The organism is Methylobacterium sp. AC832, from assembly GCF_979256025.1.
In genome coordinates this window covers 55,173-111,483 of record NZ_CEEDMV010000002.1, presented here as the reverse complement: position 1 = coordinate 111,483, position 56,311 = coordinate 55,173, and the positions used below count along the sequence as shown (strand labels likewise).

Sequence of the window (56,311 nt, the reverse complement as noted above, 5' to 3'; positions counted from 1 at the left end):
GAGACCGGTCTTCATCGTGGATCGCCGTCAGGAAGGCGTCGAAACTCACGACCTCCGTCTCCGGAACGAAGCCGAGAATCTCCGCGAGCAAACCGGAGACGGCGATGCGGCCAGCCCAGACGTCGTGGGACCAGATGCCAACGATTCCCGATGCGTCGAGCGCATCCCGAAGGCTATCCGAGTCGTCGGGGAAAAAGCTGGTGCGCGCAGGCATGGATCTCCTGGGCCGCAGGGGCCGGGGCACTGACAGCGAAACAGTGACCGCGGAGCATCCCGAAGCTAGATCGGACCTCCATTGGGTCATTACCTGAGGTTGAGAAATGCTTCGCTATCCGGCGACAGAGGCCGCATCCTACCCCTTAAACTGCATCACCGAAAGCGCTTAACACGTCAAACGTGCATTAAAGGCAACCTGAGATTGCCATCAAGTGCATGTTCGCCGGGGGACGGGGAGATCGATCGTGGCCCACGATCCTCAGCCAACGGAACCCTCCGAGCCCCGGCATGGATCTTAACCACTGATTAACCATGACCCGCCAAAAACCGGGATCAGGGCATCCTGGTGTCACGGGACGACGGCTTCGAGCGCGTCCGGTGTCGATCCGAGGCCGGGAATTCGATCGGCCTCCGGGCCGATATTCGCCCCGGCACGGCAGGAATGCGACATCTCAAGCCGCGAGAAGGGCTCCCGTATGAAAGCCATCACCTTCGTCACCCAGAAGGGAGGCAGTGGAAAGAGCACCCTGTGCATCTCACTGGCGGTGGCGGCGCAGGAGCGCGGCCTGTCGGTCTGCATCCTGGAAATGGACCGCCAGGCGACGATCAGCGACTGGCTCGACCACCGCACGGCGGATGGCCCGGAAGTGGCGCAGATCGACGCGACGCAGATCGAAGCCGTCATGACCCAGCTGCGTGAATCCTCCTACGATTACGTTTTCATCGATACGCCGGGCGTCGATTCCACCGGCACGCTCTCGGCGATCCGCGCGGCCGATCTCTGCATCATCCCCTGTCGCCCCACCCCGGCGGACCTGCGCGCGTTCAAGCCGACCCTGGCCGCCATCTACCGCCTGGAGAAGAAGTTCGCCTTCGTGCTGAACCAGACCCCGCCGCGCTCCTACCGGATTCGCGACGCGGCCGACGGCCTCGCCGTGCTGGGCATCCTGCCGGACGTGAACATCGTCGCGCGGACCGATCACCAGGACGCGATCGGCGTCGGTCAGGGCGTCACCGAATTCAACCCCAAGGGCCAGGCCGCCGGCGAAGTCCGCAAGCTCTGGACGTGGATCGAGAAGCGGATGCAGGTCGTCAAACATGCCAAAGCCGCCTAGGCCGAGCCTCGCCTCCATCGTCGCGGGAGCCGCCTCCCCAGGGAGGAGCGCCGACATCGTCCAGCTCGATACGGGCCACACGCCCGCCCGCAAGGCGCCGGGCACCCTGAAGGAGCGTGCCAGGCAGATGTCGGTCTATCTGGAGCCGCCGGTCTACGACCAGCTGCGCGACCTCGCCCATACCGAGCGCACGAAGATGCATGCGCTCATGCTGGAAGCCCTCGATCTGCTGTTCAAACAGCGCGGGACCATGCCGATCGAGCGGCTGAACGAGACGAGCCACCGCTGATATCCCGTCTCCTGTCGATGCCAGGCATCGACAGGAGAAAATCATTTTTTGCCAAATACTTATTTACACACCCTCAATTGACACATCCGCATTTGGCGGCACCGACCTCCTGACCTTCCGGGCGGAATTTCGCGACGATGTCCACAACCGCGAGAACGTGATTCTCTTCACTCTGACAGGGTTTTGCAGCGCGCTCTTCACTTGATGAATGATCGGATAAGACCGGCCCCGCCCTCGACCCGCAGCGTTCAGCTTTCCTTTACGTCAACCCGACAATTGTCTGTGCAATCGAAGCCCGTTCTTTCCGGGCGGCCTTCGACGGCCGGACCGGATCGCTCTTCCGTTCCCCGAGCCCTGTATGGTGTTTCGAGAGCGTAGAGTGCTGGGCGGTTCGGTATGGCGCGTTCGACGAAGGCCGGATCGGCTCCAACGGCGGGCGTACCGCTGCTGCGCCTCCTCGCCGTGTCCGTGGTGGCATTGACCACCGCCAATTGCGCGCAGAACACCCAGAAGCTCGCTGGCCCGGCCGGGTCCTCTGGATCGTCCTACGATCCGAAATACGGTGTGAAGGCCAGTCCTCGCCTCTATAATGAGGGCGACACGATCCCCAAGGGCGGCGGCCGCCGCTTCTCGGGAAAGCCCTACGTGGTGGCGGGCCGCACCTACGTGCCCCGCGACGATGCCAAGGGCTATGTCCGCGAGGGCCTGGCCTCCTGGTACGGCAGCGCGTTCCACGGCCGGATGACCGCCAACGGCGAGGTATTCGACCGTCACTCCATCGCAGCCGCCCACCCGACGCTGCCCCTGCCGAGCTACGTCCGGGTCACCAACCTCGCCAACCGCCATTCGATGATCGTGCGCGTCAACGATCGCGGCCCTTATCATGCCAACCGGCTCATGGACGTGTCGGAGGAGGTGGCCCAGGCCCTGGAATTCCACCGCAGCGGCACCGCCAAGGTCCGGGTGGAGTATGTGGGCAAGGCCTCCACTGCCGGCAGCGACGACCGCAAGCTGATGGCGACCTTGCGCACCGATGGCGCGCCTGCCCGCGTCGGCGGCGCTTCACCGGTGATGATGGCCGATCTCGGCCCCGATGCCGAAACGGAGCGTCTGTCGCGCGCGCAGCGTCCCGCCATGGCCTTCAAGCCGGCCCCTGACGAGGACGATGCAGCTCCCGCGCCGCGTCCTGCCCGGCCCGCGCCGGTCCTGGTGGCAGGCGGCTCCAGCGTCGCCGTACCGGCGGCCCTGCAGCCCACCGCGTCCCGGTCGCATGCGTTCCGGCCGACCATGCCGGATCGCCCGGCACCGGCCCTGCAGATGGCTCATGCCGCGCCGAAGGCGAAGGGATCGCCGCCCCACGCCGTGGCAGCGATGCGCCTCGCCTCGAACGCCGGCCCAGCCCAGAACCTTGCCCAAGCCCCTGCCCAGGCATCGAAGCACGGCGCCACGACGACCAAGGACGCGAAGACGCTCCAGGCCAAGCTGGAATCCTCCGCTCCGAAGACGAAACTCGCCCACGTGCCGGTCCCGGCGGCACCGCAGAGGATGGCGGCCGCCCCTGCTCCCTCGCGCGGCCCGGTGGTGAAGACGGCGAGCACCACGACCCCGGCACGCTCCGCGACAGGCCATGCCGCGGTGGCGAACCTGCGTCCGGCTGCGCCGCCCTCGAGCCCGCTGGGAACGGCCAAGGCCAGCGTCGCCAAGCTGTCCGTGCCTCCGGCCGGTTCGCAGCCCGTCGGCGCACAGGCCGGACGCGGCAAGTCGTCCGCCCCGGCAGTCGCCACCGCCGTAGCGAAACCGGCCCAGCCACGCCGCTCGCGCATCGCCGAGGTCAACTGACCGTCGAACGACCGAGACCGGCGGTATCGTCTCGTCCACCGTGTCGCGACATCATCGGCAAAGTTGCGTTCGATTTCGCGGGCGATCCGCTATACCATCTCGCAAGGGCGAGAACGGACCGGGCTTATCAGCCAAGCCTCGGGGCCGACGGGCATGAGGCGAACGATGCGTGCGACGACGAACCGGACGAATCTGGCCGCCGGCTTTCGGGCCGGACTGGCCGGCTTGAGCCTGTCGGCGATCGGCTGGTTCGCCGCCCTCCCGGCCCTCGCCCAGAGCTTTCAGACAGCCGCTCCCCACGCCATCCTGATCGATGCGGATTCGGGCTCCGTGTTGTTCGAAAAAGCGGCCGACGAGCTGTTCTCGCCGGCCAGCATGGCCAAGCTGATGACCACGGAGATCGTGTTCAACGAGATCCGGCAGGGCCGGCTCAGCATGGACAGCGAATTCCAGATCACCGAGGACGCCTGGCGCCGGGGCGGTGCCGGGGGAGGCGGCTCCTCGATGTTCGCCCAGCTCAACAGCCGCATCAAGCTGTCCGATCTGCTGCGCGGCCTGATCGTGCAATCGGGCAACGACGCGGCCATCGCCATCGGCGAGGGCATCGCCGGCTCGGAGGAGAATTTCGGTCGGATGATGACCGTGCGAGCCAAGGAAATCGGCCTGACGCGCTCCACGTTCCGCAATGCCACCGGCTATTCCGCGCCGGACCAGAAGGTCACCGCACGCGATCTCGCCAAGCTGGCGATCCACCTGATCGACACCTATCCCGATCTCTACAAGATCTTCGCCGAGCGCGAGTTCACCTGGAACAAGATCAAGCAGCAGAACCGCAATCCGCTGCTGACCCTCGATATCGGGGCCGACGGGCTCAAGACCGGATATCTCGAGGAATCGGGCTACGGCCTCACGGGCTCGGCGGTCCAGAACGGCCAGCGCCTCATCATGGTGGTCAGCGGCCTCAAGACGGCGCGCGACCGCGCCGCCGAGTCGCGCAAGCTGGTGGAATGGGGATTCCGCGCCTTCGAGCCGCGCCAGATCTTCGCCAGCGGTGAGACCGTGGCCGATGCCTCCGTCTTCGGCGGGGCGCAGGGTAGCGTCCCGCTGGTGGCCAAGAAGCCGGTCCGGGTGCTCCTGCCCCGTGGCAACGGCGACCGCATCAGCGCCCGCGTCGTCTATCAGGGTCCCCTGACCGCGCCGGTGGAACAGGGCAAGGAGGTGGGCCGCCTGCGCATCACCCGCGGCGACACCCAGGCCCTCGACCTGCCGGTCTATGCCGGAGAAGACGTGCCAGCCGGCACGATCCCGCAGCGCGCCCTCGACGGGGCCTGGGAGTTCGGGACCGGCCTGTTCCGGCGCGCCTTCGACAAGGCCGGTGCCAGTGATAAGGCCAGCGCGACCGATAAGGCCGGCGCCAAGTCGTGACCGGCCGAAACCGCGGGCGGGGAGGGGTCTTCATCACCTTCGAGGGCGGGGAGGGGGCCGGGAAATCGACCCAGATCGCCCGTCTCGCGGCGCGCCTGCGCGGTGCGTCCTCCATGCCGGTGGTAACGACGCGCGAGCCCGGCGGCTCGGTCAAGGCCGAAGAAATCCGTGAGGCGTTGCTGGCCGGTACGGTGAAGCGGCACGGCCCCTTCGCCGAGGCGCTGCTCTTCTCAGCCGCCCGGATCGACCATCTCGACACGCTGATCCGCCCGGCCCTCGACCGCGGCGAGACTGTGCTGTGCGACCGCTTCTCGGATTCGACCCGTGCCTATCAGGGAGCGGCGGGAGGCCTCGAACCGACCCTTCTCTCGACCCTGGAGCGGGTCGTCGTCGGCGACACGAAGCCCGACCTCACCCTGATCCTCGACCTCGACCCCGTCATCGGCCTCGCCAGGGCGAAGGCCCGCGCCGGGGAGGGGGAGGCGGCCGACCGGTTCGAGGCGGAGGCCCTCGCCTTCCACACCCGCCTGCGGCAGGCGTTCCTCGCCATCGCCGCAATGGAGCCGGAGCGCTGCGTCGTCATCGATGCCGGCCTCCCCCCGGATGCGGTGGAAGAGGCGATCGCAGCCGTCCTCGCGGCCCGCCTGCCCAGCCTTCTCTCCGGCCCGGAGGCCACCGACGATGCGGCCTGACCGTGCTCCGGAGGATGTCGAACCCGGCGACCTCGCCGACATCCCCCGCCCACGCGAGCAGGCAGGCCTCGTCGGCCATGCGGAGGCGGAGGCCGCCTTCATCGAAGGGATCGGCTCGGGACGCCTGCACCATGCCTGGCTCATCGGCGGCCCGCGCGGTATCGGCAAGGCGACCCTGGCGTATCGGGTGGCGCGCTGGCTCATCGCCAACCCGCGCCCCGGCCGCATCCCGGATACCCTCGCGGTCGATCCCTCGCATCCGGCGGCGCGGCAGGTGGCGGCCCTGTCGCATCCCAACCTCGTGGCCCTGCGCCGGACGCGGCCGCACAATGCCAAGACGCTCGCGACCAAGATCTCGGTCGATGCCGCGCGCCATGCCCTCGACCTGTTCGGCTCGACGGCGGGCAATGACGGCTACCGCATCTGCATCGTCGACAGCGCCGAGGATCTCAACGCCAACAGCGCCAATGCCCTGCTCAAGATGGTGGAGGAGCCGCCGCCGCGCTGCCTGTTCCTCATCGTCAGCCACGCGCCGGGCCGGCTCCTACCGACGATCCGCTCACGCTGTCGCGCCCTCAACCTGCGCCCCCTGGGGGAGGGGGAGGTGGCCGAGGTCCTGGGAAGCTTCCCTCCCCCTTTCGTCCGGCCCGACCCGGAGGTCCTGGCCCGTGCCGCCGCCCTCTCCGAGGGCTCGGTGGCGCAGGGCTTCGCCATGCTCGACCCGGCGACGTCCGGCCTCGTCGGCGAGATGGAGACCCTGCTCTCGCGCCTCGACCATCCCGACTGGCGCCGCATCCTGGCGCTGGCCGACAAGCTTTCGGGGCGGGACGCGGACGAGCATTTCGCCGCGAGCCTCGAGGCGGTGTTCCGCTTCGTCTCCGCCGAACTCGACAGACGGCGCCACGAGCCCCCCGCTCGCCTTGCGGCCCTGGTGGAGGTGTGTGACAAGATCGCCCGCGCCGCCCGGGAGGCCGCGACCTACAATCTCGACCGCCGGCCGCTGATCCTCTCGCTGTTCGGCGACCTCGCGGGCGCCGTACGCTGAAGGGACGTGAGCCGGTTCGGCCCGTGCTCCCGGAGCCGTCCCGTGAACCCATGAACCCTGTATCCGGGGATACCGCTACGCGATGGCCAACGATCCAGGCCCCACCCTTTCCGATGCCGAGACCTTCTCCGGTGCGAAAACCTTCGGCATCAGCACGGCTATCTCCTATCCCAACGGCGCGCCGCATATCGGCCACGCCTACGAGGTGATCGCCACGGACGCGATCGCGCGCTTCAAGCGCCTCGACGGCTACGACGTGCTGTTCTCCACCGGCACCGACGAGCACGGACTCAAGATCCAGCAGACCGCCTCCAAGGCCGGGATCAGTCCGAAGGCCCTGGTCGACGACATGGCCGCGCGCTTCAAGGCCATGGCCGAGGCGCTGAACTGCAGCCACGACCGCTTCATCCGCACCACGGAGCCGGACCATTATGCCGCCGCCCAGGAACTCTGGCGGCGCATGGAGGCCAATGGCGACATCTACCTGTCGAAATACGCCGGCTGGTACTCGGTGCGCGACGAGGCCTATTACAACGAGGACGAGACCGAGACCGCCCCCGACGGGACACGCCGCGCGCGGGAGACCGGCACGGCCGTGACCTGGATGGAGGAGGAGAACTTCCTCTTCCGTCTCTCCGCCTACCAGGATCGGCTGCTGGCTCTGTACGAGGCCCAGCCCGACTTCATCGGCCCCGAGACACGGCGCAACGAAGTGGCGAGCTTCGTCCGCTCCGGCCTCAAGGACCTCTCCGTCAGCCGCACCACTTTCGACTGGGGCGTGCCGGTGCCAGGGCACCCGGACCACGTCATGTATGTCTGGGTCGATGCGCTGACGAACTACCTCACGGTCACCGGCTTCCCCGACGATGCGGATCCACGAAAAAGCTTCTGGCCGATGGACCTGCACGTCATCGGCAAGGACATCGTGCGCTTCCACGCGGTCTACTGGCCGGCCTTCCTGATGTCGGCGGGCCTGCCGCTCCCCAAGCGCGTCTTCGGCCACGGCTTCCTCCTCTCCAAGGGCGAGAAGATGTCGAAGTCGCTCGGCAACGTGGTCGATCCGATGGACCTCATCGCGACCTACGGGGTCGATGCGTTGCGCCAGTTCGTCCTGCGCGAAGTCCCCTTCGGCGGCGATGGCAATTACAGCCACGAGGCCATCATCACCCGCTACACGGCGGACCTCTCGAACGGTCTCGGCAACCTCGCCCAGCGCTCTCTCTCCATGATCGCGAAGAATTGCGGTGGCCTCGTCCCCGAGCACGGCGACTTCACGGAGGACGACCGGGCCCTCCTGGCGCTGGCGGACGCCCTGCCGGGCTCCGTGCGGGTGGCGATGGACAAGCTCGCCCTCCACACGGCGCTCGCCGACATCTGGGCCGTGGTGACGGCCTCGGACCGCTATTTCGACGCGCAGAAGCCCTGGGTCCTGCGCAAGACCGACCCTTCCCGCATGGCCGCCTCGCTCTACGTGGTGGCCGAGACCTTGCGGGCCATCGGCATCCTAGTGCAGCCCTTCATGCCGGATTCGGGCGCCAAGCTCCTCGACCTCCTGGCCGTGCCCGCCGACAGGCGGCAGCTCGCGGATATCGGGGAGGGGGGTCGGCTGGTGCCGGGCACGGCGCTCCCCGCGCCGAGCGGGCTGTTCCCGCGCTTCGTCGAGCCGGAGGCTCCCGCCGTCTGAGGCGGGGTCCGCAGCGTCACCGAGAATCCCGAGTTTTGTCCATGCTGGTCGACAGCCACTGCCATCTCGACTTCCCGAACTTCGTCGAGGATCTTCCCGGCGTGATCGCCCGCGCCGAGGCGGCGGGCGTGACGGGGATGCTCACCATCTCGACGCGAATCGCCAAGGCGCGGGTCTACGAGGCCCTGTCCGAGGCTCATCCGCAGATCTGGCACACCGTAGGGACCCATCCGAACGGGGCAGGGGACGAGCCCGACGTGCCCACGGAAGAGATCGTCGCCCTCACCCATCATCCGCGCTGCGTCGGGATCGGCGAGGCGGGGCTCGACTACCATTACGAGGACGCCGCCCCGGAAGCGGTGCAGGAGCGGGTGTTCCGCCGGCATATCGCGGCCTCCCGCGAGACCGGCCTCCCCCTCGTCATCCATGCCCGCGATGCCGACGAGCACATGGAATCGGTGCTCGTCGACGAGATGAAGCGCGGGGCCTTCAAGGCGGTGCTGCACTGCTTCTCCTCGGGCCGGCGCCTGGCCGAGGTCGGGGTCGAACTCGGCTTGTTCGTCTCCTTCTCGGGCATCGTCACGTTCCGGCGCTCGCACGAGCTCCGCGACATCGCCCTCGCCGTGCCCCGCGACCGCATCCTGGTGGAGACGGACGCGCCGTTCCTGGCGCCCGAGCCGCATCGTGGGCGCAGCAACGAGCCGGCCTATACCGCCGACACCGCCCGCTCCCTGGCCAAGACCCTCGACATGGAGTTCGAGGCCTTCGCGAGCCTGACGACGGCCAATTTCCACCGCCTGTTCGACAAGGCGACCCCATCCGGCGGCCGGGCGGCATGACAGAGGCCCGCGCGCTCCGCTACCAACGGACCGGGAGGTGCGGATGGGTTCTCTGACGTTGACGATCCTCGGCTGCGGCTCGTCCGGCGGCGTTCCCCGTGTGGGTTACGGCTGGGGCGCTTGCGATCCGTCCGATTCGAGGAACCGGCGGCGGCGCTGCTCGATCCTGGTGGAGCGGCGAGGGCAGGCGGGGTCCACGACCCTTCTGGTCGATACCTCGCCGGATTTGCGGGAGCAGCTTCTGGCGGCGCGGGTCCAGAGCCTCGACGCGGTGCTGTTCACCCATGCCCATGCGGACCATACCCACGGGATCGACGACGTCCGGCCGCTGGTGATCCACATGCACCGGCGCATCCCGGTCTATGCCGATGCCGAGACTCGCGCCCTGCTGACGATGCGCTTCGGTTATTGCTTCGAGACGCCGCCCGGCAGCGCCTATCCGCCGATCCTCGACATGAACGATCTCGTGGCGGGCGAGCCGGTGACGATTCCGGGTGAGGGCGGTGCGATCGAGGCCGTGGCCTTCGGTATGGAGCACGGCACCGAGAGCGCCCATGGCTTTCGCTTCGGCCCGGCGGCTTACGCGCCAGATGTCAGCCTGATGCCGGAAGCGGCCAAGGCGCAACTCCGCGGCCTCGATCTCCTCATCATCGATGCCCTGCGCGACACCCCTCACCCGACCCATTACTCTGTCTCGGATGCGCTCGCGCTGATCGAGGAGGTGCGCCCGCGCCGCGCGATTCTCACCAATCTCCACACCGATCTCGACTACGCCACGCTCGCGGCCAAGCTGCCGCCGGGCGTGGTTCCGGCCTATGACGGATTGTCGGTGAGCGTGGACCTCTAGACGCGCAGGCAGGGTGCCGGGGAGGGCGCGCGTCAGTTGCGCATGGGGTCGGCCGGGATCAGGCCGGCATTGACCAGGATCTGCGCCGTGGCCGCCTTGGCAAGGCGGTCATAGCCCGCATCGGTCATGTGCAGCCCGTCGGGGCCGATCATCTGCGCCGGGCTCAGGAGGCCGCTGGCGGCCCAGGTCCGCATCAGGGCGTGACGGCGGATCACCGGCACGTCGAGCTCGGCCGCGAGGCTGTGCAACGCGTCGCCGTAGCGCTCGGCACCGTTGGTCGTCGTCAGGCGGCGGCACCATTGCTGGTCCATGAGGATGACGTCGGAGCCGGCGGCGCGCATCGCCGTGATGCCCTGGCGCGTCAGTTCGGTGAAGCGCTCCACCGTGACGCCGGTCATCGGGTCGTTGCTGCCGGTCTGCCAGATCACGAGGTCGGGCCGCTCGGCCAGAACGTCCCGGTCGAGGCGGCGGGCCATGGCCTCGGCGTCGTCACCACCCTTGCCGCGGTTGAGGACCGTGACGATGGGGTGCTTGGCGCCAGCGACGTCGAGACGTCCCTGCAGGTCTTCTTGCAATTGGGCGGGGTAGGCGGTGGCGGGGGAGGAGGCCCCCGACCCTTCCGTGGACGAGGAGCCGAAGGCGACGATGCGGATGTCGGATCCCGCCTTCACCAGGGCGGCCACGTGGGAGAGCTTGGCCAGCGCCCGGGCGGGAATGGCCGGCTTCGATACCACGGGCTCCGCCCATGCCGGAGCGCCGAGGCCCAAAGCCACGAGGGCCAGGCCGAGGAACGGGGCGGCGCAGGGTTTGAGAAGGGTCAGCATCGGATCCGCTTCGAGAACGATCGGGGCGGGCGGTCGCGAAGACCGGTCCCACTCCGCCACGGGTTAGACACGCGTTTTGAGATAGGATTGTGACGATTGCCCCTGAAACTGGCGGATCGCTTAAGGAAGCTGGTGAGCAAGGCGTAAAGCCGCCATCTCTCGGCGACACTTCATGGAATGGTGAATCCCAGCTTCGTGTCAAGTTGGTCCTGTAAGCCCCCCCTCACCCCGTTCTCCAGGGCTTCATGTTCCATAATATATCTTATGCGAATGGCAGATATGGGTTCTGAAAGGGCCTGATTCGCCATCCAGGTTCGCCGTGCCGGACGGTACCGACCGACGGCTCGCACTGGATCTCCCTAGGATGCCCGCGCCGTGTCCGGCGCCCTGCCCTCGCCGGTGGTGAACAGGCCGTAGCGCAGGGCCAGGGTCGGCAGGATCAGGAGGTTCAGGACCGTCGAGGTCACGAGGCCGCCGAGGATGACGATGGCCATCGGCCCCTCGATCTCGCGGCCGGGCTCGCCGGCTCCCAGCGCCAGGGGCAGCAGGCCGAGGCCGGTGACGAGGGAGGTCATCAGGATCGGCACCAGCCGGTCGGCGGCCCCTTCCACCGCCGTGTCGCGGTCCCACGCCCGGCCGTCGATGGCGACGAGATGCTCGTAATGCGAGATCATCATGATGGTGTTGCGCAGCGAGATGCCGAACAGCGTCACGAAGCCGACGATGGAGCCGAGCGACAGCACGGCCCCGGTGGCGAAGACCGCCAGTACCCCGCCAACGAAGGCGAAGGGCAGGTTGACCAGGACCAGCATGAGGTTGCGCGCGCTGCCCGTGACCATGGCCAGCAGCAGCACGATGCCGAGGCCCGCGAGCCCGGAGAACAGCAGCAGATCGCGCTTGGCCCGCGCCTGGGCCTCGGCCGAGCCTGAGAAACTCACATAGACGCCGCTCGGCAGGGCCACTTCCTTGGCGATCTTGCGCCGGGCGGCCTCGACGAAGGAGGCGACGTCGCGCCCCGTGACGTTGGCGGTGATGGCCTGGACGCGCTGGGCGCCCTGATGCTGGACCTGGTAGCGTCCCGAGGTCTCGTAAATGTCCGCCACCTGGGCGAGGCGGATGAAGCGGCCGTTCGAGGAGCGCAAGGGGAGGTCGCCCAAAGCGGTGAGACGTCCCCTCGCCCCGGAATCGAGGATGACGAGGACGTTGAAGACCGCGTTGCCCTCATAGGTCTGGCCGACCACGTCGCCCTGATAGGCGGTGCGCACCACCTCCATCACCTCGACGGCCGAGAGCCCCCAATGGCGCAGGTCGTTGGGCCGGAGCCCGACGTTGATCTGCGGCAGCCCGGCCGGGGAAGCCTGCTGGATGTCGGTGGCGCCGCGCACCTCTGCGAGTTCGCGGGCGATGTCGCGGGCGGCGGCCTCGATCCGGGCGAGGTCGTTGCCGAAGACGTTGATGACGACCGGCGCGGTGTAGCCTGAAACCGTCTCCTCGATGCGCTCGGTGAGGAAGGTCTTGAGCGAGAAGGCGGCGCCGGGAAACCCCGCCATCAGGGTGCGGATATCGGCCTCGGCCCTGCCCTGCCCCGCGCCGTCGAGCCCCGGTTCGAGGTCGATATGGATCTCGCTGTAATGGGTGCCGGCGGTGTCCTGCCCCGCCTCGGCGCGGCCGATCTGAGAAGCCACGGCGCGGATGCCGGGGATCTTCCGAAGTTCGGTGGTGATGCGGCCGCCGAGGCGCATGGATTCCCCCAGCGATGTGCCGGGCGCCGCCGCCATGTGCAGGATCAGGTGGCCCTCCTTCAGGTCGGGCAGGAAGGTGCTGCCGAAGAACGGCGTCGCGGCGGCGCCCGCCAGGGTCACGAGGATGCCGAAGGCGATGACGATGCGCGGTGCGCGGTTGATCCCCTGGAGGAGGCGGGTGTAGCCGCCGCGCGACCAGCGCATCACCGGCGGGTCGCGCATGTCCGTCTCGCGCCGCCCGGTGAGGAGCATCATCGACAGGGCGGGGGTGACGGTGAGCGCCACAGCGAGCGAAGCCACCACCGCGAGGATGTAGGCGAGGGCGAGGGGGGCGAACAGCTTGCCGGCGATGCCGGACAGGACCAGCACCGGCAGGAACACCAGCAGTACCGCGAAGGTGGCGTAGGCGACCGCGGTGCGGACTTCCAGGATGGCGTCGATGACCACCCTCCCCTCCGGGACGGGCGAAGCGAGGCGCCGGTTCTCGCGCAGGCGTCGCACCACGTTCTCGACGCCGATCACCGCGTCGTCCACCACCTCGCCGATGGCGATGGCGAGGCCGCCCAGGGTCATGGTGTTGAGGCTCTCGCCCATGGCCTGGAGCGCCACCACGGCGGCGATGAGCGAGAGCGGGATCGCCACCGACGAGATCACGCAGGTGCGCCAATCGTACAGGAAGGCGAACAGCACGACGACGACGAGGATGCCGCCGAGCCCGAGCGCCTGGAGCACGTTGGCATTGGCGATGGTGATGAAGTTCGCCGGCCGGAACAGATCCGGCCGCAACGCCACGCCTTCCCGGTCGAGGGCCGGGCGCAGGTCTTCGAGAGCGGCCTCCACGCGGGCGGTGACCTCGCGGGTATTGGCGCCGTATTGCGCACCGACCATGAGGAGCACGCCGCGCTTGCCGTCCACCAGGGCGGCGCTGATCGGCGGCTCGCCGGCGGCGACCACGGTTGCGACGTCGCCGAGGGTCACGCTGGCGCCGCCCTCGTTGATGAGGACCGTGCGGGCCAGTTCCTCCGGGGTGAGCGACTGCCCCTCGGTCTGGAGGGTGACGCGCTGGTTGATCGTGTCGACGAAGCCCGCCCCGCGCACGCCGGTGGCCTTGCGGGCGGCGGCGAGCACGTCGTTCATGCCGATATTGTAGCGGATGAGGTCCGCCGGCCGGATCTGGACCTGGAGCGAGCGCACGGCGCCGCCATAGACCGAGACCTGACTGACGCCCGGCACGGCCAGGAGCCGGAGGCGCACGGTCCAGTCGGCGATGGTGCGCAGGTCGAGGTCGGAGCGTCGCTCCGAGGTCAGGCCGACGAGGAGCACGGTGCTGGTGGCCGAGGTGAGAGCGGTCATCGCCGGGGGCAGCACGCCCTGCGGCAGACGGCCGGCGAGCGCCGTCAGCCGTTCGGTGACGAGCTGGCGGACGCGATAGACGTCGCTGCCGGTGCCGAAGGTGACGGTGATGACCGACAGGCCCTGGATCGAGCTCGACCGCAGGGATTCGATCCCCGGCAAGCCGTTCACCGCCACCTCGATCGGTTGGGTGACCAGCACCTCCACCTGTTCGGGATTGAGGCCGGGCGCCTCGGTCTGGACGACCACGGAGGGCGGGGCGAATTCCGGGAACACGTCGTATTTCGCGTCCCCCAGCACGTAGATGCCGTAGCCGGCGAGCGCGAGGCTGAGCGCCAGGACGATGCCGCGAAAGCGCACCGCGAAGGCGACGAGAGCCGCCTGGGGGCCGCTCGGGGAAGCGTTCGGAACGTCGCTCACGTCAATCGTCGTCCACGCCGCCGGAGACGGAGAGCAGGCTCTTCATCTCCTCGGACAAGAGCGCCTGCGCGCCCGTCAGCACGATCTCGGTCTCACCGGGCAGGTCCTCCACCACATAGGCATCGGCCGACATGGGCGGGTCGGCCTTGAGGGCGTGGCGGGCGAAGGCGTCGGGCGCCACCGCGCGGTAGATCCAGGTTCCGCCCTGCCAATGCACCACCGCATCCTCGGGCACGCTGATGCCGGTGACGCTCCGGTCGGAGGCGAGGAAGGCGAGCATGCTCATGCCGGGCAGGAAGCCGCTATCGCCCGGCACGGTGTAGAAGTAGCTGAGGCCCTGGATGCGCTGGTCGGTGCGGGTGGCCGGCGAGACGTAGCGCAGCGCGATCCGCGCGCTCTGCGGCGGCACCTCGGCGAAGGCGGCGGCGGGTTGGCCCTTGATGATCTCGCCCGGCGGCAGGGTCACCTGGACCAGGAAGTCGACGCGCTCGATCAGCCGGGTGATGGCCGGCGAGCGCTCGACGATGGCCCGTCCGATCACCGGCCCCCATTCCTGCTGCGCCGTGGCGGTGAGGGTGCGGACCTGCGATTCCGCCGCCGCCAGAGCGGCCTGATCGGTCTGGAACGTGCCCTCGGTGGTCTCGACCTGGACTGTCGTGGCGTAGGGGCCGAGATTCTTGGCGCGCTGGAAGGCGTTGCGCGAGACCTCGACCCGGGCCTGGGCGGTCTGGAGCTGCGCCCTGGCGCTGGCGTAGGAATTCGTAAGGTCGGTGACCCTGGCGACGTCGAGGACGCTGCCATAGGCCTGGAGTTCCTCGCGGTGCGGCGCGTAAGGGCGGACCTGCGTGGCGATGCCGAGGCGCTCGCGCTCCTCCGGCTTGAGCCGGACCACGGTGCGCCCGTCCTCGATGGCGGTGCGCTGAGCCGGAAGATGACGCGGGGTAGGGGGACCGGGGGCGACCCGCTCCCGCAGTTCGGCGATGAGGGCCGTGCCGGCTTCGCTCACCGCGAAGGCGGCGATTCCGGCCACGATTCCCGCGAAGAGGAGACCACGCACCCACGACACCAGAACCGCCCTCCCCGGCCTCGCGATCGATACGCCGCGTTGTCCCTCGTGAACGGATACAGCGTCGCCCCGCAACCCGATACGGGCGATGCCGGATTTTCCCGTCCTGCCTCACCTCCTGCCTCGCACCGTTGCGCCGGCCTGCGCGCGGTTTCGCGATTCCCGCGGCCGTGAGATGGTGGAGGCGGCCGGAGAGCGTCGTGACCCACATCATCCCGCTGCCCTACAGGCCGCCCTACGACTGGCCCGCGATCCGGGCCTATCTCGGTGGCCGGGCCATTCCGGGTGTCGAGGTGGTGACGTCGGACGCCTATGCCCGGACCGTCTTCATCGGCGGGCTCCCCGGCACGATCTCCGTCATGCGGGGCGGGGACGATGCCCTCGTCGCGACGGTGGATCATCCCGATCCGGCGATTCTGCCGGACGTTCTGGCACGGCTGAGGCCGATGTTCGATCTCGATGCCGACCCGGCCCTGATCGCGGCCGCGCTCTCGCGCCACCCCGACCTCGCCCCCCTCGTGGCCGAACGGCCGGGCCTGCGGGTTCCGGGCGCCTGGGACGGGTTCGAGATCGCGGTACGCGCCATTCTCGGACAGCAGGTCTCGGTCAATGCGGCGACCCGGCTCGCCGGCCGACTAGTTGCCGCCTTCGGTGAAGCGATGGCGCCGGAATACGCCGGAACGGGGCTGACCCACCTGTTCCCGACGCCGGATCGCCTGCTCGATGCAGACGTGGCCGCGACCCTCGGCATGCCGGGGGCACGCGGCAGAGCGATCAGCGCCCTTGCGGCGGAGGCCCATGCAAATCCCGCTCTGTTCGCACGGGGACGCGGGCTCGATCCGGCGGTGGCCGCCCTGAGGGCGTTGAGCGGGATCGGCGAGTGGACGGCGCAGTACATCGCCCTCAGGGCCTTGCGCGAACCGGATGCGCTGCCGGCGAGCGACCTCGCCCTGCTCCGGTCCCTCGATACCGGGGCGGGGCGTCCGACACCGGCGCAATTGCTTGTCCGCGCCGAAGCTTGGCGGCCCTGGCGGGCCTACGCCGCAGTGCATCTCTGGACGAGCGACGCCGCGCGGATCGCCGCCGCCCTGCCTGTCCCCAAACCCGCCGCCAAGCGCCGCCCTCCCCGGCTCGTCTCCGGGCAGGATCCGTAATGTCAGCCCTGCTTCCGGCGGCCTTGCTCAGCCCGTCATGGGCGGGACAGAAGGGGATGGCGGTACCGCCAGCGAAGAAACATCTCCGAGCAAAGCCCCCGAAGGGATCATGACCTCTCCGTCCGCCTCCCCCGGCCCGGCCGTCGAGACCCGTGGCGCCGGGGCCGCTTACCCGCTCCTCCTGTTCACGACCCTGCTGTGGGGCGGCAACGTGGTCGCGGGCAAATGGGCCGTCGGGGAAGTCTCGCCTCAGGTGCTCACCTGCCTGCGCTGGGCCTTCGCCTGCCTCGCGCTGGCCTTGCCGGCCTGGCGCGGGATCGTGGCCGAGCGCCACCTGATCGCGCGCCACTGGCGCTACGTCCTGCTGATGGGGGCCTGCGGCTACACCGCCTATGCGAGCCTGTTCTACGCCGCCGGCATCTACACCACCGGGGTCAACGTCGCGCTGTTCCAGGGGGCGATCCCGGTCCTCGTCATCCTGCTGAACTATGTCGTGCACCGCGTCGCCGTCACCGGGGCGCAGATCCTCGGCGTCGTCATCACCCTCGGCGGCGCGGGCGTCGCGGCGACCCACGGCGACTGGCACATCCTGTCGACGCTTTCCTTCAACATCGGCGACATGCTGATGCTCGGCGCCTGCCTGCTCTATGCCGGCTACACCGTCGCCCTCGCCGACCGCCCCAAGATGTCCGGCCTGACCTTCTTCTCGGCGATGGCGCTAGCGGCCCTCGTGACCTCCCTGCCCGCCCTCGTCCTCGAACAGGCTGCCGGAACCCTGATCTGGCCGACACCGAAGGGGTGGGCCATCGTCGCTTTCGTGGCCCTCGGCCCGTCCCTGATCGCCCAGCTCTCGTTCATGCGGGGCGTCGAACTGATCGGCCCGAACCGCGCGGGGGTGTTCGTGAACCTCGTGCCGATCTTCGGCTCGGGCCTCGCCATCCTCGTCGTCGGCGAAGCGTTCCAATGGTACCAGGCCGCGGCCTTGGCCCTCGTGCTCGGCGGCATCGTCATCGCCGAGCGCTTCGGCCGCCGCGAACGCCCAGGCGGTGGGTGAGGCGAGACGTCCGGTTCAGCCGGCGGCCGCGCGCTCGAGGGCGGCGATGTCGAGCTTGATCATGTGCTGCATGGCGGAGAAGACGCGGCTCGCCACGGCCGGATCGGGGTCGGCCAGCAACCGGGGGAGGATCGTGGGTACGATCTGCCAGGGCACTCCCCACCTATCCCGGAGCCAGCCGCACATGATCTCGGCCCCGCCATCCGCTATGAGCGCCGTCCATAACCGATCGACCTCGTCCTGGTCGGCGCAGGCCACCGAGATCGAAGCGGCGGTGCCGTAATCGGCCGTGGCGCCTCCGTTCAGGGCCTGAAAGCTCTGTCCGCCGAGGGTGAAGGCCACCAGCAGCGCATCGCCCGCCTCCCCGCCCGGCCAGGGTCCAGGCGAGCGCTGGACATGGTCGATCCGCGAATCGGGGACGAGGGAGACGTAGAGGCCGACCGCCGCCTCGATATCCCTCCCGAACCACAGGCAGGTGCTGACCTTGGGCATCGTCGACTCCTCTCGCGAGACCGGGCACGGATGAGGATATCAACGATCCGGTCCCGATCCCATCAGATGATGAGTCCCCGCCGCAGGGCGATGGCGACGGCCTGGGTGCGGTTGGCGGTGCCGAGCTTGGCGCGGGCGGAGCGCAGGTGGAAATCGACGCCATGGGCGGAGATCCCCATGACCTCGCCGATCTCCCAATCGGTCTTGCCTTCGGCCGCCCATTGCAGGGCCTCGCGCTCGCGCGGGGCGAGGCGCGCGGAGGCCGCCGGGCTCTGCCCGTTCAGCAGCAGCAGGTGGCCGAACGCGTAGGTGGCGATCAGTTGGAGCATGCCGCGATCCGCCGGATCGATGGCGAGGCGCTCGCCCGAGACGCTGAACCCGGCGGTCTCGCCGTCGAGGGTCATCAGCGGGATCGTCAGGCCGTCGCGCAGATGGAAATCCGCAGCCTCGTCCATCACCCTGCGCGCCAGGGGATCGTCGGCATGCTCATCGGTGGCGTCGCTCCAGGCGAAAGGCGCGGTCGAGTAGCCGAGGCGCTGCACCGTGGGGTCGTGGAAGGCATAGCCGCGCGTCAGGTAGCGCCGGCCCCATTCCATCGGGAAGGTGTTGAGCAGGACGTGGCCGCGCTGCTGGCGGACGGACGTGCCCCGTACCGGCACCGTGGCCGCCATGATATGCGCGACGCCGAGATCCGCCAGTTCCGCCGCCAGAACCCGGGCGACGTCCTCGCCGCTCGCCGTCCGGTCGAGGGAACGGAGGAAGCCGAGGGTCTGATCGAGGGATTTGCGCGTCACCCGCATTCTCGCCGGAGAATCCGACCACCATTCATGGTCGAGAAACATGTGGGCAACAGAACTCTAGATTGTCAACGACTCCGCTCGGCCGGAACCGGCCTCACGCGGGCAAGTCATGGGACGGTGTTATCCGAACAGGTCGACCGTCCTGAAACCGTTCGCTTCCAGTCGTTCGGCCAGGACGCGGCGGTGGCATCGCTCCGGGTCGCGCTCGAAGCAGAGGAGGCAGGTCGGCGCCCGCGAGGCGACCTCGCACAGGGCGGCGAGGGCGAGCCCGCCATCGGCGGTGTCGAGCACCTCTTCGCAGTAGATCCGGCGCATCAGCGCGGCATCATGGGCCCTCGCAGCCTCTCTCCCGGCCTTCGGCGTGCCGAGTTCCCGCGCATGCGCATAGGTGAGGCCCGCCTCTTCCAGGCTCGTCTTCAGCGCGTTCTTCGAGAAGCCCCGCTTGCGCGAATTGGCCACCGCGCGAACGTCGGCCAGCGTCGCGATGCCGGCATCCTTCAAAGTCGCCACGAAACGCTCGGAATCCAACCCTTCGTAACCGATGGTGAACAAAACCTTGTCCAGAGTCCCCTCCCCTCGAAATGCCTGATCGGCTCGGGACTTAGCATCCGCGACCTTCCTGCGGCGAAAGCGCCTGAATCCACCCTATGTGGCTCGTCCGCAACGAGTTCCGGAATTCCGCCGCATTGCCGTCAAAGCTCTGTTAACCGCACGGGGCCATCCCTTACCCATGAGTGTAGCGCGTGAGAACGGTGGACCGGGCATCAATGTCGCTTGAGAACGGGATCGCCCCGACAGACTTGGCCGTGATGCCACGCAACGCCGCGATGCGCTGGGCCAAACGCTCGCTGACCGCCGCCCTGCTCGCGACGCTCGCGGCCTGCGCCGGCAACCAGAGCGACTTCTATCCCACAAAGGGTGACGTGAAGCCCCATCCGGGGGTCGCGCGTGCCAAGCAGCACCCGATCCAGGGCATCGACATCTCGAAATGGCAGGGGCCGATCGACTGGGCCTCGGTGCGCGGAGCCGGCACGCAGTTCGCCTTCATCAAGGCGACGGAGGGCGGCGACCACGTGGACGAACGCTTCCGCGCCAATTGGGAGGGAGCCGCCAAGGCCGGCGTGCCGCGCGGAGCCTACCATTTCGTGTTCTGGTGCCGCTCGGCCCAGGATCAGGTGGAGTGGTTCAAGAAGAACGTCCCCAACGATCCCACCGCCCTGCCCCCCGTCCTCGACGTGGAATGGAACGGCCATTCGCAGCTCTGCCCGAAGAAGCTGCCGAAGGCCCAGGCGCTGGCGATGATGCGCTACATGCTCGACGAGATGGAGCGCTACACCGGCAAGCGGCCGATCATCTATACCGACATCACCTTCCATAAGGACGTGCTCGAGGACGAGTTGCTCGACTATCCGCACTGGGTTCGCTCCACGGCGGCCGAGCCCGAGCAGCGCTTCGCCAAGCGGAAGTGGATGCTGTGGCAGTTCACCTCCACGGGCCGGGTTCCCGGCGTGCGCGGTGACGTGGACCGGAACGCGTTCTACGGCACCACCGCGGAATGGGCCTCCTTCCTGGCTACGGATTGCGATCCGCGCGAACACAACCGACTCTCCGGGCAGGGTCTCTGCAACGGGAAGTAGGCGAAGAACCGGGAAGTCGGGGGACGTGCCACTGAGCGCCGCCTAGGGAGCGGCGCTCATCACGCTGGTGAGGACGGTGCCGTAATGGCAGGCCGTGGCGGCGAGGACGAAGGCGTGCCAGATCGCGTTCTGGTACGGCAGGCTGCGCCAGACGTGGAAGATGACGCCGGCCGAGTAGAGCACGCCGCCGATCGCCAGAAGCCAGAGCGCCTCGGGGTTTAGCGCGCCGATCACCGATTCGTAGGTGGCGACGCCGCTCCATCCGAGGAGGAGATAGAGGCCGATGGCGGCCCGGTCGAAACGGCCGGGCATGAGAAGCTTCAGGGCGATGCCGATTCCCGCCAGGACCCAGATGAAGGCGAGCAGCATCCAGGCCGTCGATCCGCGCCCGACCAGGGCGACGAGAGGCGTGTAGGTGCCCGCGATCATCAGGTAGATGAGGGCGTGGTCGGCTCGGCGCAGGATCCACTTGCGGCGCCCTACGGGCCACATGTTGTAGGTGGCCGAGACACCGAGCATCGACACCAGGGCGGCGGCATAGACCGCGACGGCCGCCCGCTCGGTCCAATCCAGCGGAGCCATCGCCGCCAGGATGACGATGGCGATCGAGCCCGCCACACCGAACGCGATGCCGGCGATATGCACGGCGGCATCCGCCATCAGCTCCCGGCGGGTGTAGTTCCAGGTCAGTCCGATGGGTCTACCGTCCTCAGCCAGGAACATCGCTGACTCCGAACTTTCCTAACCTAAGCTTAAGCACCGAAGGGGCGGACTCGTTCCCTATTCGAACTGCGTAGGCGGCGAGCATCGTGAACCGCCGCCTACCTGATTCCTGCATATTTTCCCGGTGGGAGGATTCCTAGAAGGAGAAGGTCGTGAAGCGGCTCGCGAGGACGACGGCCCAGGCCGCTCCGAGAAGTCCCGTGAGGCCGACGACGACCTTCCGGGTCCGCGCGTGGCTCGTCCCCTCCACGTCGGCACCTTCGCGTACCATCTGGTCGCGCTCAACGAGTACCTGCTCTTCCGACACGAGGCGTTGGTCGTGCATGCTGGACGGCCTTTCGGTTGTGGCGTGACGCTGCCGGGCCCCGCTCTCACGGCGCCATCGACACATCGGCTAACGGCACAACCCCAAGCTTAGTTTCGCTGCAACGCAACAAAAATGGCCGAGGGGGACGCTCGCCGATGGTGGCTGGCAGGGTGCAAGCATCCGGCCAATCCGCCTTTTCCTATCCTGCATCGCGGTGAAACGGTCTGTGCGATGCAGCAGCCTTCGCTCTGCAAACGTCCGGAAACAGGGTCGGGTCAGGTCCCCATCGTTCGCGAGTGAGAGGCCGGCGCGCCGAGCCGTCCGGCCTCCGCTACGACGCGTTCCGCGAGGGCCTAAGCGCCTCGGCCCGTCATGCCCTCGAAGCCGAAGGCGGTGGTCGCGCCGGCGGGAGATGCCAGGGTGCGCCGGGTTGCGCCGCGGCTCAGCCGTGCATGCACCGTCGCCATCATCAGGACCGCCATGGCGAAGACCTGATGGGCGAGGCCCGCCCAGAGCGGCACCGCCAGCAGGAGAGTGACGATGCCCAGTCCCGCCTGTGCCGCGGTCAGGCCCGCGATGCCGATGGCGCGGCGGGCCGTGCCACTCCCGGGAAGCCGCCTGCTTGCATCGACGGCATGGAACAGCGCTGCCGCCAGAAGGAGATAAGCCATCAGGCGGTGGTTGAACTGAACCAGGGTGACGTTGTCGACGAAGTTCTCGATCCACGGGCTGACGGCGAACAGTTCGGAGGCATTCGGCACCAGAACGCCGTCCATGTCGGGCCAGGTATTGTGCACGAGCCCGGCCTTCGACCCGGCGACGAGACCGCCGAGGCCGATCTGGACCAGGACGAGGACCGGCAGCAGGGCTGCAATGATCCTCAGGCGACCCGGTGCCGGCTCCGACGGGCCGGACCGCAACCCGGCCGCCAGCCAGACGAGGCCGGCCAGGATAAGGCTCGCCGTGGTCAGGTGCAGGGCGAGCTTCAGGGGCGCCACCGCCGTCATCCCCGGCTGGAGACCGGAGGCGACCATGATCCAGCCGATGGCGCCCTGAAGACCGCCGAGGGCGCCAAGGGCGAGGAGCCCGTATCCGAGGCGCCGGTCGACGAGGCCGCGCCACCAGAACACCAGGAGCGGGAGGAAGAAGGCGAGCCCGAGGATGCGCCCGAGCAGGCGGTGGCCCCATTCCCAGGCATAGATGACCTTGAAGTCCGACAACCCCATGCCCTGGTTGAGGATACGGTATTGCGGCGTGTCCTTGTACTTGTCGAACTCGGCCGCCCAGGCCTGTTCGGAGACCGGAGGGACCACGCCCGTCACCGGCCGCCATTCGGTGATCGACAAGCCCGATCCGGTCAGGCGGGTGGCGCCGCCGACGGCGACCATGGCCACGACGAGGATCGCCAGGGTGTAGAGCCAGACGCGGACCGGGTTCGTGGAACGGACCGGTGCGGTCGAGGTGGTTTCGCGTGTAGGCATCGCGGTAGGGGCTCGCGTGGTGTCGGGATCGGCGCGGGTGTCCCGTGCCTGCGCCCCTGCGTTACGCATGCGCGGCCACGGGGGCAACGGCGCCGAGGGCCGCAGAGGGCTTGGGCCGCAGAAGGCTTGGATGCGGCGCGAGCGGCAATTGCCTTGCCGGGGCGGTCGGCCTAACCCCGGCGGACCGATTGCACGACAGTCGATGGACGTCACCGCCGGACTTCCCTGCCGGGGAGAAGGCCCATGCCAGGAGAGCGCCCATGCGCCGCCGCACCCGCACGCTGCTCGGCACGATCGGCATGCTCGCCTTCGTGGCGCTCTATGCGCCCCTCGCCATGGCGCTGGCCGACAGCCGCATCTCGCAGACGCCTCCGGCCGTGCAGGCCATCCTCTACGCCTTCCTCGGCATCGCCTGGATCTTCCCCCTGATGCCGCTGATCCGCTGGATGGAGCGAAAGGATGTCGATGGCGGGCGCTGAACCCTAAGCAGGTTTAGCAAAAGTGGTCACCGGTTTTGCGTCCTGAAACATGTGACACTTCAATAACTTAAGCGAGGTGAGGCGTTGACTTGCCAATGCGAGCCCGCTGAGGATTTCCCCCGACGCCGGGATTTCGCCGCACTCGACAGCCACAGGCTTGGGCAAGCTTCGACGTTTCGTCAGATCCAGGCCAAGATCCTCCGCCCCATGAACCGATTCCTCGCGTCTTTCCTGCTCGTAGGCTTCGGCTGCGCCGCTCTTCCGGCTCTCGGCACGCCAGCCTCGGCACAGAATGCGCCCCGCTCGATGGCGGAATGCGAGCGCCTCAAGAACGACCTCGCCTACAATCAGTGCCTCGCGATGTTCGGGCCGGCCGCCAAGAATGTCGGCGGCGGGGGCGGGGGCAGCGACGGTGGATCGGCCTCCTCGTCCGTCGCGACGGCGCTCGCCGCCGTCCCGCCGGTCAGCACCGAATCGCTCCCCATGGCCGACGAGCCGGCGCAGGAGACCCGCAAGGGCCAGCGCGGCAGGCGCGGACGCTACACCCGCCAGGGCCGCCAGAGCGCCAGCTTCACCGTCGGGGGAAGCGAGAGCCGCTCGTCCTATCGCCGCCGCCGGCGGCATTGACCGGCACCGCGCGGGACTGACCCGACCGGGCTCAGTCGATCGGTCTTACTCGACATTGAGCCGCCGCCCGCGATTCCAGGCGAGGAACGGGACACCCGATAGCAGCGCGGAGAGCGCCGCCCTCGACTGATGCAACCCGTTCACCGAAACCCTCGGCAGGGCGTGGAGATGGTCGGCATGGCCGGGGAAGAGATGGCCGGGGCGGGTCGTCACGGCCGTGTCGAAACCGGTCTCGCGGGCGATGCCGAATTCCCGCATCCCGGCCGAGGTCGGATCCCCCACCGGATAGGACAGGTGCCTGACCGGCCGGCCGATCTCCCGCTCGATCCGTGCCCTGCCCTCCCCGATCTCCCGGCGGACCCGTGCCTCGCCGTGCTTCGCCAGCATCGGATGGGTGATGGTATGGGCCCCGATGGTCAGAAGCGGATCGGATGCGAGGCCGCGCAGCTCCTCCCATGACAGGCAGAGCTCCTCCGCCATACGCCCGACCCCGATGCCGGCCTCGTCGCAGAGAACGGCGATGGTGGCGAGCAGGCGCTCCTCCGATCCTGCGCGCAGGCGGCGGTAGAGCGCGGCGAAGGCCGCCGTCTTCTCCTCCGCCGTGGCGGCGGGCAGATCGAGGGCCGGCGCCTCGTCGGCAGGAACCCGCACCCGGTCGAGACGGCCGATCGCCCGTTCGAGTTCGATCCACCACAGGCGCCCCCTCCCCTCGGCGAAGTCACTCGTGACGAAGAGCGTCCAGGGAACGCGATGCCGTCTCAGGAGGGGAACGGCGTACCGGGCGTTGTCGCGATAGCCGTCGTCGAAGGTCAGGACGACGAAGGGCCTGTCCCCGGCGGGCCGGACGAGCCTCTCGGCCACGGAATCGAGGCCGATCACGTCGAACCCCCGCGAGACCAGCGTGCCCAGCACCGCGTCGAGGAAATCCGGCGTGATCGAGAGCAGGCCGTTGGGGGCATAGGCCCCCGCGGGGGCCGGGTCGACATGGTGGAAGGTGAGGATCAGACCGTGCCCTTGCGCGACGCGCTTCAGCCAACGGTCGGCCCCGGAAGCCACGATGGCGCGAAACCCCGCATCGAACAGGCGGTGACGAAACTCGGCCGAGGGCATGGACGTCACCGGAGCGGAGGCGTGGCGGGGATGACTTTTCGATCCTGAACCCGCAAGGTTTCGTTACCCACATCGCACAATGATGGCTTGCCGTTTCCCATCGTCACCAGCGCTTAAGAGCCGGAGCGCTAGGTGCCGATGATGGGGAGGCGGTGATGAGGGTCCTTGTTCACGATCTCACCGGAGTCGGCATGATGCAGGAGCGCGTCCGCGGGCGGCTTGTTCCGGAGGTGTTTCGCGATCTGGCGAGCGTCGAGGCTCTGTGGCGGAGCGTCGAGAGCGATCCCGCCGCGCTGTCGACTCCCTATCAGCGATTCGACTGGGTCTCGGCCTTCGTCTCGGCGAAGCTCGGCTGCACCCCAGAGGAACAGGACGCCTCCCTACGGGTCATCGTGCTGCGCGATCCCGGCGGACGGCCCCGCGTGATCCTGCCGCTCCAGGTCGCGCGCGAACGCGGGGTCCGCGTGGCGCGGGTGATCGGCTGCAAGCACGCGAACTATCACATGCCGATGTTCGCCTCCCGCGAGGCCGCGTCCATGCGCGCCGAGGATCTCGTCGAGCTCCTGCGCCGGGTCGGGCGCGAGGCCGGTATCGACGTCTATCTCCTCGGGCATCAGCCGCGCTTCTGGGACGGCGCGGCCAATCCCTTGAGCCTCCATGCCGCGCCGGCCGTCAGCGACGCCTATGGCCTGATCCTCGGCCCCGACGCGGAGACCACCGCCAAGCGCGTCTTCAGCGCCGACGCGCGCAAGAAGATGCGCTCGAAGGAGAAGAAGCTGATCGAGGCCTTCGGCCCGGTGGAGTACCGCGTAGCCTCGAATGCCGATGAGGTGAGGACGTACCTCTCCGCCTTTTTCGCCCAGAAGGCCTCGCGCTTCGCCGCCATGAACATCGCCGACCCCTATGCCGACGAGGGGATACGCCGCTTCATCGCCACCGGCGCCTGCCGGCAGGACGATCCGAACGAGGTGCGGGGCGCGGCGATCGAGGTCGCCGCCCTGGTGTCGTGCAACACCGGGCAGGTCTTCGCGACCTTCGCCGGTGCGGTGAGCGAGACGCGCTACAGCGGCATGATGACCTCCTTCGACCAGACACCCACGGTGGGGCGGTCGAGTCCCGGTGACATCCTGCTGCACCACCTCATCCGCGATCAGACCGAACGGGGCCGCCGCAGCTTCGATCTCGGAGTCGGGGAGGCCCGCTACAAGGCCAATATCTGCGACGAGACGATCCAGCTCGGTGAAGTGACCATCGCCGTCACCCTGCGCGGCCATCTCTTCGCCATTCCAGCCATGGCCACCACCCGGCTCAAGCGCCGGATCAAGCGCAGCCAGCGCCTGGCGCGTCTGGCGAAGGCGGTTCGGAAGGCGCTCCACCGCCCGGCTCGCCACGGCAGCGCCGCCGGCGAGGCGAATCCTTAGAGGCATCGCCCAGGAACCCGGACGCGGCATCGGCGCTGGTCATCCGGGCCGAACCTGCGGCCGCGCGGCAGCAGCCCATCCGCAAGATGTCGGTCTTACGCCGCCGAAAGCCTGAGGCCGCTTCCCGGCTTCCCCCCGGCGGCACCCTCGCTCTCGGTCTGCTCACCGGCGACGAGGATCGTGCCGGCCCCCGCCCGTTCGGCCAGGCCGTGGAGCGAGACGAGTTCGGGATCTTCGGGGGACTTGTCGGACGCGATGACGATGGCGTTCATCCGGCCCGCCATGGCCTCCAGCAGGTCTTGGGCCTCCTGCGACAGGGCCTCGCCGAGGCGATAGACGACCCAGTCGTAGCTCTGGGCCAGGGCGTCCAGGGCGATGGCCAGCGCTTCCGGCTCGTCCGTGAGAATGTTGCAATCGACGAAACCGCGCGGGATGGCGTGGAGCCTGCGCACCGAGGCCACCGATCGGATCACGTCGAGGAAGGCAGCCTCACCCGCAACGAGGTCGGTGAGGCCGGCATCGTCCGACGGTGAGGCCGGGCCGTTGACGTCCACGATCAGAACGCGCCCGCCCGCCGCCAGGGCCTCCGCCAGGATCGCGGCGAGTTGCCGGTCGGCGGCCGTGTCGGTCTCCGCGACCAGGATGCTTCCGCCGTTGCGGCCGATCCGCTCGCGCAGGAGATGGATGAGGGCCTGGAGATCGTAGCTGGAGACGGGCGACCGGCCCGCCTCTTCGGCTGTTTCCTCACGCACCGGAATCGGCGCCAGTTCCGCGGCGGATGCGGGAACGGTGGTCATGGGCACGGCAACGCGGGCGGTCAGCGGCGCTTCGTAGAGGGAGGCGGCGGGACCGCTCCGCGACAGGGACACGGAGGCTTCCGGGAAGGTGAAGGGAGTGGGCTCGGTGGCCCGATCGTCCGGTCCGGTCCGGCGGCGGGTGTCGCCGGGATCGCGGAGAAGATGACGCGCCGCCACCCCGCCGCTGGACAGCAGCATCGCCATCACGAGGGCGAGGGCCACGATGGGCAGCTTCTTCGGGAAGGACGGGACCTGCGGCACCACGGCGCGGGAGACCACGCGGGCATCGGCGGGCGCTGCGCTCTCGGCATCGCGGGCCGAGGCCTCGCGATAGCGCGAGAGATAGGATTCGAGCTGGTCGCGCTGCGCCTTCGCCTCGCGCTCGAGGGCGCGAAGCTGGACCTCGCTGGAATTGCCCTTGGAGACGACTTCGCGCTGCGCGTCGACGGCGGCGTTCAGGCTGTCGACCCGGGCTTCGGCGATGCGGGCGTCGTTCTCCATCGTCCGCACCACCCGGTCGGCGGTGGCCTTGATCTGTGCGTCGAGGTCGCCGATCTGCGCCGTCAGCTCCTTGATGCGGGGATGAGCCGGCATCAGCGTCCGCGATTCGAGGGCGAGCTGCCCGCGCAGGGTGATGCGCTGCTCCACCGTGCGCCGGATGACCTCGTTGTTGGCCACGTCCGGGATTTCGAAGGCGCGGCCGTCCTTGATCATTTCGCGGATGAGCTTGGCCCGGCTCGTGAGATCGGCCTTGACCGTGCGGGCCTGGGACAGCTGGGTCGACAATTCGCTGAGTTGCTGGGTGCCCAGGGGTTGGCTGGTGGTGCCGCCGCCGCCGCTGATCAGGCCATTGCGGGCTCGGAAGGTCTCGACCTTCGCCTCGGCCTCGGAGACGCGGGTGCGCAGGGTGTCGATGTTGCCGCCGAGCCAGGTCGAGGCGTAGCGGGCGGTGTCCACCTTCGCCGATTCCAGGGAAGCGATGTAGAGTTCTGCGATGGTGTTGGCGGCCTTGGCCGCGAGTTCCGGATCGCGCGAGCGGAACTCGACCGTCAGGATGCGGGACTTGCCGGCCGGGTAGACCAGGAGCCGGTCGAAATAGGTCTCCAGCACCCGGTCCTCGGGCGCCCGCTCCATCGGGTTCTTGGTGAGCCCGATCATCATCAGGACGCGCTGGACCGGACCGATGCCGTCGACCTCGGGATCGAATTCGGCATTGCCCACGAGCTTCAGGCGGCGGATCGCCTCCCGGGCGATATCGCGGGACATCACCACTTGGACCTGGCTCGCCACCGCCTGTTCGTCGATGGCCAGGGGCTGTTCGCCGCGTTCCTGGGCGGTGCGGGCGAAGCTCGCGTCGCGGCTCTCCAGCAGGATCTTGGCCTCGCCGGTGTAGCGGGGCGGAACGACCTGCACGAAAACGATGGCCCCGATTCCCGCCGCCACGGTGGGAAGGACGATCCAGCGCCAGGACCGCGCCAGGACTCCGAACAGCTGGGACAAGCCGAGCCCCTCGTCACGCTGGGGGATCGGCTCGATCGTGGAAACGGGCTGCTGCGAGCGAGGCATGAGAGGATCTTTACGCAAAGCAGGACGCCGCATCGGGCGCCTCCCGGAAGACTAGAACTCGTTAAGATTGATCGTCGGTTAAGATCGGCCACAACGCATCGCATTCCCTCCGCGATATCAGTTTTTGTTAACCATATGATCCTACAAATAGAGGCAGAAACTTGCTCTTAGCGGCTTGGATGATGAACCGGCGCTCCCTTCTCCTCGCTCTCACCTCCACTCTGGCACTGGGCGGATGCCTGCGTCCCGACTTCCGGACCGCGCAGCTCGACGCCACCGCCACCGGATCGATCGGCGGGCGCTATACGCTCGCCACCGGCGACCGGCTGCGCGTCATCGTCTTCGGCCAGGACAACCTGTCCAACATCTATGCGATCGACGGATCCGGCGGCATCGCCATGCCGCTCATCGGTCTCGTGAAGGTGGGAGGGCAATCGACGGCCCAGGCCGCACGGACCATCGAGGCCAAGCTCGCGGCGGGCTTCGTGCGCGAGCCGCATGTCACCGTGGAGGTGGATGCCTATCGTCCGTTCTACATCCTCGGCGAGGTCACGACCTCGGGGCAATATCCCTACGTCAACGGCATGGCCGTCGAGACGGCGGTGGCGATCGCGGCGGGCTTCGGACCGCGGGCGGCCCGCGACTACGCCGTCCTCACCCGCGAGGGGCCGAACGGCCTCGTCTCGGGCATCGTCCCGATGACCTATCTGGTGAGGCCCGGCGACACGATCGTCATCAAGGAGCGCTTCTTCTGAGGACGTCTCGTCTTCGATACGTCGTCGATCGACGAAGGCCCTGATCCATCGGATCCGGGCCTTCGTCGTTTCTTGCCCGGTCAGACGATGTCGAGATAATTCATGCTCGCAGCGCTGGCGGCATTGTTAATCACGACCACCGTGTCGAACATGTGGTCGGCGTTCTGGTCGGAAAGCAGGTAACCCGTCTTCGACGAGGCGTTGTAGAGGAACAGGTGCGTCATGTCGTCGTTCTTCAGGACGCCGTCATAGCGCGCATACGCCATCTCGGCGGAGGTAGCCGCGGTCCTGGTCTCGAAATAGTTGTCTCGCGTGCCGGCATATTTGAGGTCGATGCTGTCGTAGGTCGAATTCCAGTCCAGGATCGTATCCGAGCGTGAGATCGCGCCCGGGGTTTTGTCCAGTGTGAAGACGAACGTGTCGAGTCCCTTGCCACCGCCGCCGGACAGGAGGTCCTTGTCGGCGCCGCCATTCAGGATATCGGATCCTGCCCCACCCAGAAGATAGTCCGTTCCCTTGCCGCTGGTGAGAACGTCATCGCCATCCTGCCCCAGGAGCGTGTCGTTGCCGGAGCCGGCATCCAGCTTGTCATTGCCGTTCCCGCCTTCAAGCCGGTCGTTTCCATAACGCCCCATAAGCTTGTCGTTGCCGCCATAGAGTTTATCGTTGCCGACATAGTCGCTGTCGGAACCGTTTCCGCCGTCGAGGCTGTCGTCTCCCCCGCCCCCATAAAGCCTGTCGTTGCCGTCATACCCGATCAGGGAGTCGTTCCCGTTCGAGCCTGTGATCAAATCTTTTCCACCAAAGATCAGCTCTCGGTTTTCTTCGACGGAATTGAGCAATATATCAGAAAAAAATCGACACTCAGGCCTGTGATTTTATAGCCCCCGCTGACATATTCGTCATAATATTCGCAATCCCCCCGTTTCTTCATCATAATATTCTTTATAGTCAATAAAATATGCCGTATACTATATTTGAGCGACCAACCCTTTAGCGATAAAACCGCCCTCGTCGTAAGTAAAGTTTGAACAATAGTACTCAATTAAATCACCCCCTTCGAATTACTCATATCCGATGCTCAGATAACTATCTTCATAGTAAAGATATTCATAAAAATAATACTCGCCTGTACCGTAGATGCCCTCCATATTAAGGGTACCGTATGCGTTGAGCTCTGCCATGTGGGGTTCTCTCTGTCATGGGCTCATCGATCAATGGGCGAAGGCGGGGCCGATCCCGATTGCCGATTGTGGGGGCAATGATCGAGAAGACAGGACGACCCCGCCAAACGAGGAACGGGGGCACCGGATCGATGCCCCCGTTCTTCCGTGTCGCGTTCGGCGCTTACAGGATGAAGTCACCCGCATCGATGGCGGGCCGTCCGGCAATTCTGATCTCGAACTCGGCGGAGGCGTCCTTGTCGACGCTGCCTTCGATCACCGTATAGATGCCGTCACGGGACAAGCGGACCTGACCTGCACCGGTGAACCGCGCACCCTCGATATAGGTGAATGTCTCATTCGTCGTCGTCGAGGAAGCTACGGCGTCAATGATCGACAGATCGATCAGGTCACCGTCTGCAACGCGGAAATCGAGGATGGTATCGCTGGAAAAACCGCTGGAGGTCGCGCGATCGAAGACGAAGCTATCCGCACCTCCGCCACCTAAGAGGGTGTCCTCGCCGAGATTGCCGAACAGCCTGTCGGCGCCGTCGCCACCGCGCAGGATGTCGCTGCCGCCACCGCCATAGAGCGTGTCGTCGCCGGCACCGCCGTAGAGCAGATCGCTTCCGCCATCCGCCTCGGTGACGGCCTTGGTCGTGGCGCCTCCGTAAAGGATGTCACTCCCCTCTTCGCCGAACAGGCGATCGCCACCCTCTCCACCCTTGAGGGTATCGTTGCCGCCGCCGCCGAAGAGATCATCCGTGCTCGTCTTGCCCGTGACGCTGTTGTTCGCGGTCGATGCATTGAACACGAACGAGCTCACATCGAGTTCGTCGGGGGAAGCTCCGGCGATCACGAGGCGCTGGGCATATCCGTTGCTCGTGATCTCGATGACGGCATTGCCGTCCTCGTCGATGCTGAGGATCTCATCGAGCGCCTCGATCGACCCGATGCCGAAGGCCGACAGGTCGATCCGGTCGCCATGGGCCGTATTGGTCTCGCTATCGAAGCTCGGCGCCTCGAAGTCGAAGATCGTGTCGGTCTCCGATGCCGTCAGCTTCCGCATGACGAAGGTGTCATCGCCGGCGCCGCCATAGAGGGAGTCGTCGCCGTTCTGGCCGAAGAGCTTGTCGGCGCCGTCGCCGCCACGCAGGACGTCGTTGCCCCCGCCCCCATAGAGCGAGTCGTCGCCTGTGCCGCCGATGAGGATGTCGTCGCCGTCATAGAGTGACTTGTCCGCGACTGTCGTCCCGACGCCGCCCTGCAGGATGTCGTTGCCATCCTCACCATAGAGCCGGTCGTTGGCGTCGCCACCGGTCAGCGTATCGTTGCCGAGGGCACCGAACAGGTCGTCGTCATAATCCGATCCAGTGATGCGCTCGCTCTGGACCACAAGATCGAAGACGAAGTTGCTTGCCCCGAGTGTAGACCGATCGACGTTGGCCAGGATCAGGTCGGTGGAGATGCCGTCGCCTTCGATGGACAGCACGGTGTCGCCATCGGAATTGACGCTGAGAAGATCGTTGACCGTCGCCATCGACGAGATGTTGAACGCACGTAGGTCGATCTTGTCGCTCGCCACGTCGAAATCCCGGACGATATCGGTCTCGCCGTATTCGTGTGGCGCATAGACGACGGTATCAGAACCGGAACCGGTAACGAGCTTGTCGTCGTCGCTGCCGCCATCGAGGACGTCGTCACCGGAACCGCCGTTTAGACGATCGTAACCACCATTCCCGAAGAGCCGGTCATTCCCGACGCCACCGACCAGAAGATCGGCGGAATACGCTTCCGTGGCCTCGTCGGCATCGCCGATCAGCGTGTCGTTGCCGGCCTCGCCGAACAAGCGGTCGCTGCCCTCCAGGCCCGTCAGCGTGTCGTTGCCGAGCCCGCCGAACAGATCGTCGCTCGATGAGGTTCCGTCCAGGACATCGTCGGCCGCGACGTTTGACAGCACGAAGTTCGAGGCGCTGAGCCGGAAGGGAGCGACTCCGAGGAACGTCGTCTGCTCCACGTAGGAACCGAATGTGTACGACAGCGTCGCATCGCCACTACCGGTGGATGTCAGCAGGTGCCGAATCGTATCGAACGACGAGATATTCAGCGACGACACATCGATACGGTCGAATGCCCGCGAGAAATCGAGCACCGTGTCGTAATTGGAGTAATAAGACTCCCCATCCGCAAAACGCTCGATGACGACGACGTCATTTCCGTCACCAGTCAAGAGAGTGTCGCCACCGTCGCCGCCGGTGAGCCTGTCATTGCCCGTTCCACCGACAAGCAGGTCGTCGCCTACGCCCCCGAATAGCTTGTCATCGCCGGCCCCTCCATCGAGATAGTCGTCACCGTCATCATCATCCTCCGGAGCAACGATGACAGATGTTCCTCCGTAGATGGTGTCATTGCCACCATTCCCATAGATTTCGTCCCCATAGCCGAAACCTTTTATGACATCTGCCGATGAAGAACCATTCAACAGATCAGAATATTGAGTTCCGTTTATCGAAGACATAGGGTTAACCGATCCAATTAAATACAGAATTAAAACATCAATATAACCATATCCGCTGATAAACTAAATACGAATCGGGTATATTGCTTGTCAAAATGTCTATGAAGCGGCCCAAATATTGGCAACCCCCATTTGAGGTAGGAAGCCGCAATAAACGGAGAACTCAGTATTTCTCGCGAGGTGTCCGGCGGTCGAGGTGAGGCCAAGCAGCGGGCGGGGTGGGCCCACCGGCCTGCGGCAAGACGGCACGTATCGGGTGTTCCTATTGCCCCAGCGGGCTTCTCCATGCCTAGGCCAGCGCAGGGCTTCGGCGACGGTGCGTTAGGGGCTGCCTAACCGAACGGAAGGTTTCAGGGCGTTCGCCGGCCCGAATCGAGGCCAAGGCGGATGGCCCTTAACGATCGCACCATCTCTGGGGACCAGTGTCCGTCGACATCGTACCGCCATTCGGCTGGAATGGTCGTCGCGTGGAGCTTGTCCGTCGTGAGTGCGTCCGCCTCCGTTCTGCCCGTCAGCCCCGCCAGCAGCGCGGGCGAGGCCGTCCATCGCATCCTGCACGTGTTCCGTGCGCCGGTGGGAGGGCTGTTCCGCCACGTCTGCGACCTGATCAGGATCCAGTCCGCCGCCGGGCACGAAATCGGGCTCGTCTGCGATGCGTCCACCGGCGGCGAGCGTGCGGTCCAGGCTCTGAACGAGCTCCTGCCCCATCTCGCGCTCGGCATCGTCCGGGTTCCCATGCGGCGCAACCCGCATCTTTCGGACATCGGGGTGGTCCGGGCGGTCGCGAGGCGGGCCGCGGAGATCCGCGCCACGATCCTGCACGGACATGGCGCCAAGGGTGGCGCCTATGCGCGCATCGCCCGCCTGCCAGCGGGCGTAGCCTCGCCGATCAGGGCCTATACCCCCCATGGCGGCAGCTACAATTACAAGCCCGGCACGCTGCGCCACCGCCTGTATATGGGGGTCGAGCGCCTGCTCGCGACGCGGACCGACGTGTTCCTGTTCGAGAGCGAATATGTCGCCGGTCGGCATGGCCGCTTCGTGGGGAGCAGACCCCATACCGTGCGGATCGTCCATAACGGCATCGACGAGGTGGAGTTCGCACCGGTCCTGCACCGGGCGGACGCCTACGACCTCCTCTATATCGGCGAGTTGCGCGAGGCGAAGGGCATCCCGGTCCTGCTCGACACCCTGGTGGCGCTCCGCGCCGAGGGGCGCCCCACCCGCCTGCTGATGGTCGGTTCCGGCCCGGATGAAGACCAGCTCGTGGAGCGGGCCCGGAAGCTCGGCCTATCGGGCGCGGTGGCGTTCGAGCCGCCCCAGCCGATCCGGATCGCCCTGGCGAAGGGACGGATCATGGTAGTCCCGTCGCTCGCCGAATCCCTGCCCTACGTGGTGCTGGAAGCCGCCGCCGCGCAGCAGCCCCTCGTCTCCACCAATGTCGGCGGCATCCCGGAAATCTTCGGAACGGCGGCAACGGATCTCGTCAGACCCGGGGATCCCGTTGCCCTCAAGAACGCCATTGTCCGCCTGCTCGACGAAGACACCGCCGAGGGCGCCGCCCGAGCCCGAGCTCTCAGTGACTCGGTGCGGGCACGCTTCTCCATGCGGCGGATGGGGGCGGATGTCCTGTCGGGCTACGCCGCCGCCCTGCTGCGGCGAGATAAATCGATGCACGAAGCATCGCCGCCTGCGATGAAGGAACCGCCACAGTGACGCTGACTTGCTCTTCGCCATGCTTTGGCGGCCAGAACCTCGTTAAACGTTCCGTGATGTCGGTCTGGCATCCTCTTCTATCGCATCGGCGGAAAGCTTGAACGAGAGCAAACGATGAGCGCCTTCGACGTTCGCGATCTTCTGAAGGCGGCGGGGCAACCCAGCCAGCCCAAAGCGGGAGATGCGTCCCAGTATGGCCCTGCCCCGTCGACCATTCCCCCCGCCGAAATCGGGGCGCCGCGCGATCATGGCGGCGTGCTGTCTCCCGTCGTGCTGTCGGGCAGCGTTCGGCTGGCGGATCTGCTCCTCATCGCCCTCTTCGGCTTTGCCGTGCATCGCGTTCAGATCGGCGGCACGGTCGGCCTGGGGTGGAGCTATTCCACGGCGATCCTGGCCGTGGCCGTGCTGGCGGTCGCGTCGTTCCAGATCTTCGGCAGTTACCGGATCGCCGCCTTCCGGACCTTCTTCAAACCGGCCTTGCGCCTGACCGCCGCCTGGTCGCTGACCTTCCTCGTCGTCGCCACGGCGATGGTCTTCGCCAAGGTCGCGGACCATTATTCCCGGATCTGGCTCGCGACGTTCTACGGCCTGGGGCTCGTCCTGCTCCTCGCAGGACGCTTCGCCCTCCTCCGCTTCGTCACGGCCCGCATGCTGCGCGGGCAGTTCGACAGGCGCACGGCCATCGTCGGCGGCGGTCCGCTGGCGGAAGAGCTCATCCGCTCCCTCGAGGCGGAAACCGAATCCGGCATCCGCATCGTCGGCGTCTTCGACGATCGGGGGGACAACCGGTCCTCCTCGGTCGTCGCCGGCTACCCGAAGCTCGGCACGGTGAGCGACCTCGTGGATTACGCGCGCTCGACCCGCCTCGACCTCGTGATCTTCACGCTTCCGATCGCGGCCGAGGATCGGCTGCTCCAGATGCTGGCCAAGCTCTGGGTCCTGCCCATCGACATCCGCCTCTCCGCCAAGGCGACGAAGCTCAAGCTGCGCCCGAGGGCCTATTCCTATCTTGGCTCCGTCCCGGTCCTCGACGTGTTCGACAAGCCGATGGCCGATTGGGACATCGTCACCAAGGCCATCTTCGATCGCGTCGTCGGCGCAGCCATGCTGGTCGTGCTGGCGCCGGTCATGCTCGGTCTGGCGTTCGCCGTCCGCGTCACCTCGCCGGGTCCGATCCTGTTCCGGCAGAAGCGTCTCGGCTTCAACAACGAGACGATCGAGGTCTACAAGTTCAGGTCGATGTATGCCGACCAGTCCGATTTCACCGCGTCGAAGCAGGTGACGCGCGGCGACCCTCGGGTCACGCCCCTCGGCCGCTTCATCCGCAGGACGTCGCTGGACGAGTTGCCGCAGCTGTTCAACGTCCTGAAGGGGGAACTGTCCCTGGTCGGGCCGCGCCCCCATGCGGTTCAGGCCAAGACCAGCACCACCCTCTACGACCAAGTGGTCGATGGGTATTTCGCCCGCCACAAGGTCAAGCCCGGCATCACCGGCTGGGCCCAGATCAACGGCTGGCGCGGCGAGACCGACACGGACGAGAAGATCCAGCGCCGCGTCGACCACGATCTCTACTACATCGAGAATTGGTCCATCCTGTTCGACGTGCAGATCATGCTGGCGACGCCTCTGTCCCTTGTCACCACCAAGAACGCCTATTGAACCCAGCCTCACCGCCCCTGACACATAGGTCAGGGGCAGTGAGGTCCGATGTGGGACCCAACCACGAAAGAGGCCGCCCCTCGCATCGCGAAGGGCGGCCTCTTTCCGTTCCTGCGCCGAAAGCCGGCGTGATCGGGCCTTCTGCTACGGCAGCGAGCCTGCCGCCTTCTTGGCCTCGGTCATCGTGTTCTCGCAGCCCTTGGCATCGCCGGCCGCTTCCTGCTTGCGCGCCTGCTCGATCAGGTGACGGGCGTGGTCGATGCTCTTGGCATTGGGAGTGGTCGAGGCGTCGGTGGGCTTTCCGCCGGGAGGCGCGTCGAGGCCCATCGACGGGTTGGTGGCGACCTTGCCGTCGGCCGAGGCGGTGCCGGTGACCGACACGGCGCCGGAACTGTTGAGGCGACGCTCGATCGTGGCGATCTGGTCGGAACAGGCCGAGGCGAAGGCCGGACCCGCAATGGCGGTGAAGACGAGGGCGGGCGCGAGGATGCGGATCAGCGGCGAGGCCGTAGTCGGCGAATGCGCCTTGGTCGAGGACGTCCTGGTCTCGCTGGGGGCCTTGGTCATGCGATGCTTTCCGATGATGTCGAACATGGCACGCCAACGCTCGAATCACCCCGCATGTTGCTGCGACATCGTCGAGCCGGGGCCGATCATCCCCTGACGGGACACTCCGCCGCACATGGTTATCGACAAAAAAGGCCACCGCTCCGTCTCCGGAGCGGTGGCCCAACGTAGGGGCTTGAGGGCGCCTACCAGAAGATGCGCATTCCGCCATAGGCCGCGATCGGCGCGCCGGGTGCCAGGCTTCGGTTGGAGCTGGCATTGGGCAGGGCCAGGATCGGAACCTCGCCGACCGGCGAGAAGGTGCCGAAGGTCGCGTAATTCGCGTTCAGCGCGTTCTCGACATAGCCGTAGACCTCCAGATTCTCGCTCACCCGGTAGCTCGTGTTGAACCCGATGACCGCGTAGTTGCCGGTGGTCTTGTTGAGGCTCGATTCGTCGCCGACGAGGAACTTGCCGGTGGCGACGCGGGCGAGCACGCCGACCTTCCATTCCGGCGTGACCATGTACTGGACACCGATCTTGACCTGATGCGGCGCGACGCCGGGAAGCTTGTCGCCGCGTCTCACGAAGATCTGGTTGGCTTCCGAATTGTCCGGCTGGGCCGGGTTCGGGGTGGCGAACGGGTTGCCGCCGGAGGCCAGGGTCAGCGGCGACTGGAAGGTTGCGTCGACGAAGGCGTAATCGACGAAGGCGTTCCAGACCGGGGTGGTGATGGTGAGACTCGCCTCGACGCCCTGGCGGCGGGTGGAACCGACATTCTGGAAATAGGCGCGGCCGATGGTGATGTCGGACGGCACGAAGGTGATGTCATCCTCGTTGCGGGCGCGGAAGACGCCGGCCTTCCAGCTCAGCACCCCAAGCTCGATCGGCGAGGGCAGCTTGCCGCGGAAACCCGCCTCGACCGTGCGCGAGATGACCTGCTTCAAGGGCGGATCGCCGACGAAGAAGTTGGTGAGCGAGCACGGGGCGAGCGGATCGGCGCAGGAGAGCTCGGCCGGGGTGGGCGCGCGGTTCGCCTCGACATACCCGCCATAGACGGTGAGGAAGTCGGGCACGATCTTGTAGCTCGCGCCGATGCCTGGGTTGAACCGCTGGAAGTAGTGGTTGCCGTTCAGCGCCGTGCCGAGCTGATCTTCCAGCACGATCTTGGCCATGTTGAAGCGGCCCTGCAGCGTCAGGGTCAGGCGGTCGGTCAGGTCCGTGTTGTTCGACAGGAAGATGCCGCCGTAATCGTTGCTCGACTTCACGCTCACCGGGGTGATCGAGTTGTCGTCGCTGCGCACGACAACGCCGGGCCCGTAGAAGCCGCGGTCGAAGGTCAGGCCGCCAACGGCATTGTCGGCGGTGAAGGCCGTGCGACCGCCATCGTACGAACCGCCGAGGACGAAGCGGTTGGGCAGGCCGAACAGCGTCTCACGCACGGTGGTCTGGACCGAGACACCGAAATTCTCGGTGTTGGTCCGGGTGGAATTGAGGAAGGCGTAGGGGCCGCCTTCGTCGAACCGCTCGGCGAAGGCCGGAAGCCGGGCGAAGTTCGCCGTGCGGATGCTGCTCGCCTGGACGCGGCGGTTCAACCGGTCGCGCAGGAAGAACTGTTCCTCGTTGGCGCCTTCCGAGCAGAGGAATCGCTCGTTCTCCTCGCAGCGCTCCACCTCGGCGGCGTCGCCATTGGCGGTGTTCTGCTCGAAGCGGCCGTAATAGGCGTTGCCGGAGAGGGTGACCGTGGGCGAGATGTCGTAGTTGCCCGAGATCCCGATCCGCCCGAAGGCGTTCAGCGTCTTGTCCGGATAGGTGAAGACTTCGCTGCGACGGAAATCGAGCAGGTCGACCGGCAGGGTACCGTTGCCGGTCAGGCTGTTGACCGCGCCCATGAAGTTGAGGTGGAACTCACCCTTCTCCGCCTGCACGCCGAGATCGCCGTAGAACTGGCGCAGACGCGAGGGCGAGTGCTTGCGCCATCCGTTCTCGGACAGCGCGGTGCCGGCGATGTAGAGGCCGACATTGTCCGAGCGCTGCCCGTGCTGGAACGAGCCGCCGAAGCGCCCGAACGAGCCGCCCGAGAGGTTCAATTCGGTGCCCTGATAGGTGAAGCCGTTCTTGAGCTGCACGCTCAGGGCGCCGCCGAGGGCGTTGAGGCCGTAGGCCGGGTTCGAGCCTTCGAGCTCGATGCGGTCGACGGCGATGTCGGGGATGAGGTCCCACTGCACGGTGTCGCCGAACGAGGTATTGAAGCGGTTGCCGTTCACGTAGACGGCGACGCCCTGCGGGCTTCCGCCCAGCGGCGAGGCTTCGAAGCCGCGATAGGTGATGGTCGGCTGGAAGGGGTTGCCCTGTGCGTTGTTGATGCTGATCGAGCCGATCCGCTCGTCGAGGGCGCGCAGCACACTCGGAGTGCCGACCCGGTTCACGTCAGCAGATGTCAGGACGCTGGTGTTCTGTGGAAGCTTGTCACGCTCCTGGCCGAGCAGGACGCCCTGGGCGCTGCGCACGCTCGCCGATGGGGTGGTGGCGACGACATCGAGCTCCTGCAGCGTCACGGCCTGCTGGCCGCCGACGATCGTGCCCTGCGCGTAGGCGACGCCCGGCAGCAGCGCTACCGAAACGAGGAGGCTGCTCCGCAGCGTCCGCTTCTTCATGTCCCAAGACCCTTCGGTTTCCACAGCGTGGCCGGTTTTCCCGGCTCGTTGATCAATGTTGCGGAGCGTATCGGGCTTGGACAATCCGGTGACGAGGGGTTTCACCGATTCTCATAAGGGTCTTACGGAGATGGTGTCTTCGCGTGACCTCCGCGCAACATAATTCACCTGAGAATTCAGAGGCTTCGGGACCAATAGGAACGACAAACGGGATCATTCGGCAATCTACGGTGCCGGAATGTTTTCGGTGAATTCTTGGATTGAGCAGGCCCCTCGAACGTGGCGGCCTCACGTCAGGCCGGACGAATCGAACGTGGTGGGACCCGCCCGGCCGCATGGATCGAAGACCGGGCCTGCGTGAACGTGACCCATGGGTCGGGCTTACGGAGAACCTCGTAGAAGACATGAAAAAGGCCCGCCGGGAGATTCGGCGGGCCTGACGAGGATGCGGGTTTGCGGGCGTCGAGGCCGTCGGGTCAGAGGCGCGCCTGGATCTTGCGGGCGACCTCGCCGAGCCGCTGTTCCAGCAGGGTCGGCACTTCACAGACATAATTGAGGGATTGGCTGCGCTCCTGGAAGATGCGCCGATCCCAGGCGAATTTCGTCTCCAGTTCCGAGGCCTCCTTGGGCATCTCGCGGGCGTCGTTGGCGCTCGGGCCGTCCTTCACCGCGCTGATCTGGTCGGCCTCCTGGCGGATGCGCTCGGCCATGCGCCGCTGTCCCTGGGCATAGCGCGCGATGCCGCCGATGACCCGGCTGCGCTCATTGTTGACGACCTCGAACACCCCGGCGAAGACCCGCGTCAGGCGCTTGGCCTTCTCGTCTCCGGCCTTGGCGACGAACTCGTCGAGCAGCGGATCGACCTCGCTCAGGTCGGTGCGGCGCGAGGCGATCTTCTGGGCGAGCGAGGCCGCCTCGTAATCGTCGCCCCACGGGCCGGCGGCCTCCAGATCCGGCCCCGTCCAGACGGTGCCGGGACTCAGGGTCGAGACCTTGCGCTGGACGCAAGGCCAGTCCGGGTCCGCCTTGGGCTGGGCGAGGGCCGGCCCACAGAGGAAAGCGCCGGCCGCCATGGCCAGCACGAATGTCCGCGAAAGAATCATGAATTGTCTCCGGCCGGTCCGCCGCGCCGGGCCATGATGCCGCGACCGGGATCGTAGGCGATGACGGCGAGGGTGAAGAAGGCGATGGTCGTGCCCAGGACGACGGCGCAGGCCACGGGTTCGAACTGCCCGTAGAGGGCGAAGCGCACGAGCTGGACGGCATGGGTGAAGGGATTGGCCATGCAGATCAGGTAGAGCGTCTCGCTCGATTCGCGGATGCGCCAGAGCGGGTAGAGGGCCGATGAAGCAAAGAACATCGGGAAGATCACGAAGTTCATCACGCTGGCGAAATTCTCGAGCTGCTTGACCATCGAGGACAGGAGCAGACCGATGGCGCCGAGCATCAACCCCGAGGCGATGAAGGCCGGCAGCGCCGCCACGTAACCGATGGCCGGGATGTCGAGCTCCCAGAACCAGGCGATGGCGAGGAAGGCATAGGCCTGGACCACCGAGACGGTGACGCCGGCGATCAGCTTGGCCAGCAGCAGCAGCCAGCGCGGATAGGGGCTCGTCAGCAGCACCTTCATCGAGCCGACCTCGCGGTCGTAGACCATGGAGAGCGAGGATTGCATGCCGTTGAACAGCTGGATCATCACGGCCAGCCCCGGCACCACGTAGACCTCGTAGAGGACGTAGGTCTGGTAGGGCGGCTCGATCGAGACCCCGAGCGTGTTGCGGAAGCCCGCCGCGAAGATGAACAGCCAGACCAGCGGCCGCACGAGCGCGGAGAAGAACCGCTCCTTCTGGTTGAAGAACCGCAGAAGCTCGCGACGGACGATGCCGCCCAAGCAAATCAGGTAGCCGACCGCGTCGAGGCGGCCGAGATGGGGCACCGGTTTTTCGGTGACGTTCGCAGCCGTCGAAACGGTGGTGGCGACGGTCTTCGTCATGCGGCCTGCCTCGGCGGTTCGGCGACGAGGCGCCGGAAGGCGGCTTCCAAAGTCTCGTCGCCTTCAGCGATGGACGCGGCCGTCCCCCGCGCGACGATGCGGCCCTTGTGAAGGACGACCGCGTCGTCGGCCCCGTCGATCTCCTCGAAGATATGGGTCGCCCAGAGGACCGACAGTCCCTCTTCCCGCACCAGGGCGCGGACGATGGCGACGATGTCGGCACGCGATTCGAGATCGAGCCCCACGGTGGGCTCGTCGAGGAGGAGGAGTTTCGGCTCATGCACCAGGGAGCGGGCGATTTCGATGCGCCGCGACTGGCCGCCGGAGAGGGTGCGCACCTTGTCGTCGCGCCGGTCGCTCAGGCCCACGCGGGCGAGCAGCGCCGCGATGCGGGCCTTCGCGGCCCGGCGCACGATGCCATGCAGGCTGGCATGGTAGAGGAGGTTCTGTTCGACGGTGAGGTCGGTATCGAGGGTCCGGGCCTGGAACACCACGCCGAGGCGGGCGAGCGCCCGGGACGGCTCGCGGTCGAGGCCGTGGCCGAAGATCGAGACCCGTCCGTCCTGGTTGGCGTAGAGCCGGGTGATCACCGAGAACAGGGTGGTCTTGCCGGCGCCGTTGGGGCCGAGCAGGGCCATGAACCGGCCCCGCTCCACCCGGATCGAGACGTCGGACAGGGCCGCGCGCGCGCCGAAGCGATGGCTCACGCCGGCCACGTCGAGGGCCGCACTCTCCCCTGCCCCGTCGCTCACGGCTTCATCGCCCGCTTGGCGTCACCGACGGCATCGAGGCATTCGTCGAACTCGCCCTCGCCCTGCTCGCGCTCGGCCACGCGGAGCGCCTTCTTGAGCTTCGGCGCCGCCGCCTCGGACGGCCCCTTGGCGAGGGCGTCCTTGATCATGGCGATGCCCTCGGCACAGGCGGCCTTGTCGTCGGCGAGCACCGGGCCGGCGGCGAAGAGGAGCGCGAATGTGGGGATGAGGAGACGCATGCGGAGGCCCTGCCTTACTTGACGATGAATTTGCCGGTCATGCCCTTGGATTCGAGTCCATGGATCGACCAGGGATATTCGCCCGGCTTGATCGTCACGAACTCGATGGCGATCTCGCCCGGATCGTCGAATTCGAGGTGGTCCGGTGGGCCGCTGCCGTGGATCTCGAGATGCTGGATCACGATCTGGTTGAACCAGATGTTGCGGAAGAATTCGGTGGCGTAGAACTTATATTCCTGCCGGCCCTTGGCGACGATGCGCAGGCGATAGGCCTTGCCGGATTCGAGTTCGATCTCCCGGTTCTCGACCACGAAATCGTTGCCCTCCTCATTGCCGAGGACGAGATCCGGCAGGGTGGAGCGCTTCTTCGTGAGATCGAGGGCCGAGGCCGGCCCGGTGGCGAGCAGGGCCGCCAGGGCGAGGGTGATCGTCCGCATCGTCCTCGTCATGTGATCGTCCTCCCGTTGGCCGCCTTGAGGCGGTCCGTCCTTCGGCATATCCGCGCGTCCCTCCTCCCCCTTGTGGGGAGGGGAAGTGCACCTCAATTCGGCGACACCGTCACCCCCCAGGGCAGCAATCCCACCGGGATGCTCTTGATCACCTTGTCCGCCTCCACATCCACCACCGAGACGTCGTTGGAGGAGCCGTTGGTGGAGAACAGAAACTTCTGGTCCGGGGTGAAGGCGAGCTGCCAGACCCGCTGTCCCACGGGCAGGTACTTCTGAACCTCGTAGGTCTTGGCGTCGATCACCGCGATGCGGTTGGCGGGGCCGAGCGCTGCGAAGGCCTTGGTCCCGTCCTTGGTGATGCGGATACCCACGGGCTGGATCGCCTCGTCGTTCACGCCCGGGATCTTGAAGGTGATCTTCTTGATGACCCGCCGCGCGGCGACGTCGATGATGCTGATCGTGCCGCCGACCTCGGCCGAGACCCAGAGGAACTTCCCGTCCGAGGTGAATTCGGCGAAGCGCGGCCGCGCATCCACCAGCACGTTATCGATCACCTGGAACGTGGTGGTGTCGATGAAATGCGCCATGTTGGTGGTCTCGGAGGTGTTCACCAGGATCTTGCCGTCCGGCGACAGACCCATTCCCTCCGGCTCCACACCGACGGGCACCTCGGCCAGGACCTTGTTCTTCTCGATGTCGATGACCGTGACCTGGCTGTCATCCTCGTTGGCGACGTAGAGCGGGTTGCCGCCGGGGCCGAGGATGAACTGCTCCGGATCGGGTCCGGAGCGGAGCGAGCGCACCACCTTGCCGGTGGCGGTGTCGAGCACGTCGATGCGGTCGTCGTCGCTGGCGCAGACGAACAGCTCCTTGCCGTCCTTGCTCGTCGTCACCCCGCGCGGGCGCCGACCGACCTTCCAGGTTCCGGTCACGGCCATCGTCGCCGTGTCGATGACGCTGACGGTGTTGCCCTTCTCGTTGGTCACGTAGACCGTGTAGGCCTGCGCGGTGGCGGTCAGAGCCATCGTCGCACCGACGAGGGCGGCCACACACACGCCTGCCTTGAAGCCGAGGCTCATTCCGTCTTCTCCCTGGGCATCGCTTCTTTGCGCGATTGACAGTGATTATAGTGCAGTTTGTCCTGACGGGGAGCGCATGCCTGCACGCGGAACGCAAGCGCGTTGCCGCAGGACGGGCGCGAAAATTCGCAGATCCCCGAACATTCGCGGACCGTCAGAATTGACACGCCGTCTCGGGAAGGTCGACACCGAGGGTATCGAGTGGCGTGCGCTGATGGGTGAACCCCTGTTCGGGCGCCACGGTCACCATGGCCTTGGGCTGCACCACGATGATCGGCTGGCGCAGCTGATGGTCCCAGGGACGGTAGGTCAGCGAGACGCCCTTGTAGGCGGGCAGGCTGAAGGCCGGGTCGGCGAAGTAGGGTGCGAGCACGGCCGGATCGGCGGTCTTCTTCTGCGTCGCCGCCTCCCCCACCGAGCGCACGGCCGCCCAGACCTGGTAATCGAGGGGCCGCATCAGCCGGCCGGCGAGACGCCGGAAGCGGTTCTGCGCCTGCGCCGCCCCCCAGGTCTCCAGAGTCGGGTGCCAGGTGGCCGCGATGAGCCCCTGCGTTCCCGCGACCGGCCGGGGGTCCACCGTGCGGAAAGGGACGTAGTCGCCCCAATCATTGGCCTCGTCGGCGACGATGGCGAGGTCGTAATCGACGCCTCGGGTGAAGACCATCGCCTCGGAGCGGGTCGGCGTGTCGCCCCGCGCCTTGGCGAGAGGGCCGAAGGTCCAGGGCTTCTCGGCGGTGATCTTCAGGGAGAACTTCTTGGCCGAGGCCCGGAACGCGTCGGCATAGAGCTTGTCGTTGTCGTTGGGGCCGACAATTAGGAACATCTTGCGCCAGCGCATCAGCGTGAAGAATTGCGCCAGCGCGTCGGTCTGCATCGCCCGGCTGGGGATCACGTGGAAGACGTTTTTGCGGCACTCGGCGCCGCGCAGGCGGTCGTCGGGCGCGGCGGTGTTGAACACGGTCACGCCCTCCCCTTTGACCGCGTCGGCGACCGCCAGAACCTCGTCGGCCGGCAGCGCCAGGACGAGATAACGGATCCCCTTGCCAACGAGATCGCGGGCGGCGTCGACGGCGCTTTTCCCTTCCGCGAGGGCGACCTCGTCGAGTGCGTAGGTCTGCTTGGTGAAGCGGCCGGTCGTGTTGTTGTCCTTCACCGCCATGCGGGCGCCGGCGACGCCCTCATCCTCCGGCGCGGCCTCGGCATCGTAAGAGGACGGCGCGATCTCGGGCCGGTAGATCAGGCCGATATGGGTGTCACCCGGAGCGGCCGCCGCCGCCTGCGCGGAGGCCGCCGGTTCCTGCGCCACCGCGAGGGACGCCGTGCCGCCGAGGCTGAGCGTGAGGACGAGGGCGGCGGATCGGGAGAGGAGCGATGCGTTCATACGGTCGGCACGCTAACAACATTGCGCGGATACGCTCAATCGCGGAAGCATAAGGAAACCCTAAGGCGCGGCGGAGCGTCGCTTGCGCGCCGATGAGCGCGAATACACGCGAGATCGCTCGGAGCGGGCGAGCCGATTTGCACGACTTGTCAAATCCGGTCACTGCTCGACTTTCAAGGCACGGGCGCGGTGTCCGCCGCAGGCCGCATCGATCGTGACACAGGTTCGCCATGTCCCCATTCGTCAGGTCTCGTCGCGCCAAGCCCATGGTTTCATTGCCACTCCCCAGCCTCGGACACGCGGTGGCGCGGGCCGCCGTGCTCGCGATTCTGGCGGGTCCGGTATTGGTGGAACCGGCCCTCGCCGCCCCCGACAAGGCGGCGATCTTCGGGATCGAACTCAACGATCCGGGTGTGGTCGGCGGTCGCAAGGCGCGTCCCGACGAAGCTCGACGCCTCGCCCTGGTCACGGAGGAGCTCCGCAAGGCGCTCACCGCCAGCAATGCGGTGGAGGTCGTGGACGTGGCGCCCCAGGCCGCCGAGATCGCCAAACAGGCTCCCCTCTTCAAATGCGAGGGCTGCGCCGCCACCATTGCCAAGAGCCTCGGGGCCGATCTTGCCGTCAACGGTTTCGTGGAGAAGGGCTCCAACCAGATCTTCAATCTCTACGTCCTTATCTCGGACGCCGCTTCCGGCAAGGTCGTGCGGGCTGGACAGGTGGTGATCCGGGCCGATACCGACGACACATGGGCCCATGCCATGCGATGGGTGGTCAAGAACCGTCTCCTGGCCGAACCCTTGCCCAACCGATCCTGAGTCTCCCGTTGCCCCATCATTCCGTGTCGAAGCCGATGTCATCCGATCTGCGCGCGCGTCCCCGCCTCCTCGTCAGCGTCCGCGACGCCGACGAGGCCGTGATGGCGGCACGGGCGGGCGCCGACCTCGTCGATGCCAAGGACCCCGTCCGGGGCGCGCTCGGGGCGCTCCCGGTCGAGACGGTCAGGGCGATCGTCGCGTCCATCGCGGACGAGGCCGTCAGCAGTGCGGTGGCCGGCGAGCCGCAGGACGCCGCCTCCCTGCCCGGATCGGTCGCAGCGATGGCCGGGACCGGGATCGGCTACGTCAAGGTCGCCGTGCGGGCCGATTTCGACGACGACGCCCTCGCCGCCGCGGCGCGGGCCGCCCCCGGCCGCCTGATCGCGGTTCTCTTCGCCGGAGCACCGATGCCGGACGACCTCGTCGGCCGCCTCGCCGGGGCGGGCTTTGCCGGGGTGATGATCGACACCGCCGCCAAAGACGGCCGGCGCCTCGGCGACCTCCTGCCCGCCCCTCGCCTCTCGGCCTTCACCGCCGACGCCCGCCTCCATGGCCTGCTCTCCGGTCTCGCGGGATCGCTGACGATCGCCGACATCGCCGTCCTCGCCGTGCACCGGCCGGATTATCTCGGCTTTCGCGGCGGCCTCTGCTTCGGCAGCGACCGGACGCGCGGCCTCGACGCGGAGCGCGTGGCCCTGGCCGTGCAGACTCTTCGCGGGCTCGACCGGCGGAACGCGGCGTGACGGGCGCGCCTCCCACCATCGTGAAGCTCGGCGGCAGCCTCGTCTCGGACGCGGCGCGGCTCGGACGGCTTCTCGGCGTCCTGGCGGATGGCGGCGAGGGCCGCTGCATCGTCGTGCCGGGCGGCGGTCCGTTCGCCGACGCGGTGCGTCAGGCCCAGGGACAACTGGGCTTCTCGGACGCCCTCGCCCACCGCCTCGCCCTCGATGCCATGGGCCGGATGGCGGAGGTGCTTTCGGAGGGCGAGCCGCGCCTCGCCATCGTGCGCAGCGTAATGGAAGCCCGCTCGGCCGAGGCGTCCGTCATCTGGGACCCCGTCGCGCTGAAAAACGGACACCCTTCCATCCCCGAGACCTGGGACGTCACGTCGGACAGCCTCGCCCTCTGGCTCGCCACCGAACTCGAGGCGCCCCGCTGCATCCTGGTGAAATCCATCGATCGCCCGGCGGGCGCCAGCCTGTCCGACCTCGTCCGGATGGGCGTGATCGATGCGGCCTTCCCCGCTTTCGCCGCGTCCTACGCTGGCGAGATCGTGATCCGGGGTCCGGGCGCCGATATCGTAAGGGCCGCCGCGTGAGCGCGCCCGAACATCTCGTCTTCATCACCGGCCGGATGGCGAAAGCTCGCCTGGAGAAGGTCGCCGCGACCCTGCCGGCCGAGCGCTTCACCTGGAGCATCGCCGATGCCGGTGTGAAGGTCGCCGCCCTGATGACCGAGGAGATCATCCGCCGTCGCGTGACGATCCCCGACGGTGCCACGCGCATCGTTCTGCCGGGCCGCTGCCGCGCCAATCAGGAGGCGTTGTCTGCCCATTTCGGCCTGCCGGTGGAGCGCGGGCCGGACGAGGTGGTCGACCTTCCGGCCTATCTCGGCCTCGCGGGACGCAACGTCGATCTCTCGCGGCACGATCTGCGCATCTTCTCCGAGATCGTCGATGCCTCGAAGATGAATCCCGAGCAGATTCTGGCCAAGGGCCTCGACCTGGCGCGACGCGGCGCCGACGTGATCGATCTCGGCGGCCTCCCCGACACCGAGTTCCCGCATCTCGAAGAGTGCGTACGCCTGCTGAAGGGGGCGGGCCTGAAGGTCAGCGTCGATTCCTTCTCCCTCGACGAGTTGACCCGCGGGGCGAAAGCCGGGGCCGACTTCCTGCTCAGCCTCAACGAGGAGACCCTGGACCTCGCCTTCGAGACCGATGCGGTGCCGATCCTGGTGCCGATGCGGCCCGACGACCTGCCCTCCCTCGACCGCGCCATCGAGCGCATGGAGAAGGCCGGCCGGCCCTACATGGCCGACCCGATCCTGGAGCCGATCCATTTCGGCTTCGTCGAATCGATCACGCGCTATCACGAGACGCGCAAGCGCTGGCCCGGCATCGAGATGATGATGGGCACCGGCAACCTCACCGAACTCACCGAGGCCGACAGCCTCGGCGTCACCGCCCTCCTCGTGGGCATGTGCTCGGAACTGTCGATCCGCAACGTCCTGATCGTGCAGGTCTCCAACCACACCCGGCGCACGGTGGAGGAGCACGACGCCGCCCGCCGGGTGATGTTCGCCGCAAAGGCCGATTCCGCCCTGCCCAAGGGCTACGGACGCCAATTGCTGGCCGTGCACGACAAGCGCCCCTTCGTGCAGACCCCGGAGGAGATCGCGGCCCAGGCGGCGGAGGTGCGCGACCCGAACTACCGCATCGCGGTGGCCGAGGACGGCATCCACGCCTTCAACCGCGACGTCCACACGATCGGCACCGACGCCATGGCGTTCTTTCCCGATCTCGATGTCGCCGCCGACGGGGCCCACGCCTTCTATCTCGGCGGCGAGCTGACCAAGGCCGAGACGGCCTGGCGCCTCGGCAAGCGCTACGTCCAGGACGAGCCCCTGCGCTGGGGCGTCGCCGCCGACGAGGAGGTGGAGGACACCACTGCCTTCAAGAAGGCCGGGCATACCAAGCATTCCGGCCCCAGCGGCGCGGAGCGCGCCACCCGCGATGCCGTGCCCCCGGAAGCGGGTGCGGCCAGGCCGGAGAGGATCGAGCCAGCCCCGAACGAGCCCCGCCGGTCGCGGGCCGGCGATGCGCTCTCGGACGAGGGCGGCCGCATCGTCTGCGGAAAATTCGTCCCGAACGACCGGCCCGACCAGAGCGGCGAGTCCTGATCCGATGCCGTTGATCCTCGAGACCATCGTCACCACCACCTCGCCCTCCGGCGACCTGCATCTCGTACCCTTCGGCCTCATCCGCGAGGGCGAGGATTGGGTGCTGGCCCCGTTCCGGCCCTCCCCCACCATCCTCAACCTCGAGGCCAACCCGGTCTTCGCCGCGTCGAGCCCGAGCGACGTGCGGGTGATCGCCGGCGCGGTCACCGGGCGGCGCGACTGGGCCACCCTGCCCTGCGACCGCATCCCGGGCCGGCGCCTCGCCGAGAGCTTCGGCCATGCCGAGTTCGAGGTGATCTCTGTGGAGGACGATGCGACGCGCCCGCGCTATCGTGCCCGCATGGTACACAGCGCCAGCCATATGCCGTTCTTCGGCTACAACCGGGCTCAAGGTGCGGTGCTGGAGGCGGCGATCCTGTCGACGCGCCTGCACATGCTGGAGCCGGACAAGATCCTGACGGAGATGCGCTACCACGCCATCGCGATATCCAAGACAGCCGGGCCCGCCGAGCGCGAGGCCTGGGACTGGATCGAGGACAAGGTCGCCGCTGCCCTCGGGCGCGACGAACCGGTTCTCGCACGAGCCCCCCAAGCACCCTAGAAGGTGCGTTCCCGAGGAGACAGGGTTGATGAGATTCAAGACGCTGGCCGCCGTGGCGGCGCTCGCCACGGTATCCTACGCGGCGCAGGCCCATGGCCCGACCCGCCAGAAGGTCTCGCAGACCATCGAGATCAACGCCCCGGCCGACAAGGTCTGGGCCGTGCTCGGCAACTTCCAGGATGGCAGCTGGATTCCCGTGGTCGAAAAGACCGAGGGCAAGGGCGGCAACGAGGTCAAGGCCACCCGCGTCCTGACCCTCAAGGGCGGCGCCACGGTCGAGGAAGAGCTCGCCAAATACGACGCCGAGAAGAAGACCTACATGTACCGGATCACCAAGGTGGACGTGAAGACGCTGCCGGTGAACGACTATTCCTCGACCATCGAGGTCGAGGGCGACGGCGCCAAGTCCAAGGTGACGTGGCGCGGCGCGTTCTACCGCGGCTACATGAACAACGATCCGCCGCCGGACCTGAACGACGAGGCTTCCAAGGCGGCCGTCCTCGGCCTCTACAAGGCCGGCCTGGATAACGTGAAGGCCAAGGCCGAGAAGGGCTCTTGAGCCTGTTTTACCCTAGGGCCTCGGATCCGGTGGTTCGTACCGGACCGAGTGGCGACGCGCTCCTCCCTCCCCCTTGTGGGGAGGGACCGAGGGTGGGGGTGCTTCCGCCAGCCTCCGCAGCAGGAGGGTCCCCCAACCACCCCCACCTCCAACTCCTCCCCACAAGGGGGAGGAGAGTGGCGCAGGTCGTCGGCCTGCTCCTCACCCTGACCAACGCCCCCGCCCTCGCCGACGAGGCCCTGATCACGGCGCAGGGGGCCAACATCCTCGCCTTGGTCGATCTCGACACGCAGGTCGTCACCGCCCAGATCCCGGTGGACGGGGCGCCGGCCGGCATCGCCCTGTCGCCCGATCGCAAGACCGCCTACGTCACCCGCCCCGAGGGCCACGGCCTCGCCATCGTCGATCTCGACGCCCGCGCAGTGACGGGCACGCTCGCCCTGCCCGGCGGCCCGCTCGGCGTCGCCGTCAATCCGAAATCCGGGGCAGTCTACGTGGCCGACTGGTACGGCAGCCGCATCTTCGTGGTCTCGGCCGACGGTTCCAAGATCGAGACCGAGATCCAGGTGGGCGCCTCGCCCTCGGGCATCGCGGTGACGCCGGACGGCGCCACGATCCTGGTGGCCAACCGCGAGGGCAATTCCGTCTCCGTGGTCGATGCGGCCACCGCCACCGAGACGGTGAAGATCCCGGTCGGCGAGCACCCGTTCGGCATCACCCTCGATGAGACCGGCACCCGCGCCTACACCGCCAACGTCATGTCGAACGACGTCTCCGTCATCGATGTGGCCGGACGGCGGGAATTCGGCCGGGTCACCACCGGCGAGCGGCCCTATGTGGTGGCCCTCACCGCCACGCGCGGCTTCGTCACCGACCAGTATTCGAACACCGTCACGGTGTTCAACCTGAAGACCCTCACCAACGTGGCTGCCATCGAGGTGGGCGACCACCCGGAAGGCATCGCCGCCTCCCGCGACGGCAGCCGCCTCTATGTAACCAACTGGGGCTCCAACACCCTCGGCGTCATCGACGCCACGACGCTGAAGGTGATCAAGGACATCCCGGTGCCGGACGGCCCGCGCTCGTTCGGGGACTTTTTGCGGTAGCGCGCGCATCCGCGCGGGCGGTGCTATGGCATTCCCACACCTGCTTTTTCAGGCAGAACGCGTCCCTCTCCCCCTTGTGGGGAGAGGTTAGGAGTGGGGGTGGCTCCGCCAGCCTCCGAAGGATCAGGGTCGCCCAACCACCCCTACCTCCAACTCCTCCCCACAAGCTCGATGAATCTCGGGCAGGTCCGCGATCCGCTGGGGAGGAGGGCAGGACAGCGCATCCCGCGAGATGGGAGAACCAGTAGGCAGGCGGCGAGAGAGACGGACACTCGTCCTCCCTATGACACCAGCGACACGGCTCCGCTGCCATGCCGCTCGATCCGGCCGTCGAGTTCGAGTTCCAGCAGCGTCGTCTGGACGATGCGCACGCTGAGGCCCGCCGCGCGGGCGAGATCGTCGGTGCCGATGGGGGTCGGGCTGAGATAGGCGATGAGGCGGGCGCGGTCGTCGGCGGGTTCCGCCTCCTCGGGCTCCAGCCCCTCAAGTTTCTCCTCCGCCTCGGGGGCCGGGCCGCCGATTCCGTCGAGCTCGTCCCAGAAGATCGGGGCGTCGGCGAGATCGGGCCGGTCGAGGGCCAATTGTCCGGCCCCCTGCTCGAAATCCCCGCGCCCGAGCAGCGGCGCGATGGCGGAAGTGACGTGCTCCACCTCCGAGACCAGGGTCGCGCCCTGGCGGATGAGGTCGTTGGTGCCCTCGGCGCGCGGGTCGAGGGGCGAGCCGGGCACGGCGAAGACCTCCCTGCCCTGTTCGAGGGCGAAGCGCGCGGTGATGAGCGAGCCCGAGCGCCGCGCGGCCTCCACCACCACGGTCCCATAGGCGAGGCCGGAGATGATGCGGTTGCGCCGGGGAAAGTCCCGGCCGCGGGGCTCCCAGCCCATGGGCATCTCGGCCAGCACCGCGCCGCCGGAATCGAGAATGCTTTCCACCAGGGCCTGATGATTGGCCGGATAGATCCGGTCATGGCCCCCGGCGAGCACCGCCACCGTCCCCGAGGCCAGGGACGCCTTGTGCGCGCGGGCATCGATGCCGCGCGCCAGCCCCGAGACCACCACGAGGCCGGCCTCGCCGAGGCCCCGCGCCAGACGCTCGGTGAAGCCGAGGCCGGCGGCCGACGCGTTGCGGGAGCCGACGATGGCGATGGCGGGCCGGGAGAGGATCGCCGCCTGCCCCCGGATCGCGATCAGGGGCGGCGCCGAATCGGCGGCCTGGAGCAGCTTAGGGTAATCGTCCTCGCCCATGGCCACGAGGCGGGCCCCGATCCTGGCCGCCGCCTCCAATTCGGCTTCCGCCTGCGCCCGCGTCACCGGCACGACGCGCTTGGCCCCGCGCTTCGCGAGGTCCGGCAGGGCTTCCAACGCCGCGCCGGCTCCGCCGAACCGGTTGATCAGGGTGCGGAAGGTGCGCGGGCCGACGCCTTCGGTGCGGATCAGCCGGAGCCAGTCGAGGCGCTGGGCGGGGTTGAGTTGCATGCCCATGCCCCGGACCTCCCTCGACGGAAGGTCAGCCCTTCTGCCCGATCCGCCCCTCGGAGCCGTCGAGCAGTCGGCGGATGTTGGGAGCGTGCTTCCACCATAGCAGGATCGCGAGCATGAGGAAGAGCAGCGCAACCGCAGGCTGTCCCGCCACCCACAGGACGATGGGTGTCGCGGCCGAGGCGGCAAGCGCGGCGAGCGACGAGTATTTCAACGTGAAGGCGAGGCAGAGCCAGATTGCCGCGAAGGCGGCGAGCCCGATGGGGCTGAAGGCGAGGAGCACGCCGAGGAAGGTGGCGACGCCCTTGCCGCCCTTGAACCCGAGCCAGACCGGGAAGAGGTGGCCGAGGAAGGCGCCGAGCCCGGCCGCCAAGGCCGCACCTTCGCCGAATTGTTTCGCCGCCAGCACGGCGAGGGTACCCTTCAGCGCATCGCCGAGCAGGGTCGCGGCGGCGAGCCCCTTGCGGCCGGTGCGCAGCACGTTGGTGGCACCGATATTCCCCGAGCCGATGGCGCGGACGTCGCCGAGGCCGGCAAAACGCGTGACGATCAGCCCGAACGGGATCGAGCCGGCGAGATAGCCGCCGGCGAGGCTCGCGAGCAGGAGAGGCCAGCCGGCATCGAGGACGGGGGTCACGCCGCCGCCTCCGTACCCTGCGCGGCCCGGTAGACGACGTGCCCGCCGACCATGGTCAGGATTGCAGCACCTTGCAGCCGCGCCTCGTCGAAGGGCGAGTTCTTGGAGCGCGACTTGAGGCGCCGCTTGTCGAGCACGTAGGGCAGGTCGGGATCGATCAGCACAAGATCGGCCGGCGCGCCGACGGCGAGACGCCCGGCCTCGCGCCGCAGGATCGCCGCCGGGGTGACGGTGAGGGCCTCCAGCAGGCGAGGCAGCGCCACGTCGCCGGTATGGACGAGGCGGAGCGCCGCGCCAAGCAGGGTCTCGATGCCGAGCGCCCCATCGGCGGCCTCGGCGAAGGGCAGGCGCTTGGTCTCGACATCCTGGGGATTGTGGTCGGAGACGATGACGTCGATCACGCCCTCGTTCAGGGCCTCCACCAAAGCGAGGCGGTCGGTCTCGTGCCGCAGCGGCGGCGAGAGCCGGCAGAAGGTGCGGTAATGGCCGATATCGCCCTCGTTGAGGACGAGGTTGTTCACCGAGGCGCCGCAGGTCACGGGCAGGCCGTCGTGCTTGGCCCGCCGCACGATCTCCACCGAATCGGCACAGGAGATCATGGCGGCGTGGTAGCGGCCGCCGGTGAGGCGAACGAGGCGGATGTCGCGCTCCAGCATCACCGTCTCGGCCTCCCGCGGGATGCCGACGAGGCCGAGCCGCGAGGCCATCTCGCCCTCGTTCATCACGCCCTCGCCGACGAGGTCGGGCTCCTCCACGTGCTGCATCAGCAGGGTGTCGAAATCGCGAGCATAGGTGAGCGCGCGGCGCATCACCTGGGCGTTGCGAACGGCCTTGAGGCCGTCGGTGAAGGCGACGGCTCCCGCCTCCTGCAACAGGCCGAACTCGGTCATCTCCTGGCCGGCCAGCCCCTTGGTGATGGCGGCGGCCGGCAGGACGGTGACGCAGGCCGTGTCGCGGGCGCGGCGCAGGACGAAATCGACGATGGCCGGCCCGTCGATGACCGGGTTGGTGTCCGGCATGCAGACGAGGGTGGTGACCCCGCCGGCCGCCGCCGCCGCGCTGGCGCTGGCCAGGGTCTCACGGTGCTCGGCGCCCGGCTCGCCGACGAAGGCACGGAGATCCATGAGGCCGGGGCTCAGGACATGGCCGCCGCAATCGACGATCTCGGCGCCCTCAGGGGCAGCGGGTGACGCACCCCAGGCGATGTCGGCGATGCGGCCGTCCTGGACGAGGACATGGCCCGGCCCCTCGCGGCTCGTAGCCGGATCGAGGAGGCTGGCATGGGTGAGGAGGACGTGTCCGGTCATGACCATCAGGCGTTCGGCAGATGCGTCGCGAGGGCTTCGAGGACCGCCATGCGGACGGCGACCCCCATCTCCACCTGCTCGCGGATCAGGGATTGCGCCCCGTCGGCGATCTCGGACGAGATCTCGACGCCGCGGTTCATGGGTCCCGGATGCATCACCAGGGCGTCGGGCGCGGCCAGCGCCAGCTTCTCGGCATCGAGGCCGAAATAACGGAAATACTCCTTCACAGAGGGCACGAAGGAGCCGTTCATGCGCTCGCGCTGGAGCCGCAGCATCATCACGATGTCGCAGCCCTCAAGGCCCTTTCGCATGTCGGTGAAGACCTCGACGCCGAAACGCTCGATCCCGGTGGGGAGCAGGGTCGAGGGGCCGATGACCCGCACGCGGGCGCCGAGCGCCTGGAGCAGGATGATGTTGGAGCGGGCGACGCGGCTGTGCAGGACGTCGCCGCAGATCGCGACCCGCAGCCCCTCGATCCGCCCCTTGTTGCGGCGGATGGTGAGCGCGTCGAGGAGGGCCTGGGTCGGGTGCTCGTGGGCGCCGTCGCCGGCATTGACCACCGAACAATCCACCTTGCGGGCCAGGAGATGCACGGCCCCGGCGGAGTGGTGGCGCACGACGATGATGTCGGGCCGCATGGCGTTGAGGGTGGCGGCCGTGTCGATGAGGGTCTCGCCCTTCTTCACCGAGGAAGAGGCCACCGACATGTTCATCACATCGGCGCCGAGACGCTTGCCCGCGAGCTCGAACGAACTCTGGGTGCGGGTCGAGGGCTCGAAGAACAGGTTGATCTGGGTGCGGCCGCGCAGGGTGGTGCGCTTCTTCTCCACCTGGCGGGAGAGGGCCACGGCATCCTCCGCCCGGTCGAGGAGGGCCTCGATATCGGGGCGCGACAGCCCCTCGATGCCGAGAAGGTGCCGATGGGGGAAGGAGGCGGGTGCGACGGTCATTCTGAGACCATG

General features: G+C 67.6%; 52 protein-coding genes (1 of these 52 running past the window's edge). 25 read left to right on the top strand and 27 right to left on the bottom strand.

Annotated features, from left to right (window positions below; genetic code table 11):
• On the bottom strand, positions 1-214 hold the start of the coding sequence (locus tag AC0IXR_RS07785) for a PAS domain-containing protein (protein ID WP_471760333.1). The gene continues 365 nt to the left of window position 1, outside the view; the window shows 214 of its 579 coding nt (coding positions 1-214); the start codon lies at positions 212-214; the stop codon falls past the left edge of the window.
• A gap of 478 nt (positions 215-692) precedes the next feature.
• Between AC0IXR_RS07785 and AC0IXR_RS07780 the strand changes: the two genes are divergently transcribed.
• The 9 genes from AC0IXR_RS07780 to AC0IXR_RS07740 all read left to right on the top strand — a co-directional run bounded on the left by AC0IXR_RS07780 (position 693) and on the right by AC0IXR_RS07740 (position 9,991).
• Positions 693-1,331 (top strand): ParA family protein, encoded by a 639-nt coding sequence (locus tag AC0IXR_RS07780; RefSeq protein ID WP_056424260.1) that lies wholly within the window; start codon positions 693-695, stop codon positions 1,329-1,331.
• On the top strand, positions 1,315-1,620 hold the full coding sequence (locus AC0IXR_RS07775) for a ribbon-helix-helix domain-containing protein (RefSeq protein ID WP_471760332.1): 306 nt from the start codon (positions 1,315-1,317) through the stop codon (positions 1,618-1,620). Before AC0IXR_RS07780 ends, AC0IXR_RS07775 begins: the two co-directional genes overlap by 17 nt.
• 396 nt (positions 1,621-2,016) lie before the next feature.
• The gene (locus tag AC0IXR_RS07770; protein ID WP_471760331.1) at positions 2,017-3,459 is read left to right on the top strand and encodes a septal ring lytic transglycosylase RlpA family protein; all 1,443 of its coding nucleotides are present in this window, start codon (positions 2,017-2,019) and stop codon (positions 3,457-3,459) included.
• A gap of 165 nt (positions 3,460-3,624) precedes the next feature.
• Positions 3,625-4,884: a D-alanyl-D-alanine carboxypeptidase family protein gene (locus AC0IXR_RS07765; protein WP_471760330.1), complete on the top strand. Its 1,260-nt coding sequence runs from the start codon at positions 3,625-3,627 to the stop codon at positions 4,882-4,884.
• Positions 4,881-5,576 (top strand): dTMP kinase, encoded by a 696-nt coding sequence (gene tmk, locus AC0IXR_RS07760; protein WP_471760329.1) that lies wholly within the window; start codon positions 4,881-4,883, stop codon positions 5,574-5,576. Before AC0IXR_RS07765 ends, tmk begins: the two co-directional genes overlap by 4 nt.
• Positions 5,566-6,621 (top strand): DNA polymerase III subunit delta', encoded by a 1,056-nt coding sequence (locus tag AC0IXR_RS07755; RefSeq protein ID WP_471760328.1) that lies wholly within the window; start codon positions 5,566-5,568, stop codon positions 6,619-6,621. Before tmk ends, AC0IXR_RS07755 begins: the two co-directional genes overlap by 11 nt.
• Positions 6,622-6,703: 82 nt before the next feature.
• The gene (gene metG / locus AC0IXR_RS07750) at positions 6,704-8,305 is read left to right on the top strand and encodes a methionine--tRNA ligase (RefSeq protein WP_471760327.1); all 1,602 of its coding nucleotides are present in this window, start codon (positions 6,704-6,706) and stop codon (positions 8,303-8,305) included.
• Between the two features lie 41 nt (positions 8,306-8,346).
• Positions 8,347-9,144, top strand: a complete 798-nt coding sequence (locus AC0IXR_RS07745) for a TatD family hydrolase (protein WP_207413091.1) — start codon at positions 8,347-8,349, stop codon at positions 9,142-9,144.
• A gap of 43 nt (positions 9,145-9,187) precedes the next feature.
• A complete protein-coding gene (locus AC0IXR_RS07740; RefSeq protein ID WP_056424277.1) occupies positions 9,188-9,991 on the top strand; it encodes an MBL fold metallo-hydrolase in 804 nt (267 codons plus the stop codon).
• A gap of 32 nt (positions 9,992-10,023) precedes the next feature.
• Here the strand turns inward: AC0IXR_RS07740 and AC0IXR_RS07735 are convergent, their stop codons facing one another.
• The 3 genes from AC0IXR_RS07735 to AC0IXR_RS07725 form a co-directional block, all read right to left on the bottom strand.
• A complete protein-coding gene (locus tag AC0IXR_RS07735) occupies positions 10,024-10,815 on the bottom strand; it encodes an SGNH/GDSL hydrolase family protein (RefSeq protein ID WP_056424280.1) in 792 nt (263 codons plus the stop codon).
• Positions 10,816-11,174: 359 nt separating this feature from the next.
• Positions 11,175-14,330 (bottom strand): efflux RND transporter permease subunit, encoded by a 3,156-nt coding sequence (locus AC0IXR_RS07730; RefSeq protein WP_471760326.1) that lies wholly within the window; start codon positions 14,328-14,330, stop codon positions 11,175-11,177.
• A 1-nt stretch (position 14,331) separates the two neighbouring features.
• On the bottom strand, positions 14,332-15,387 hold the full coding sequence (locus tag AC0IXR_RS07725) for an efflux RND transporter periplasmic adaptor subunit (RefSeq protein ID WP_471760325.1): 1,056 nt from the start codon (positions 15,385-15,387) through the stop codon (positions 14,332-14,334).
• A gap of 209 nt (positions 15,388-15,596) precedes the next feature.
• Here AC0IXR_RS07725 and AC0IXR_RS07720 point away from each other — a divergent pair, with 209 nt between their 5' ends.
• Both AC0IXR_RS07720 and AC0IXR_RS07715 read left to right on the top strand, forming a co-directional pair.
• A complete protein-coding gene (locus tag AC0IXR_RS07720) occupies positions 15,597-16,550 on the top strand; it encodes a DNA-3-methyladenine glycosylase family protein (RefSeq protein ID WP_471760324.1) in 954 nt (317 codons plus the stop codon).
• A 109-nt stretch (positions 16,551-16,659) separates the two neighbouring features.
• Positions 16,660-17,604, top strand: a complete 945-nt coding sequence (locus tag AC0IXR_RS07715) for a DMT family transporter (protein ID WP_207413094.1) — start codon at positions 16,660-16,662, stop codon at positions 17,602-17,604.
• Positions 17,605-17,619: 15 nt separating this feature from the next.
• Here the strand turns inward: AC0IXR_RS07715 and AC0IXR_RS07710 are convergent, their stop codons facing one another.
• From AC0IXR_RS07710 to AC0IXR_RS07700, 3 genes are all read right to left on the bottom strand, one after another.
• The gene (locus AC0IXR_RS07710) at positions 17,620-18,096 is read right to left on the bottom strand and encodes a VOC family protein (protein ID WP_471760323.1); all 477 of its coding nucleotides are present in this window, start codon (positions 18,094-18,096) and stop codon (positions 17,620-17,622) included.
• Positions 18,097-18,158: 62 nt separating this feature from the next.
• Positions 18,159-18,890 (bottom strand): autoinducer binding domain-containing protein, encoded by a 732-nt coding sequence (locus tag AC0IXR_RS07705; RefSeq protein ID WP_207413096.1) that lies wholly within the window; start codon positions 18,888-18,890, stop codon positions 18,159-18,161.
• Between the two features lie 126 nt (positions 18,891-19,016).
• The gene (locus AC0IXR_RS07700; RefSeq protein ID WP_461229830.1) at positions 19,017-19,460 is read right to left on the bottom strand and encodes a DUF488 domain-containing protein; all 444 of its coding nucleotides are present in this window, start codon (positions 19,458-19,460) and stop codon (positions 19,017-19,019) included.
• A 245-nt stretch (positions 19,461-19,705) separates the two neighbouring features.
• Here AC0IXR_RS07700 and AC0IXR_RS07695 point away from each other — a divergent pair, with 245 nt between their 5' ends.
• Positions 19,706-20,533, top strand: coding sequence for a glycoside hydrolase family 25 protein (locus tag AC0IXR_RS07695; RefSeq protein WP_405030603.1), 828 nt, complete (start codon positions 19,706-19,708; stop codon positions 20,531-20,533).
• Between the two features lie 42 nt (positions 20,534-20,575).
• Here the strand turns inward: AC0IXR_RS07695 and trhA are convergent, their stop codons facing one another.
• From trhA to AC0IXR_RS07680, 3 genes are all read right to left on the bottom strand, one after another.
• The gene (trhA, locus tag AC0IXR_RS07690; protein WP_056424305.1) at positions 20,576-21,256 is read right to left on the bottom strand and encodes a PAQR family membrane homeostasis protein TrhA; all 681 of its coding nucleotides are present in this window, start codon (positions 21,254-21,256) and stop codon (positions 20,576-20,578) included.
• Between the two features lie 136 nt (positions 21,257-21,392).
• Positions 21,393-21,581 carry a hypothetical protein gene (locus tag AC0IXR_RS07685; RefSeq protein ID WP_471760322.1) on the bottom strand — a complete coding sequence of 63 codons (189 nt, stop codon included), beginning with the start codon at positions 21,579-21,581 and terminating at the stop codon, positions 21,393-21,395.
• Between the two features lie 335 nt (positions 21,582-21,916).
• A complete protein-coding gene (locus AC0IXR_RS07680; protein ID WP_056424313.1) occupies positions 21,917-23,044 on the bottom strand; it encodes a COX15/CtaA family protein in 1,128 nt (375 codons plus the stop codon).
• Positions 23,045-23,304: 260 nt separating this feature from the next.
• On the opposite strand from AC0IXR_RS07680, the gene AC0IXR_RS07675 reads away from it, so the two are divergent.
• Positions 23,305-23,523: a DUF2842 domain-containing protein gene (locus tag AC0IXR_RS07675; RefSeq protein ID WP_207413099.1), complete on the top strand. Its 219-nt coding sequence runs from the start codon at positions 23,305-23,307 to the stop codon at positions 23,521-23,523.
• Between the two features lie 207 nt (positions 23,524-23,730).
• A complete protein-coding gene (locus AC0IXR_RS07670) occupies positions 23,731-24,150 on the top strand; it encodes a hypothetical protein (RefSeq protein ID WP_207413100.1) in 420 nt (139 codons plus the stop codon).
• 45 nt (positions 24,151-24,195) lie between these two features.
• On the opposite strand, the gene AC0IXR_RS07665 is transcribed toward AC0IXR_RS07670, so the two are convergent.
• The gene (locus AC0IXR_RS07665) at positions 24,196-25,260 is read right to left on the bottom strand and encodes a polysaccharide deacetylase family protein (protein ID WP_471760321.1); all 1,065 of its coding nucleotides are present in this window, start codon (positions 25,258-25,260) and stop codon (positions 24,196-24,198) included.
• A gap of 155 nt (positions 25,261-25,415) precedes the next feature.
• Between AC0IXR_RS07665 and AC0IXR_RS07660 the strand changes: the two genes are divergently transcribed.
• Positions 25,416-26,681, top strand: a complete 1,266-nt coding sequence (locus AC0IXR_RS07660) for a GNAT family N-acetyltransferase (RefSeq protein WP_471760320.1) — start codon at positions 25,416-25,418, stop codon at positions 26,679-26,681.
• Between the two features lie 95 nt (positions 26,682-26,776).
• On the opposite strand, the gene AC0IXR_RS07655 is transcribed toward AC0IXR_RS07660, so the two are convergent.
• Entirely contained in the window at positions 26,777-29,044 is a 2,268-nt protein-coding gene (locus AC0IXR_RS07655; protein WP_471760319.1) for a GumC family protein, read from the bottom strand.
• 182 nt (positions 29,045-29,226) lie between these two features.
• Here AC0IXR_RS07655 and AC0IXR_RS07650 point away from each other — a divergent pair, with 182 nt between their 5' ends.
• Positions 29,227-29,799: a polysaccharide biosynthesis/export family protein gene (locus AC0IXR_RS07650; RefSeq protein ID WP_056424329.1), complete on the top strand. Its 573-nt coding sequence runs from the start codon at positions 29,227-29,229 to the stop codon at positions 29,797-29,799.
• 80 nt (positions 29,800-29,879) lie between these two features.
• Here the strand turns inward: AC0IXR_RS07650 and AC0IXR_RS07645 are convergent, their stop codons facing one another.
• Both AC0IXR_RS07645 and AC0IXR_RS07640 read right to left on the bottom strand, forming a co-directional pair.
• Positions 29,880-30,641, bottom strand: coding sequence for a calcium-binding protein (locus AC0IXR_RS07645; RefSeq protein WP_471760318.1), 762 nt, complete (start codon positions 30,639-30,641; stop codon positions 29,880-29,882).
• A gap of 505 nt (positions 30,642-31,146) precedes the next feature.
• Positions 31,147-33,480, bottom strand: coding sequence for a calcium-binding protein (locus tag AC0IXR_RS07640; protein ID WP_471760317.1), 2,334 nt, complete (start codon positions 33,478-33,480; stop codon positions 31,147-31,149).
• Positions 33,481-33,936: 456 nt separating this feature from the next.
• Between AC0IXR_RS07640 and AC0IXR_RS07635 the strand changes: the two genes are divergently transcribed.
• Together AC0IXR_RS07635 and AC0IXR_RS07630 are read left to right on the top strand one after the other, a co-directional pair.
• On the top strand, positions 33,937-35,196 hold the full coding sequence (locus AC0IXR_RS07635) for a glycosyltransferase family 4 protein (protein ID WP_471760316.1): 1,260 nt from the start codon (positions 33,937-33,939) through the stop codon (positions 35,194-35,196).
• 114 nt (positions 35,197-35,310) lie between these two features.
• Positions 35,311-36,855 carry an undecaprenyl-phosphate glucose phosphotransferase gene (locus tag AC0IXR_RS07630; RefSeq protein ID WP_471760315.1) on the top strand — a complete coding sequence of 515 codons (1,545 nt, stop codon included), beginning with the start codon at positions 35,311-35,313 and terminating at the stop codon, positions 36,853-36,855.
• Between the two features lie 144 nt (positions 36,856-36,999).
• Here the strand turns inward: AC0IXR_RS07630 and AC0IXR_RS07625 are convergent, their stop codons facing one another.
• The 9 genes from AC0IXR_RS07625 to AC0IXR_RS07585 all read right to left on the bottom strand — a co-directional run bounded on the left by AC0IXR_RS07625 (position 37,000) and on the right by AC0IXR_RS07585 (position 45,951).
• On the bottom strand, positions 37,000-37,422 hold the full coding sequence (locus AC0IXR_RS07625) for a hypothetical protein (protein WP_244478121.1): 423 nt from the start codon (positions 37,420-37,422) through the stop codon (positions 37,000-37,002).
• A gap of 185 nt (positions 37,423-37,607) precedes the next feature.
• Positions 37,608-40,058: a TonB-dependent receptor gene (locus AC0IXR_RS07620; protein ID WP_471760314.1), complete on the bottom strand. Its 2,451-nt coding sequence runs from the start codon at positions 40,056-40,058 to the stop codon at positions 37,608-37,610.
• Positions 40,059-40,534: 476 nt separating this feature from the next.
• Positions 40,535-41,161, bottom strand: coding sequence for a hypothetical protein (locus AC0IXR_RS07615; RefSeq protein WP_311275165.1), 627 nt, complete (start codon positions 41,159-41,161; stop codon positions 40,535-40,537).
• Positions 41,158-42,051, bottom strand: coding sequence for an ABC transporter permease (locus AC0IXR_RS07610; RefSeq protein WP_207413107.1), 894 nt, complete (start codon positions 42,049-42,051; stop codon positions 41,158-41,160). The genes AC0IXR_RS07615 and AC0IXR_RS07610 overlap by 4 nt, the downstream gene beginning before the upstream one ends.
• Entirely contained in the window at positions 42,048-42,803 is a 756-nt protein-coding gene (locus AC0IXR_RS07605) for an ABC transporter ATP-binding protein (RefSeq protein WP_471760313.1), read from the bottom strand. The genes AC0IXR_RS07610 and AC0IXR_RS07605 overlap by 4 nt, the downstream gene beginning before the upstream one ends.
• Positions 42,800-43,042: a hypothetical protein gene (locus AC0IXR_RS07600; protein ID WP_471760312.1), complete on the bottom strand. Its 243-nt coding sequence runs from the start codon at positions 43,040-43,042 to the stop codon at positions 42,800-42,802. Before AC0IXR_RS07600 ends, AC0IXR_RS07605 begins: the two co-directional genes overlap by 4 nt.
• A 14-nt stretch (positions 43,043-43,056) precedes the next feature.
• The gene (locus AC0IXR_RS07595) at positions 43,057-43,491 is read right to left on the bottom strand and encodes a cupredoxin domain-containing protein (RefSeq protein WP_207413108.1); all 435 of its coding nucleotides are present in this window, start codon (positions 43,489-43,491) and stop codon (positions 43,057-43,059) included.
• Between the two features lie 92 nt (positions 43,492-43,583).
• Positions 43,584-44,570 (bottom strand): YVTN family beta-propeller repeat protein, encoded by a 987-nt coding sequence (locus AC0IXR_RS07590; protein ID WP_207413109.1) that lies wholly within the window; start codon positions 44,568-44,570, stop codon positions 43,584-43,586.
• Between the two features lie 154 nt (positions 44,571-44,724).
• Positions 44,725-45,951 (bottom strand): ABC transporter substrate-binding protein, encoded by a 1,227-nt coding sequence (locus AC0IXR_RS07585; protein ID WP_471760311.1) that lies wholly within the window; start codon positions 45,949-45,951, stop codon positions 44,725-44,727.
• A gap of 266 nt (positions 45,952-46,217) precedes the next feature.
• On the opposite strand from AC0IXR_RS07585, the gene AC0IXR_RS07580 reads away from it, so the two are divergent.
• The 7 genes from AC0IXR_RS07580 to AC0IXR_RS07550 all read left to right on the top strand — a co-directional run bounded on the left by AC0IXR_RS07580 (position 46,218) and on the right by AC0IXR_RS07550 (position 51,930).
• Positions 46,218-46,766 carry a DUF3280 domain-containing protein gene (locus tag AC0IXR_RS07580; RefSeq protein ID WP_471760781.1) on the top strand — a complete coding sequence of 183 codons (549 nt, stop codon included), beginning with the start codon at positions 46,218-46,220 and terminating at the stop codon, positions 46,764-46,766.
• A gap of 35 nt (positions 46,767-46,801) precedes the next feature.
• A complete protein-coding gene (locus tag AC0IXR_RS07575; protein WP_311275160.1) occupies positions 46,802-47,509 on the top strand; it encodes a (5-formylfuran-3-yl)methyl phosphate synthase in 708 nt (235 codons plus the stop codon).
• Positions 47,506-48,084 (top strand): amino acid kinase family protein, encoded by a 579-nt coding sequence (locus AC0IXR_RS07570; protein WP_471760310.1) that lies wholly within the window; start codon positions 47,506-47,508, stop codon positions 48,082-48,084. The genes AC0IXR_RS07575 and AC0IXR_RS07570 overlap by 4 nt, the downstream gene beginning before the upstream one ends.
• Entirely contained in the window at positions 48,081-49,664 is a 1,584-nt protein-coding gene (locus AC0IXR_RS07565) for a DUF6513 domain-containing protein (protein WP_471760309.1), read from the top strand. Before AC0IXR_RS07570 ends, AC0IXR_RS07565 begins: the two co-directional genes overlap by 4 nt.
• A 4-nt stretch (positions 49,665-49,668) precedes the next feature.
• Entirely contained in the window at positions 49,669-50,265 is a 597-nt protein-coding gene (locus AC0IXR_RS07560) for a DUF447 domain-containing protein (protein WP_056454114.1), read from the top strand.
• Positions 50,266-50,293: 28 nt separating this feature from the next.
• A complete protein-coding gene (locus tag AC0IXR_RS07555; RefSeq protein WP_056424374.1) occupies positions 50,294-50,824 on the top strand; it encodes an SRPBCC family protein in 531 nt (176 codons plus the stop codon).
• Between the two features lie 176 nt (positions 50,825-51,000).
• The gene (locus AC0IXR_RS07550; RefSeq protein WP_471760308.1) at positions 51,001-51,930 is read left to right on the top strand and encodes a virginiamycin B lyase family protein; all 930 of its coding nucleotides are present in this window, start codon (positions 51,001-51,003) and stop codon (positions 51,928-51,930) included.
• Positions 51,931-52,211: 281 nt separating this feature from the next.
• On the opposite strand, the gene dprA is transcribed toward AC0IXR_RS07550, so the two are convergent.
• The 4 genes from dprA to AC0IXR_RS07530 are packed head-to-tail and all read right to left on the bottom strand — an operon-like array spanning position 52,212 to position 56,299.
• On the bottom strand, positions 52,212-53,402 hold the full coding sequence (gene dprA / locus AC0IXR_RS07545) for a DNA-processing protein DprA (RefSeq protein ID WP_471760780.1): 1,191 nt from the start codon (positions 53,400-53,402) through the stop codon (positions 52,212-52,214).
• A gap of 31 nt (positions 53,403-53,433) precedes the next feature.
• A complete protein-coding gene (plsY, locus tag AC0IXR_RS07540; protein ID WP_471760307.1) occupies positions 53,434-54,042 on the bottom strand; it encodes a glycerol-3-phosphate 1-O-acyltransferase PlsY in 609 nt (202 codons plus the stop codon).
• Positions 54,039-55,355 carry a dihydroorotase gene (locus AC0IXR_RS07535; protein WP_471760306.1) on the bottom strand — a complete coding sequence of 439 codons (1,317 nt, stop codon included), beginning with the start codon at positions 55,353-55,355 and terminating at the stop codon, positions 54,039-54,041. Before AC0IXR_RS07535 ends, plsY begins: the two co-directional genes overlap by 4 nt.
• The gene (locus tag AC0IXR_RS07530; protein ID WP_311275153.1) at positions 55,355-56,299 is read right to left on the bottom strand and encodes an aspartate carbamoyltransferase catalytic subunit; all 945 of its coding nucleotides are present in this window, start codon (positions 56,297-56,299) and stop codon (positions 55,355-55,357) included. The genes AC0IXR_RS07535 and AC0IXR_RS07530 overlap by 1 nt, the downstream gene beginning before the upstream one ends.
• Positions 56,300-56,311 lie beyond the last annotated feature (12 nt).

What these genes read in the sequence shown, in the direction of transcription:
- AC0IXR_RS07780 (WP_056424260.1), top strand. Translation starts at nt 693, where the DNA reads ATGAAAGCCATCACCTTCGTCACCCAGAAGGGAGGCAGTGGAAAGAGC.
- AC0IXR_RS07775 (WP_471760332.1), top strand. Translation starts at nt 1,315, where the DNA reads ATGCCAAAGCCGCCTAGGCCGAGCCTCGCCTCCATCGTCGCGGGAGCC.
- AC0IXR_RS07770 (WP_471760331.1), top strand. Translation starts at nt 2,017, where the DNA reads ATGGCGCGTTCGACGAAGGCCGGATCGGCTCCAACGGCGGGCGTACCG.
- AC0IXR_RS07765 (WP_471760330.1), top strand. Translation starts at nt 3,625, where the DNA reads ATGCGTGCGACGACGAACCGGACGAATCTGGCCGCCGGCTTTCGGGCC.
- AC0IXR_RS07755 (WP_471760328.1), top strand. Translation starts at nt 5,566, where the DNA reads ATGCGGCCTGACCGTGCTCCGGAGGATGTCGAACCCGGCGACCTCGCC.
- metG (WP_471760327.1), top strand. Translation starts at nt 6,704, where the DNA reads ATGGCCAACGATCCAGGCCCCACCCTTTCCGATGCCGAGACCTTCTCC.
- AC0IXR_RS07745 (WP_207413091.1), top strand. Translation starts at nt 8,347, where the DNA reads ATGCTGGTCGACAGCCACTGCCATCTCGACTTCCCGAACTTCGTCGAG.
- AC0IXR_RS07740 (WP_056424277.1), top strand. Translation starts at nt 9,188, where the DNA reads ATGGGTTCTCTGACGTTGACGATCCTCGGCTGCGGCTCGTCCGGCGGC.
- AC0IXR_RS07735 (WP_056424280.1), bottom strand. Translation starts at nt 10,815, where the DNA reads ATGCTGACCCTTCTCAAACCCTGCGCCGCCCCGTTCCTCGGCCTGGCC.
- AC0IXR_RS07715 (WP_207413094.1), top strand. Translation starts at nt 16,660, where the DNA reads ATGACCTCTCCGTCCGCCTCCCCCGGCCCGGCCGTCGAGACCCGTGGC.
- AC0IXR_RS07710 (WP_471760323.1), bottom strand. Translation starts at nt 18,096, where the DNA reads ATGCCCAAGGTCAGCACCTGCCTGTGGTTCGGGAGGGATATCGAGGCG.
- AC0IXR_RS07695 (WP_405030603.1), top strand. Translation starts at nt 19,706, where the DNA reads ATGCCACGCAACGCCGCGATGCGCTGGGCCAAACGCTCGCTGACCGCC.
- trhA (WP_056424305.1), bottom strand. Translation starts at nt 21,256, where the DNA reads ATGTTCCTGGCTGAGGACGGTAGACCCATCGGACTGACCTGGAACTAC.
- AC0IXR_RS07685 (WP_471760322.1), bottom strand. Translation starts at nt 21,581, where the DNA reads ATGCACGACCAACGCCTCGTGTCGGAAGAGCAGGTACTCGTTGAGCGC.
- AC0IXR_RS07680 (WP_056424313.1), bottom strand. Translation starts at nt 23,044, where the DNA reads ATGCCTACACGCGAAACCACCTCGACCGCACCGGTCCGTTCCACGAAC.
- AC0IXR_RS07675 (WP_207413099.1), top strand. Translation starts at nt 23,305, where the DNA reads ATGCGCCGCCGCACCCGCACGCTGCTCGGCACGATCGGCATGCTCGCC.
- AC0IXR_RS07670 (WP_207413100.1), top strand. Translation starts at nt 23,731, where the DNA reads ATGAACCGATTCCTCGCGTCTTTCCTGCTCGTAGGCTTCGGCTGCGCC.
- AC0IXR_RS07665 (WP_471760321.1), bottom strand. Translation starts at nt 25,260, where the DNA reads ATGCCCTCGGCCGAGTTTCGTCACCGCCTGTTCGATGCGGGGTTTCGC.
- AC0IXR_RS07660 (WP_471760320.1), top strand. Translation starts at nt 25,416, where the DNA reads ATGAGGGTCCTTGTTCACGATCTCACCGGAGTCGGCATGATGCAGGAG.
- AC0IXR_RS07655 (WP_471760319.1), bottom strand. Translation starts at nt 29,044, where the DNA reads ATGCCTCGCTCGCAGCAGCCCGTTTCCACGATCGAGCCGATCCCCCAG.
- AC0IXR_RS07650 (WP_056424329.1), top strand. Translation starts at nt 29,227, where the DNA reads ATGAACCGGCGCTCCCTTCTCCTCGCTCTCACCTCCACTCTGGCACTG.
- AC0IXR_RS07640 (WP_471760317.1), bottom strand. Translation starts at nt 33,480, where the DNA reads ATGTCTTCGATAAACGGAACTCAATATTCTGATCTGTTGAATGGTTCT.
- AC0IXR_RS07635 (WP_471760316.1), top strand. Translation starts at nt 33,937, where the DNA reads ATGGTCGTCGCGTGGAGCTTGTCCGTCGTGAGTGCGTCCGCCTCCGTT.
- AC0IXR_RS07630 (WP_471760315.1), top strand. Translation starts at nt 35,311, where the DNA reads ATGAGCGCCTTCGACGTTCGCGATCTTCTGAAGGCGGCGGGGCAACCC.
- AC0IXR_RS07625 (WP_244478121.1), bottom strand. Translation starts at nt 37,422, where the DNA reads ATGACCAAGGCCCCCAGCGAGACCAGGACGTCCTCGACCAAGGCGCAT.
- AC0IXR_RS07620 (WP_471760314.1), bottom strand. Translation starts at nt 40,058, where the DNA reads ATGAAGAAGCGGACGCTGCGGAGCAGCCTCCTCGTTTCGGTAGCGCTG.
- AC0IXR_RS07615 (WP_311275165.1), bottom strand. Translation starts at nt 41,161, where the DNA reads ATGATTCTTTCGCGGACATTCGTGCTGGCCATGGCGGCCGGCGCTTTC.
- AC0IXR_RS07610 (WP_207413107.1), bottom strand. Translation starts at nt 42,051, where the DNA reads ATGACGAAGACCGTCGCCACCACCGTTTCGACGGCTGCGAACGTCACC.
- AC0IXR_RS07600 (WP_471760312.1), bottom strand. Translation starts at nt 43,042, where the DNA reads ATGCGTCTCCTCATCCCCACATTCGCGCTCCTCTTCGCCGCCGGCCCG.
- AC0IXR_RS07595 (WP_207413108.1), bottom strand. Translation starts at nt 43,491, where the DNA reads ATGACGAGGACGATGCGGACGATCACCCTCGCCCTGGCGGCCCTGCTC.
- AC0IXR_RS07590 (WP_207413109.1), bottom strand. Translation starts at nt 44,570, where the DNA reads ATGAGCCTCGGCTTCAAGGCAGGCGTGTGTGTGGCCGCCCTCGTCGGT.
- AC0IXR_RS07585 (WP_471760311.1), bottom strand. Translation starts at nt 45,951, where the DNA reads ATGAACGCATCGCTCCTCTCCCGATCCGCCGCCCTCGTCCTCACGCTC.
- AC0IXR_RS07580 (WP_471760781.1), top strand. Translation starts at nt 46,218, where the DNA reads ATGGTTTCATTGCCACTCCCCAGCCTCGGACACGCGGTGGCGCGGGCC.
- AC0IXR_RS07575 (WP_311275160.1), top strand. Translation starts at nt 46,802, where the DNA reads ATGTCATCCGATCTGCGCGCGCGTCCCCGCCTCCTCGTCAGCGTCCGC.
- AC0IXR_RS07560 (WP_056454114.1), top strand. Translation starts at nt 49,669, where the DNA reads ATGCCGTTGATCCTCGAGACCATCGTCACCACCACCTCGCCCTCCGGC.
- AC0IXR_RS07555 (WP_056424374.1), top strand. Translation starts at nt 50,294, where the DNA reads ATGAGATTCAAGACGCTGGCCGCCGTGGCGGCGCTCGCCACGGTATCC.
- dprA (WP_471760780.1), bottom strand. Translation starts at nt 53,402, where the DNA reads ATGCAACTCAACCCCGCCCAGCGCCTCGACTGGCTCCGGCTGATCCGC.
- AC0IXR_RS07535 (WP_471760306.1), bottom strand. Translation starts at nt 55,355, where the DNA reads ATGGTCATGACCGGACACGTCCTCCTCACCCATGCCAGCCTCCTCGAT.
- AC0IXR_RS07530 (WP_311275153.1), bottom strand. Translation starts at nt 56,299, where the DNA reads ATGACCGTCGCACCCGCCTCCTTCCCCCATCGGCACCTTCTCGGCATC.